This is a genomic window from Ralstonia pickettii (genome assembly GCF_001699815.1).
GTDB classification, from domain to species: Bacteria; Pseudomonadota; Gammaproteobacteria; order Burkholderiales; family Burkholderiaceae; genus Ralstonia; species Ralstonia thomasii.
This window is the reverse complement of sequence record NZ_MCGB01000061.1, coordinates 1-54,357: the sequence shown is the minus strand read 5'-3', so window position 1 is coordinate 54,357 and position 54,357 is coordinate 1. Positions and strand designations below refer to the sequence as shown.

Genomic DNA, 54,357 nt, shown 5'->3' with positions numbered 1-54,357 from the left:
TCATCGCCATCGACGGAGCTGCCGTCAGGCTGATGGATGCGCCTTGGTGCAGCGTGTTCCACCACTGCACCGAGAAATAGATCACGGGGATGTTGACCACGCCAACCACGCCAAGCACGGCGCAGGCGCGCTCGGCACGGCGGGGGTCCTCAATGGCGCTCTCCAGTGCGATGAAGCCAAGGTACAGAAAGAGCAGAAGCAACTCCGACGTCAGGCGCGCATCCCATACCCACCACGTGCCCCACGTTGGCTTGCCCCACAGCGCGCCTGTCCACAGCGCAATGGCAGTGAACAGCGCGCCGGTGGGTGCCAGCGCCGAGGCCATCATCGACGAAAGCCGTGTGTGCAGCACCAGCGCCAGCGCGCAATAGCCGGCCATCACCAGATAGATGAACATCGACATCCACGCAGCCGGCACGTGCAGGAAGATGATGCGGTAGACCTCGCCCTGCTGCGCATCGGTGGGCGCCACCACAAAGCCGACGTAGAGGCCCGCGACAAGGAACATGAGTGCCGCCGCGCCAAACCACGGCACCAGCTTGCGCGCGAGTGGATCAAACCGCACGGGCGACGCATACGCGAGCCAGTTCCAGCGCCGGGAGGCAGGTTCGCGCGGGGCGGCAATGGGAGGGGTGTGGAGTCCTGATCGGTTCGTCATCGGGTCATTCCACGGCAATCCGCAGCCCGGCCGCAGTGGCCAGCGGGCACACAAACAACGACAGCGCCAGGCAAGCGCCCAGCAGCGACAAATGCGGCATGACATCAAGCCCTGCGTCGGCAGCTGATCCGGCGCCTGCACCAAACACAAGCACGGGCACACACAACGGCAGCACAAGGATGCACAGCAGCGCTGCTCCGTTACGCACGCCCAGTGTGAGCGCCGCGCCAACGGCACCGATCAGCGCAATGGCCGGCGTACCGATCAGCAGCGTGGCTGTCAGCAGGAGCGTTGCATGCAGCGGCAGACTGTACTGCTGCGCCAGGATGGGCGTCAGCAGCAGCAATGGCAGGCCACTCGCGAGCCAGTGCGCTGCGATCTTCGTCAGTACGATCAGCGCAAGCGGGTGCGGCGACAACAGCAGTTGATCGAGGCTGCCATCGGCGTGTTCCTGTGCAAACAACCGGGAGAGCGAGAGCATCGACGCCAGCAGCGCCGCTACCCACAGGATGCCCGGGGCGAGCATGCGCAGCTGCTGCGGGTCGGGGCCGATGGCCAGCGGAAACAGGCTCGCCGCAATGACGTAGAACACCACGCCGCCGACCAGGTTGCCGCGTCGCCGCCATGACAGCGCCAGATCGTGCCGCAGGATGGCCATCAGCATGGGTTTCATGCAGTTCCCCCAAGCCGAAGTACGCGATTTGCCCCGTGCGGGCGCGACAGCAACTGGTGCGTGGCCATGATGGCCATGCCGCCTGCACGCAAGTGTGCATCCAGTTGTGCGGTGAAGAGCCCGAGTGCATGGTCGTCAAGCGAGGCGATTGGCTCATCGAGCAGCCACAGCTCGCGCCGGGCGAGCACCAAGCGCGCCAGTGCGACTCGCCGGCGTTGGCCTTGCGAGAGCTTGCGCACGGGCGTGGCGGCAAGCTTGCCGAGTTCGAGCGCTTCCAGTGCGGGCCCGATGCCAAACGGCTCGGATGCCGAATCGCGCAACCCGGCCAACTGCTTGGCCAGACGCAGGCTCTCTGTCACAGTCAGATCAGGGTCGATGCCGTTGGTGTGCCCCACATAGCAGAGCGCATTGAGCAAGGCGGGATCGCCGCTGCGCACGGGTACGCCGTGCCATGTCAGTGAGCCGCTTGCCGGTGCGAGCAAGCCGCAGAGCACGCGCAGCAGCGTGGTCTTCCCGCTGCCGTTCGCCCCCGTTACCTGTACCAGCTCGGCCGCCGACACCGAGAGGTCCAACTCGCGGAAGATCCGGCGGCCGGCGCGCGAAAACGTCAATTGGCTGGCAACAAGCACGGCAGGTGTCGGAGTCGAATGGGGGCTAGCGCATGCCGCACGATCACGTGCCTCACTCGGCCTTCATCTTCGACATGTCGGGCAGATGGTGCGCAATGCCCTTGTGGCAGTCGATACAGGTCTTCTCCTTGCTGCCCAGGTATTGGGAATGCATGGCAGAGGCGCGTGGGCTTTGCCGCGTGAAGTCCATCGATTCGTAGTTGTGGCAGTTGCGGCATTCCAATGAATCGTTGGCCTTCAGCCGATCCCATTCATGCTGGGCCAGCTCGAGTCGGTGGGCCTCGAATTTCTCGCGCGTGTCGATGGTGCCGAAAATCTTGCCCCACACTTCCTTGGAGGCCTGCATCTTCCGAGCAATCTTGTTCGTCCAGGCGTGCGGAACGTGGCAGTTGGAGCAGATTGCACGTACGCCGCTGCGGTTGGTGTAGTGGATCGTGCTCTGCAGCTCCTGATACACGTTGTCGTGCATTTCGTGGCAACCCGTGCAGAACGCTTCGGTATTGGTCACTTCCATCGCGGTGTTGAACGCGCCCCAGAACACCACGCCGGCAACAAAGCCGCCCAACGTTAGAAAGCCCAGGCTGAAATACGCGCTGGGCCGGTTGATGGTGCGCCAGTAGCGCTTGATCAGGTCGAACATGACTGCACCGCCTCAGTTCTTGCCAACGCTCTTGCCATCAGGCTTGCGTTTGAGCAGTTGATCGACATCGACAAACGTATTGGTGACAAGCGGCTTGGCGTCGGCCTGCGGCACGTGGCATTGCGTGCAGAAGAAGCGGCGCGGCGAAACGTCGGCCAGTTGATGGCCATCGCGGTCAACGTAGTGCGTGGGGCTGATCGCGATCGCGCGCATCTCTTCGGCCTTCGTACGCGCGTGGCAGGACAGACAACCGTTGTGGTCCTTGTTGATCTGATACATGTAGGTGCCGTCGATCTTGTGCGGAATCGTCGGCGGCTGCCCGGTGTAGTTGCGCTCGCGGCGCACGTCCTTGTTCTCGGTCGGATACAGGATCGGCGGTGTCGATTCGGCGGCAATCGGCGTGGGGCCGCGCATGGCGTCGACCACGCCTTGGGCTTGCGCGGGCAAGTTGGCAAGGGTCGCCAGGAGCAGCGCACAGATGGCGGCTGGCAGTCCCAAGAGTCGGCTGAGCTTCATGACGTTTTCCTGTTGCGCGTGTGTCGTCTGCCTGTGCTCGTCAGACCTTCACGATCTTGACGGCGCACTTCTTGAAATCCGTCTGCAGCGAGATCGGGCAGGTTGCATCCAGTGTGACCTTGTTGATGAGCTGGCTTGCATCGAACCACGGCACGAACACCAGGCCCTTCGGCGGCTGGTTGCGGCCGCGCGTTTCAATGCGGGTGCGCATCTTGCCGCGCCGCGAGATCACTTCGACCTCGACACCACGCCGCAGCCCAAGCGCGTTTGCATCTTCCGGGTGCATGAAGCAGACCGCATTCGGGAATGCGCGATACAGTTCGGGCACCCGGCGCGTCATCGAGCCCGAGTGCCAGTGCTCCAGCACGCGGCCGGTCGACAACCAGAACGGGTATTCCTTGTCTGGCACTTCCGGCGGTGCCTCATAGGGCAGGGCGAAGATCACCGCCTTGCCATCCGGGTTGCCGTAGAACTGGTAGCCGGTGCCGGCCTTGACGTACGGATCGCTGCCTTCCTTGTAGCGCCAGCGCGTCTCTTTTCCGTTGACCACAGGCCAGCGCAATCCGCGCGCCTTGTGATAATCGTCGAACGGTGCCAGGTCATGGCCGTGGCCGCGCCCGAAGCTTGCGTACTCCTCGAACAGGCCCTTCTGCAGGTAGAAGCCGAACGCCTTGGCTTCGGCATTGTTGTATTCCGGGTCGACGTCCTTGAGCGGGAACCTGTCGACATTGCCGTTGCGGTAGAGCACGTCGTAGAGGGTCTTGCCGCGCAGCTCCGGCTTTTTGGCGATGAGGTCTTCGGGCCAGACTTCTTCCACCTTGAAACGCTTGGAGAACTCCACCAGCTGCCACAGGTCGGATCGCGCCTCACCCGGCGCATCAACGAGTTGATGCCAGAACTGCGTGCGGCGCTCGGCGTTGCCGTAGGCGCCTTCCTTCTCAACCCACATCGCGCTCGGGAGGATCAAGTCGGCGGCCAGTGCGGTGACGGTCGGGTACACGTCCGAAACAACGATGAAATTCGCCGGATTGCGGTAGCCCGGGTAGCCTTCCTCGTTGATGTTGGCGCCGGCCTGCATGTTGTTGTTGACCTGCACCCAGTAGGCGTTGAGCTTGCCGTCCTTCAGCATGCGGTTTTGCAGCACCGCGTGATAGCCGGGCTTTTCAGGGATCGTGCCAGCCGGCAGCTTCCAGATGTGCTCGGCTTCTTCACGGTGCTTCGGGTTGGTCACCACCATGTCGGCCGGCAAGCGGTGCGAGAACGTGCCCACCTCGCGCGCGGTGCCGCATGCCGAAGGCTGGCCCGTCAGGGAGAAAGGGCTGTTGCCCGGTGTGGCGATCTTCCCTGTCAGCAGGTGCAGGTTGTAGATCATGTTGTTCGCCCAGGTGCCGCGGGTGTGCTGGTTGAAACCCATGGTCCAGAACGACACGACCTTGATCTTCGGATCGGCGTACAGCTCGGCAAGCTTCTGGAGCTGCTGCTTGAACTCCTTCTCCTTGCTCTTGTCCGGGTTCGCCAGCTTGGTGGTGTAGTCCAGGTCGTACGTCGAGACGAACTTCGCAAACTCGTCGAATGAGATCGGCTTGGAGTCACCCACCTTGTCGGCGTTCTTGGCGGCCTTCTGCACGGGGTTGTCGGGCCGCAGGCCGTAGCCGATGTCGGTCACGCCCTGCTTGAAGACGGTGTGCTTGTTGACGAAGTCCGTGTTGACCTTCTTGTTGGTGATGATGTAGTTCGCGATGTAGTTGAGCATCGCGAGATCGGCCTGCGGTGTGAAGACGATCGGGATATCGGCCAGATCGAACGAGCGGTGCGTAAACGTCGACAGCACCGCGACCTTCGTCTTGGGCGCGGAGAGGCGCCGGTCCGTCACGCGCGACCAGAGGATGGGGTGCATCTCCGCCATGTTCGAGCCCCACAGCACGAACGCGTCAGCGACTTCGAAATCGTCGTAGCAGCCCATCGGCTCGTCCATGCCGAACGTTCGCATGAAGCCGGCCACGGCAGAGGCCATGCAGTGGCGCGCGTTGGGGTCGAGGTTGTTCGAGCGGAATCCCGCCTTCATTAGCTTGACGGCGGCGTAACCCTCAAAAACGGTCCATTGACCCGAGCCGAACATGCCGACAGCGGTCGGGCCCTTTTCCTTGATGACGCGCTTGAACTGCATCGCCATCTCGTCGAACGCGCGGTCCCAGGTGACGGGCGTGAACTCGCCGTTCTTGTCGTACTTGCCGTTCTTCATGCGCAGCAGCGGCTGGGTCAGCCGGTCCTTGCCGTACATGATCTTTGAGAGGAAGTAGCCCTTGACGCAGTTCAGGCCCCGATTGACCTCGGCCTTCGGGTCGCCCTGCGTGGCCACCACGCGATTGTCTTTGACGGCCACTTCAACGCCGCAGCCCGTGCCGCAGAATCGGCAAGGCGCCTTCGACCACTTGAGCTGCGTCAGCTCTTTGTCGGTGACGAGGTTGGCGGCGCCAGCAGGAAGCGTGACGCCGGCCACCGAAGCGGTCGCGGCGGCAGCGGTCTGCTTAATGAACGCGCGGCGAGAGACTTTCATCGTCCATTTCCTCATTCATGGCGTCGGCCATTTCGTTGTGCTGGTAGATCAGGGCGGTGTTCAGCACACCGTCGATCTGCTGAATGAACGTCAGGTGAGCTGCGATGGCGCGCGAACTGGGCGCCTCAAGCGTGACTACGAGCTTGCCGTTATCGCTGGCTGCATGGATTTCGCTGCCGGCGATGCTTTCGATGGATTCGCTCACCCGTGCAATATGGGTTGGCCGCGTCTGGACCAGAACGCCGGCGATATGCCACTCGTCGTCATCGAGCGGCGCCGGCCGAACGGGGATATCTATTTTTCTTGTGTTTCGCATGACCCTGTTTTGGCGATGAACGCCTTTTTCTAATCAGTGCTGCGCGAACATACAACCCGACTCGCCCTCGGACCCCCGGGGGCGTATTTCAATGCGTTGGCGGACCGCTCAGCAATTGGGTTGCCCAGACGATAAAGCCATAGCCGGCCACGATAATGACGGAAAGAACCGGCACCATGACGGCCGTCAGAAACAGAAAGCTCCGCAGCTCTTCGGATTTACGTCGCGCGTCGACGTTTTGGGGCTGTTCCACGATGACTCGACCAATGAGGGCGGCGCTAATGGCGCGAACGTTTTCCAGTAAAGTGAACGTCGCACGGGAATTCAAGGTTTTTGCATGATCCCGGCGTGACATATATCGCGCAAGCAATATGTCGTCGTGGCGTGATCTAGCGCAAGATTTGCCGGATTCACGAGCCTGAAACATTGACGGGCACGCGCCATAAGTACCAGGCCGCGACGGTTCGATACGGGCTCCACGCAAGACTAATCGTCTCCATCTGCTTGCGTGTGGGCGTGGCATCGAGCCGCTTCAAACGTCGGTAGCCATCGCGCACGCCGAAGTCGTCTGCGGGCAAGATGTCCGAGCGCTCCAGCGTGTAGATCAGCAGCATTTCGACCGTCCACCGGCCAACCCCGCGCAGTGTCACCAGCCGCTCGATGAGGGCTTCATCCGGCATGGCGAGCGCTTGCTCACGCGTAGGCACGATGCCGTCGAGCGCGGCTTGTGCAATGCCGCGAATGGTCGCCAGTTTGATCGCAGAGAAACCGCAGGCGCGCAGCGTCGCCTCCTCTGTGGCGAGCACCTGTTGCGGTGCGGGAAAAGCGGCTGCCGGATACAGCGCAAGGAAACGTCCGAGGATGGCGTCACCGGCTTTGGCGTGCAGTTGCTGATAGGCGATCGCGCGGATCAGTGCTTCATAAGGTTCGCGCGCTGGCTTGGCGGTGTGGCGGCAGGGGCCGGTGGCGGAAATATGGCGTGCCCAGTCTTCGTCCAGCGTGGCCAGGAAGGTTGCGGCTTGCCGGTAGGCGCTTTCGGACAGATCTGCGGCGATAGTCATGCGCTGATTTGCCGGTCAGCCGGCCTTGCGGAACGTGAGGTTGATGCGCTGGCTGCCCAGCATTGCGTGCGGGTGGTCCTTGAGCGGTGCAATCCCGTGATAGCGCAGGCGATCCGGGCCACCCCAGACGACGACATCACCGTGAAACAGGGGAATGCGTTGCGGTCTGTCGGCGCGGCGATGTCCGCCAAACAGAAAGACCGCCGGCATTCCGAGTGACACTGAGACGATCGGCGCGCCGTAGTCCTGCTCGTCTTTGTCCTGATGCAGCGACATGCGCGCGCCCGGCACATAGCGGTTGATGAGGCAGGCGTCTGGCGTGAAGCCGTGGAAGCCTGCTTCGGCGGCCGCGCTGTGCGCTAAACGCAGGAACACATCGGGCAGCGGCGGCCACGCGGCTTCCGTGAGCGGGTCGTGCGTGGCATAGCGGTAGCCGCGGCGGTCTGATGTCCAGCCCAGCGCGCCGCTGTTGGTGAGCGCGACTGACATCTCAAAGCCGCCCGGCGTGACCATGTGCCGAAACGCGGCCTGCTGCGCGATGGCATCCACCGCCGCGATCAGGGCCGGCGCTTCCGACAGCGCAAAGCCGCGCAGCACAAACGCCGCTTCGCCGAGCGCAATGCGTGTGTCGTCAGCGGGTGGGTGGTCGCCAAACAGATCGCCGGTGGTCATGGTGAGCAGGCTACAGAGCGTCGTGGAAGATGATGCCTGCAGTATGCCGCTGACCCGAGCGCAGGCGGCTCACACCGTGGCGCATGTTCACGCGATACGTACCGCGCGTGCCTTGTACGGGCCGATGGTGCACCGCAAAGACCACTGCATCGCCTTTGCGCAGCGGCACCACTTCGGGCCGCGACTGCATCCGCGGGCGCTGCTCCGTCATGACGAATTCGCCGCCGGTGAAATCGACGCCGGGTTCCGACAGCAGGATGGCCACCTGCAGCGGGAAGACGTGCTCGCCATAGAGATCCTGATGCAGGCAGTTGTAGTCACCGGGGCCGTATCGCAGGAGCAGCGGCGTCGGGCGCAACTGGCCGGCTTCGTGGCAGCGGCGCAGGAAATCGGCGTGTTTGGCTGGATAGCGCACGTCGATATCCATAGCTTCGTTCCAGCGATTGGCGATGGTCGCCAGCGGCGGATAAAGCGACGTGCGCAGCTGTGCAATCAGATCTGGCAGCGGATACGCGAAATACTGGTATTCGCCGCGCCCGAAGCCATGGCGCTCCATCACCACGCGCGAGCGGTATAGGCGGTCCTGCGGGTACAGCGCGGTCAGGGCGTCGCAGGCATCGTTGTCCAGCAGGCTCGGCAATACGGCGCTGCCGACATCGTTGAGCGCGTCTTCAACGGCGCGCCAGTCGACGCCTTCTAGATCGGGACGGTGCCCCGCGCTGACATGCGCGGCGGCCGTGGAAAGCGGCATATGCGCTCCTTTCGGAGATTCGATACGCCAAGCGTACGCTCACGGGAGTGCGCGTGGCACTCCGGAGCTTGCGGTCGAATTCAGGCGTGTGCGGCCAGGCTGGCGGGCATGGCGGTGGCGGCCAGCTTGGTGAGTGCATCACCGGTGGCGCGGCAGATGCGCCACTCCGGCAGCACATCGGCGCCCATGGCTTCGTAGAAGGCGATGGACGGCGCGTTCCAGTCGAGCACGCTCCATTCGAAGCGGCCGCAGTCCCGCTCCTGCGCCAGGCGCGCCAGGTGGATCAGGAGTGCCTTGCCGATGCCCAGGCCGCGGTATTCGGGCTCCACGAACAGGTCTTCCAGATACAGGCCCGGCTTGCACAGGAAGGTCGAGAAGTTGTGGAAGAACAGCGCAAAGCCCACGGCCCGGCCGTCGACTTCTGCCAGCACCGCCTCACAGTACGGGCGCGGCCCGAACAACATCGTCGCCAGCGCTTCGGGCGTGGTCTGCACCAGGTGCGTGAGCTTTTCGTATTCGGCCAGCGCAGAGATCAGGCGAACGAGCGAGGTGCAGTCATCGGGGGTGGCGGGGCGCAGCGTGAAGCGAGTCGCAGTGGTGGCGGCGGTCATTGGGATTGCGATTCCAGTGAGGTTTGGACCAGGCGCGCGACCTGGTCGACGTAATCGGGCGCGAGGCAATCGACCACGTGCCGCTCCGGCGTGCTGCGCAGCCAGGTGATCTGGCGCTTGCAGAGCTGGCGGGTTGCGGCGATGCCTTGTTCGCGCAGGGCAGCCATGTCGATTTCGCCTTCCAGGTAAGCCCATGCCTGGCGGTAACCGACGCAACGGATGGACGGCAGCGTGGGCGAAAGATCGCCGCGGCGGCGCAAGCCCTCCACTTCGTCGAGCAGGCCGCCGGCGAGCATCGCATCGAAGCGCTGTGCGATGCGCGCGTGCAGCACGAGGCGGTCGGACGGTTCCAGCGCGATCGTCAGATACGGCGCAGCCGCATCGTGCTGCTGGAACGCATTCGCGCCGACCTCGCGTGCGAGCAGGGCGGACATCGGCTGACCGGTCAGACGATACAGCTCCAGCGCGCGCTGGATGCGCTGCGCGTCGGTTGTGTGCAATCGCGCGGCCGTCACCGGGTCGACCAGTGCGAGTTTCGCGTGTAGCGCGGGCCAGCCATCGCGTGCCGCTTCGGCATCGATCTCCGCGCGGATGGCAGGGTCGGCGCCGGGCAAATCGGAGAGCCCTTGCGTGAGCGCCTTGTAATACAGCATCGTGCCGCCGACGATCAGCGGCAGCTTGCCGCGTGCGCGGATGGCATCGATCAGCGCGTTCGCATCATTGGCAAACTGCGCGGCGGAGTAGGCATCGAGCGGATCAATGATGTCGATCAGGTGATGCGGCGCGATGGCTTGTTCTTCGGCGCTGGGCTTGGCGGTGCCGATGTCCATGCCGCGATACACCAGCGCGGAATCCATGCTGATGATCTCGACCGGCCAGCGCTCGGCCAGCTTCAATGCGGCGGCGGTCTTGCCGGACGCCGTCGGCCCGAGCAGGCAAATCGCGCGCGGGGCGCTTGCAGCAGACGCAATCATCGGAATTACTGGCCACGCAGGAAGAGACGATCCAGGTCAGCCACGGTGAGCTGGATCCACGTCGGGCGACCGTGGTTGCATTGGTCGGCGCGTTCTGTCGCTTCCATCTGGCGCAGCAGTGCGTTCATCTCGTCCAGGTTCAGGCGGCGGTTGGCGCGCACGGCGGAGTGGCACGCCAGCGTGGCAAGCAGTTCATTCTGGCGTTCGGCCAGCACGCGCGAGCCGCCGTAGGCGTGCAGATCGCGCAGCACGTCGCGGGCGAGCGCTTGCGCATCGGCCTTCTGCAGCAGCGTCGGCACCGATCGCACCGCCAGCGTGGTCGGCGACACGGCGGAGATGTCAAAGCCGAGCAGCGTGAGCGTGTCGCGGAATTCCTCTGCGGTGCCGATCTCCACCGGGTTCGCGGCAAACGTGACCGGAATGAGGAGCGGTTGCACCTCGACGCGCTTGGTTTCGAGCGCGGTCTTGAGTTGCTCGTACAGGATGCGCTCGTGCGCGGCGTGCATGTCGACGAGCACCATGCCGCGCGTGTTCTGCGCCAGCACGTAGATGCCGTGCAACTGGGCGACGGCAAAGCCGAGCGGGTGGGCATCGTCCTCATCAGCCTGTTGAGCTGCGGCCGGCTCTGCAACGGCGGCAGGCGATTGCGCGGTTGCGGCGCCGCCATCGAACAATGTCGCGGCGCTCGGCACATCGGCCATCCAGGCAGGGCGGGTCGGCGGCATGGGCGCGCTATCGCCGCGCATCATGGACAGATATTCTGCACGCGGTTGCGCAATGCCGAGCGACGTCTGCCGCGCGGCCATTTGGTTGATCCAGCGCGTGGTGTTGTCGGCCGGCGAGGGTGCCGTCGCGACCCCAGCACCCTCAGGCGCTTCGGCGATGTCGGTGCGCAGGCTGTCGCCCTGTTCGCCGGCGTGGCGGGACAGTGCGCGTTGCACCGCGTGATAGACGAACTGGTGCACCGCGCGGCTGTCGCGGAAGCGCACCTCGATCTTGGACGGATGCACGTTCACGTCCACCGCTTCGGGCGGCAGCTCCAGGCACAGCACGTAGGCGGGGAAGCGGTCGCCGTGGAGCACGTCTTCGTAGGCGCTGCGCACGGCGTGGGTGAGCAGGCGATCGCGCACGAAACGGCCGTTGACGTAGAAGAACTGATGATCAGCCCGGCCGCGCGAGGCGGTCGGCAGGCCGGCAAAGCCGAACAGACGCAGTTCGCCGGCCGATTCCTCGAAAGGCAGGCGTGCGCGGGCGAATTCGGTGCCGAGCACGGCCGCCGAGCGCGAATCCGCCTGCGTGGCGTTCCAATGCTCCAGCGGCTTGCCGTTGTGATGCACGGAGATGGCCACGTCGGGCCGCGCCAGCGCGGTGCGGCGGATCACTTCCATGCAATGGCCCAACTCGGTCTGCTCGGTCTTCAGGAATTTGCGGCGCGCCGGCGTGTTGAAGTACAGATGCTGCACATCGACGGTGGTGCCGACGCCGCCGGACGCCGGCTGCGCGCGCCCGGTCTGCGCAATGATCTGCGTGGCGTGGGCGTCATGGGCGGTGCGCGACGTGAGCGTCAACTCCGCCACCGAGGCAATCGAGGCCAGCGCCTCGCCCCGAAACCCCAGCGTGGCCACCGATTCCAGCTCTTCCAGCGAGCCGATCTTGCTGGTCGCATGCCGCATCAGCGCGACAGGCAGTTCGTCAGCCGGAATGCCGCCACCGTTGTCCGTGATGGCAATGCGCCGCACGCCGCCTTCCTCCAGCTTGATCTGGAGCTGCGTGGCACCGGCATCCAGTGCGTTTTCCAGCAGTTCCTTGACCACGGACGCTGGCCGTTCGACCACCTCGCCGGCAGCGATCTGGCTGATCAACTGGTCGGGAAGCGGGCGGATGGGGCGGCGGGAAGTCGAGGCGGAAGTCATCGCGGCATTATAGATGTCACGCCCTGTGCGGCGCACCGACGCAAGCCTCGCCAACGGCTAGGGGAAATCTAAGTCACATCCGGTATCATTTCCCGCTCGTTCAGGGGGATGGTTTGGATATCGTGATGCAATTGGTCGACATCGTGCTGCATGTCGACAAGTCGTTGGGCTTGCTGATTCAGCAATACGGCGCGTGGGTCTACGTGCTGCTGTTCGCCATCGTGTTTGCCGAAACCGGGCTCGTGGTGCTGCCTTTTCTGCCGGGCGACACCCTGCTGTTCATTGCCGGCGCCATGTGCGCCACCGGCCAGATGGACGCCTGGCTGCTCATCGTGCTGCTGGTGATTGCCGCGACGACGGGCAACACGGTCAACTATTTCGTCGGCTCCTGGATCGGCCCCAAGGTATTCGACGGTCACATCCGCTTCCTTGATCACCAAGCGCTGCTCAGGACCCACACCTTTTACGAACGCCACGGCGGCAAGACGCTCGTGATGGCGCGCTTCATCCCGGTGGTGCGGACGTTCGCGCCGTTTGTGGCGGGCGTGTCGAAGATGACGTTCGCGAAGTTCCAGCTCTTCAACATGATCGGCGCGGTGCTGTGGGTGGCGATCCTTGTGCTGTCGGGCGAGGCGTTCGGCAATGTGCCCGTGATTCGCGATCACCTGAACACGATCGTGCTGATTGGCCTGGGCGCGGCGATTGTGCCGCTAATGCTCGGCGGGCTGTGGAAGTTGCTCAAACGCCGTCGCGGCGCCGTCGCGCAGAAGTAAGCGTCAGTTCAGGTTCTTGCTCATGGCGCGCAGTGTTGGCATGCGCTCCTTGAGCTTGGCCGTGTCGGCTGCATCGGGCCGGGCGTCCACATAGGCTTCCAGATCTTCCAGCGCGGGCCGGAAGCACTCCAGATTGGCGTAGGCCAACCCCCGGTCGCGCACTTCCTCGATGGAATCGGGCAGCAGGATCACCAGCCGCTGCTGCACCGCCAGCAGGCGTTGCCAGCGCGATTCCTGCAGGTAGATCGCCTTCAGGTTGCGCAGCATGCGCGCGATGATCTCGCGATGCGTGGCCACTTGCAGGAACACCCCGAGCGGCACCGTGTTCGGGTCTTCGATGCCTTCCTTTTCCAGGTACGGGTCGAGCATGTCCTGCAACTCTTCCTTCGACAGTGTCTGCCCCGTCAGCGGATCAAGCACGACCTCGCCCGCAGGAATGCTCATGCGCACCAGGAAGTGGTTGGGGAAAGACACGCCCTTGAGCGGCAGGCCGATCTGCTGGCCGATTTCCATCAGCAGCACGGCCAATGAGATCGGAATGCCGCGCCGGCTCTGCAGCACCGCATTCAGATAAGAGTTCTCGGGGTCGTAGTAATCGTTTGCATTGGGGCCGAAGCCCAACTCGCGATAGAAGAACTGATTGAGCAGGCGCAGGCGCTGGATGGCGGGCGTGCCCTCGGCGATGCGGTTTTTGATCCGCGCGACGAGCACGTCAATGGCAGCCAGCTCGGCTTGCAGGTCCAGATCCGGATACGCGTCCTGCGCAATCGACAGGGCGGTTTCTGTGAGGGGGATGCTGTCGTCGTCCGCGACCAGGGCCGAAAAATAATCGAGGACTTTAGTGGTCATCAGATGGCCTTTTTTCGGAACGTGGAGAACTTCAATCCGGTGAGCCACAGTGTACCGAAATAGACCACCGCGCACAGGACCAGGCTTGCCCCGAGCAGCGCGATGCGCACAAGCGGCTTGGCGCCCAGTCCCACCCAATCGAAATTGTGGGCAAGCCACAGCAGCGCCCCGGCCAGCAGCAATACGGCCGACATCACTTGCGCGATGAACAGCCCCCAGCCCGGCAGGGGATGGTAATAACCGCGCCGGCGCAGACCGAAGAACAGCAGCGCCGCATTGATGGTCGCGCCAAAGCTGATCGAGAGCGCCAGCCCGGCGTGCCCGAAAATCGGCACGAAGACATAGTTGGACAACTGCGTCGCCACCAGCACCACCAGCGCAATCTTCACCGGCGTGCGAATGTCCTGCCGCGCATAGAAGCCGGGCGCCAGGATCTTGATGACGATCAGCCCGATCAGTCCCACGCCGTAAGACGTCAGCGCTTGGCGTGTCATCTCGACGTCCACGCCGGTGAATTTGCCGTAGTGGAACAGCGTGGCCGTGAGCGGCGCGCCAAATACGAACAGGCCCACCGCAGACGGCACCGCCAGTAGCACGGTCAGCCGCAGGCCCCAGTCGAGCAGCGATGAGTACTCTTCACGGTTGTTCTCCGCGCTGGCCTTCGACAGGCTGGGCAGCAGGATCGTCCCGAGCGCCACGCCCAGCAGCGCGGTCGGGAATTCCATCAGCCGGTCTGCGTAGTTCAGCCACGACACGCTGCCCGTCGGCAGGCGCGACGCAATGTTGGTGTTGATGATCAGGCTGATCTGCGCGACGGACACCGATAGCGTGGCCGGCAGCATCTGCTTGAGCACGCGCCGCACGCCCGGGTGGTGCCACGCTTGTCGCACATTGAATGACACGCGCGGCAGCATGCCCACGCGGCGCAATGATGGAATCTGGATGGCCAGCTGCAGGACGCCGCCCACCATCACCGCATAGGCTTGTGCGTAGATAGGGGTATCAAGGTACGGCGCCACAAACACCGCTGCCACGATGAACGACAGGTTCAGCAGCACCGGCGTGAACGCCGGCACCGCGAACTGCCGCCACGTATTCAGAATGCCCGACGCCAGCGCGACCAACGACACCAGCCCGATGTACGGAAACATCACGCGCGTCATGAAGATCGCCGAGATGTACGCCTGGCTCTCGTGCTCCTTGAAGCCGGTGGCGACCGCGGTGACGATCAACGGCGCGCCAATCACGCCCAACGCCGAGATGATCACCAGGAACCACGTCATCACCGTAGCCACGGAGTCGACCAGCGCGCGTGTTTCAGCTTCGCCCTGGCGGTTCTTGAATTCACCCAGGATCGGCACGAACGCTTGCGAGAACGCGCCCTCGGCGGACAACCGGCGCAGCAGGTTGGGGATACGGAAGGCGACGTTGAAGGCGTCGGTGTAAACCGAGGCGCCGAAAGCGCGGGCGATCAGCGTCTCGCGAATGAGCCCCGTGATGCGCGAGAGCATCGTCAGGCCGCTGATCGTGGCGAGTGTTTTGAGGAGATTCAAGATGAATGCGTGGTTGGGCGCCGCCTGAGAGGCAAACACGGCGATGGCGGTCTGACCGACGGCGCCATGCGGGGTTCGCGCCCGGGGTGACTGACGTGACCGGAGGGCACAATTGCGGCCGTATTATAGGGACCGGCTCGGCATGCGCCAAAAAGTGCCGCAAAAGCCGCAAACTGCCGTTATCCGGGCGATTTTCACAACAGGGTTTGCGTTGGGTGCGGAAGTCTGCGTATAATTGCCGTCTTTCACCAATTTGCGCGCTTCGGCCTTCCGTGTCTCCCGGGGCGCTTGCTACCGTTTCTTCAGGGATTTTTCCATGGCAAACACCGCACAAGCACGCAAGCGCGCACGCCAAGCCGTCGTTCAGAACGCTCACAACTCGGCTCTGCGCTCGCGTCTGCGTACCGCAATCAAGGGCGTCCGCAAGGCTGTGGCCGCTGGCGACAAGACTGCAGCTGCTGCTGCATTCAAGACCGCCCAAAGCACGATCGACAGCATCGCTGACAAGAAGATCGTCCACAAGAACAAGGCTGCACGCGCCAAGTCGCGTCTGTCCGCTGCCATCAAGGCAATGGCTGCCTAAGTTCGGTTGATGCCGGCCTAGCCGGCATGGCGCGACACGCAACGTCGCGCTCCGACGATAAAAAAGCCCGTCTTCGGACGGGCTTTTTGTATTTTGCGCGCGCTGTAAATGTGCGAGGCGCTGCGTCGGACGAGCTTGCGAAGATTAGCTTTTCGCGGGAGCACCGCCTTCCGGCAGGATGCAGGCTTCCACGAGCTGGAGATTGTTGTCGTGCGCGAAGTTCAGTACGAAATCCAGCGCCTTGGGTTCGATGTCGCGCAGGCGCTCGTCGACGAATACGCTGCGGATGCCGCCCGACATGACGGGGCGCACGTAGGGGGAATAGGTGAAGCGGGGATCTCCGGAATCGCCGGCAGGGCGGAACTGCGCCATCACACCGCACAGCCGATCGGCCCAGTCGCTCGGGCGGAAGGTTTTTCCGTCGCGGGTGACGCCCTGGATAAAGAATTGGCGAGGGTTGGCTGCCATGGACTGCGTGGGGCTGTGGAGATTTGCAAACGACTTCGACCGTGCGGGTGCCGCAACGTTCGAGCGGGGTGCACTTGTGGTGCAGATGATGCGCTTGCCTGGTTGCCGATTCATGAACCGGACGGACCGGCTTGTCGTACCGGTTTGCGGACGGTTGGGGCATCCGAGGCAGCAAGTATTATATCTTATATAAGACTTTCATCGGCCTTTCACCCAGGCCTTTATGTAGCCGGCCCGCGCAGGCGCGAAACTCGCCAAACCGGTGGCGATCCCGTATGATGGCCTGAATCTTCAACAGGCAAGGCGGCTAGGGCGACGTGCCACGGGATGTTCCCGGTGCGTCAACTGCAGGCCGCCTTCGTTGTTTTATGAACCCACCAAGCTCGATCAAGCACTACCTGCAGTTCAAGGACTTTTCTCTGGAAGAGTACGAATACCTGCTGGACCGTTCCGCGATCCTCAAGGCCAAGTTCAAGAACTACGAGACGTGGCACCCGCTGCACGACCGCACGCTGGCCATGATCTTCGAGAAGAATTCCACGCGTACGCGCCTGTCGTTCGAAGCCGGCATTCACCAGCTCGGCGGTCACGCAGTCTTCCTGAATACGCGCGATTCCCAGCTTGGGCGCGGTGAGCCGATCGAAGACGCGGCGCAGGTCATCTCCCGCATGACCGACATCATCATGATCCGCACCTTCGGGCAGGAGATCATCGAGCGCTTTGCTGCGCATTCGCGCGTGCCGGTCATCAACGGGCTGACCAACGAATACCACCCGTGCCAGGTGCTGGCCGACATCTTTACCTTCATCGAGCAGCGCGGCCCCATCAAGGGCAAGACCGTCACCTGGGTGGGCGATGCCAACAACATGGCCTACACGTGGGTCCAGGCGGCGGAGATTCTCGGCTTCCGCTTCCATTTTTCTGCGCCGAAGGGCTATCAGCTGGATCCGGCCATGGTGGCCGATTCCGCCTTGCCGTTCGTGCATGTGTTCGAAAACCCGCTCGAAGCCTGCGACGGCGCGCATCTGGTGACCACGGACGTGTGGACCAGCATGGGCTACGAAGCTGAAAACGAAGCGCGCAAGAAGGCCTTTGGCGACTGGATGGTCACCGAGGCGATGATGCAGCGCGCGCAACCCGATGCGCTGTTCATGCACTGCCTGCCCGCTCACCGCGGCGAGGAAGTCGAAGCGGCCGTCATCGACGGCAAGCAGAGCGTCGTGTGGGACGAGGCGGAAAACCGCCTGCACGTGCAGAAGGCGCTGATGGAATATCTGCTCTGCGGTCGCTACTGAGCGCGCAGTCGCCCAGATCTGCAGGCATAAAAAAGGCCGCTCCGATTGACGTCGGAGCGGCCTTTTTGCCTTGAAGCGGCAGGCAGTTACTTCTTGCCGCCGTCGAGTTGGGGCAGCGCGTTGGCGGTGCCCAGCGACAGCAAGCCGGCCTTTGAGTAGATGGCCAGCTTGTCGCGCGTGTCCATCAGGTCGAGGTTGCGCATGGTGAGCTGGCCGATGCGGTCGGCCGGGCTGAACGGCGCGTCTTCCACCTTCTCCATCGACAAACGCTCCGGCGCGTACGTCAGGTTGGGCGACTCGGTGTTCAGGATCGAGTAGTCGTTGCCGCGGCGCAGTTCCAGCGTGACGGTACCGGTCACGGCGCGGGCCACCCAGCGCTGGGCGGTTTCGCGCAGCATGATGGCCTGCGGATCGAACCAGCGGCCCTGGTACAGCAGACGGCCCAGGCGCAGACCGTTGATGCGGTATTGCTCGATGGTGTCTTCGTTGTGGATGCCGGTCACCAGGCGCTCGTAGGCGATGTGCAGCAGCGCCATGCCCGGGGCTTCGTAGATGCCGCGGCTCTTGGCTTCGATGATGCGGTTTTCGATCTGGTCGCTCATGCCCAGGCCGTGGCGGCCACCGATGCGATTCAGCTCCAGGAACATCTCCACCGGGTCGGCGATTTCGCGGCCGTTGACAGCGACCGGGCGGCCTTCGTCGAAGGTGATCGAGACTTCTTCCGCCTTGACCTCGACTTCCGGCTTCCAGAACGCCACGCCCATGATTGGGTTGACGATGCGGATGCCGCTGTTCAGGTGCTCCAGATCCTTGGCCTCGTGCGTGGCGCCCAGCATGTTGCTGTCCGTGGAGTAGGCCTTCTCGGCGCTCATCTTGTAGCCGAAACCTTCCTTGGTCATGAAGGCCGACATTTCAGCGCGGCCGCCCAGCTCGTCGATGAAGGCCTGGTCCAGCCACGGCTTGTAGATCTTCAGTGCCGGGTTGGTCAGCAGGCCGTAGCGGTAGAAGCGCTCGATGTCGTTGCCCTTGAAGGTCGAGCCGTCGCCCCAGATGTTGACGTCGTCTTCCTTCATCGCGGCGACCAGCATGGTGCCGGTCACGGCGCGGCCCAGCGGCGTGGTGTTGAAGTACGTGATGCCGCCGGTGCTGATGTGGAAGGCGCCGGACTGGATTGCGGCGATGCCTTCATTGGCCAACTGCGGCCGGCAGTCGATCAGGCGGGCCTTCTCTGCACCGTACTCCATGGCCTTGCGCGGGATGGCATCGTAGTCTTCTTCGTCGGGCTGGCCGAGATTGGCGGTGTAGGCATAGGGCAGCGCGCCCTTGTTCTTCATCCAGCGCAGCGCAGCGCTGGTATCGAGACCGCCCGAGAAGGCAATGCCGACCTTCTGGCCGACGGGAACATGTTGCAGGATGGTTTCCATAATCTTTCTCTTCAAATAGCCGTTCAGGATTCAAACCGGCTCACGATCCGCAGCGAGCGCTCCGAGGTTGGTTCGAGAAGCGCAGCCGTACATGGGTACGGCGAGCATCGCAGGGCCAAGATCGGAGTGCGCAGTAGGATCGTGAGCCGGTTTCAGGCGTAGTGGCAGATGTAGTGGTAGGCCTCGGTCACCCGAATGTCGAACTTCGAGTTGGCCGGAACCTGGAAGCTGTCGCCTGCGCCGGACGTCTTCCATTCATCGGTGCCGTCGAGCTTGTATTCGCACGAACCGCCCACGCATTCCATGATCTCGGCTGCGGCCGTGCCGAAGGTCAGCGTGGCCGGCAGCACCACACCCACGGACTTCTTGGTGCCGTCGGGCAGGGTAAAGCTGTGGCTGACGCACTTTCCGTCGAAGTACACATTGGCCTTGGTGGTCAGGCGGACGCCGTCAAAGGTTTCGGTGGTCATGAAATGGAGCGCGAAAAGGGAGGTCGTAGGGTCAAACCAAGCATTTTAGGCCATTGGATCGACCGCGGGTACGTCAGCCGAAGGGCGCCTGGCTCCAAGACGCATGCGATGTGGCGCAAGATGCCCAGCCCGCCCATCCACCAACCCGTTTACACCACAACCGGTTCAGGTTCGATGCGTACGCCAAAGCGCGCATGAACCGCGTCCTGGATCTCACGTGCCAGTGTCATCAACTGAACCGCGCTGCCGCCGCCACGGTGCACCAGCACCAGCGCCTGCTTTTCATACACGCCCACTGCGCAGCTCTGCCGGCCCTTGAAGCCGCACTGATCGATCAACCAGCCGGCGGCGAGCTTGTATTTGCCGTCCGGCTGGGCATATCCGACCAGATTCGGGAAGCGCGCGGCCAGCGCATCGCGCGTCGCGGCGTCGACGATGGGGTTCTTGAAGAAGCTGCCCGCGTTGCCAATCTCCGCCGGATCGGGCAGCTTGCGGCGGCGGATGGTGACAACCGCATCGAAGATGTCCTGCGCCGTCGGGCGGGCGATGTTCTGCGCGGCCAACTCGCGCGCGAGTTCGGCGTAATGCGTGTCGGGCTGCCAATCCACCGGCAGGGCGAAGGTGACTTCGGTGATGACGTAGCGATCGGCGCCGGCGCGCTTGAAGAGGCTGTCGCGATAGCCGAAGGCGCAATCGGCGGCGGTGAGGGAGACGAACTCGCCGGCGTGGCGGTCGTAGGCGCGCAGGGACTGGAAGCGGTCCTTGATCTCGACGCCGTATGCGCCGATGTTCTGGATGGGCGCCGCGCCCGCCGTACCGGGAATCAGCGCGAGGTTTTCCAGCCCAGGCAAGCCATGAGAGACGGTGTGAGCGACCAGGCCGTGCCAAGATTCGCCGCCGCCTGCGGTGATGGTGTTGACTGCGTGGCCATCGACCATGCTTTGGCCAGTGGCGATGCCCATAATCTCCATCAGCAACACCAGGCCTTCGAAATCGCGCGTGAGCACGACGTTGCTGCCGCCACCCAGCACCAGCACAGGCAAGCCCTGCACGCGCGGGTCGGCCAGCGCGGCGGGAATGTCTTCCGGCGTGCGCACGTGCGCGGCGTAGCGGGCGGTGGCCTCAAAACGGAACGTGTTGTGCTGGCCTAGGGGATAATGCGTGTCGAGCAACGCCATGGCGCCAAATCTGCTGGGAAAGCCAAGATTATAGAAGCCATGGCGAACGCGGCACCCGCACAAGGGCGCCGCAGCAACCCGAATTCAAGTCTGCAAGGAGAACACGATGCCGTCGTTTGACGTGGTATGCGAAGCCAACATGGTGGAAGTGAAAAACGCCGTGGAACAGGCCAACAAAGAGATTTCGACGCGATTCGACTTCAAGGGCTCGGACTCCCGGGTCGAGCACAAGGAGCAGGAACTCACGCTGTTTGCCGACGACGATTTCAAGATCGAACAGGTCAACGACGTGCTGATGAACAAGCTCGCCAAACGCAACGTCGACGTACGCTTCCTGGACTACCAGGACAAGCAGAAGATCGGCGGCGACAAGATGAAGCAGGTCGTCAAGATCAAGAAGGGCGTCTCGGGCGACCTGGCCAAGAAGATCGTCAAGACGATCAAGGACAGCAAGATCAAGGTGCAGGCAAGCATCCAGGGCGACGCGGTACGTGTGACCGGCGCCAAGCGGGATGACCTGCAAAGCGTGATCGCCATGCTGCGCAAGGAGGTGAGCGACACGCCGCTGGATTTCAATAACTTCCGCGACTGAGCCCGACGCGCTTTCCAAGCAAAACGCCCCGCACGAGCGGGGCGTTTGCATTTGCAGCGGCAAAGTTTACTGCGACAACTTCGTCACCTTCAGTGCTGGATCGGCGGCGATGGCGGCTTCCGAGAACGGTAGCCGGTTCCAGCGCTTGGCCGAGAATTCGCGCATCTGGTCGAACGCATGCGGTGAAGCCGGATCGGTCGATTCACCGTAGGTCAGAAGCGCATCGGCCACCGGGCCCTGATCGTCGAACGTGACAGTCTGGATGTAGCTCGTGCCGAAATACACCTGCAGGCCCTTCGGCCCGATCGGCGTGCTCTGCAGCTTGTTCAGCACGCCCTCGTATTCCTCGCCGCCGTGCAGGGTGATGTTGTCGCCCGGCGCGTGTGCCGCCTGCACAGTGCCCAGCGGCGCATCCAGCGCAAAGCCGGCGGTGCGAACCGCGCCCACGGCATCCTTCAATGCTTTGAACACGGCCGTGCGCACGGCTGCATCGCTCATGCGCAGGCTGCGCGGCGTGTGGACCGGATCAGCCGGGTTGAAGTCGATCGCATGGACGTGCGGGATGTCCTTGGCGCGCATCCAGAACTCGCGGAACAGGTGCGCAGCGCGTGCGTCGACGTTGTCCGTGAGGTTCCATTGCGCCAGGGCGGCGCAGCCGTCGCGTACATCGGTGTAGAGATCGGACGTGCCTTTGCAGGCGGCCAGGAGATCGTCGTGCACGAGGTGGCCGGCGAGGTTGGCGTCGCGGAAGATCATCGCCTGCAGGTTCGGTAGGTTGACCTTGTTGCCGGGCAGCCCGTCAGTGCCGTTCAGGCGACGTTCGATTTCGATGATGCCGATGCGTGTGCGCAGGCGCTGCGGCACGTCGGTCGAGCCCATCACCGGCGAGAAGCCGGTCAGCTTCTGCGCTGGGTTGGTCAGCCACGAGCTGTCGTTGCTGTTGGCGACGTAGTCTTCCCGCTCCAGTACCGGCATGCGCGCGGGCGCCACCAGGCCCGGCACGGGCGAGGCCGGATCGACCTGCCAGTCGCACGCACTGCGTGAGCCGTCGAGCAGCACCAGCCCCGCGCCCTTGAAGAGCTTGTCTGCGAGCGGCGACGGCGCGCAACGCTTGAGCGCTTCAGCCGACACGTCCGGCGTGGTCGACACATCGGCAAACAGCGCACGGCCGTTTCGGTCGGTGGCGATCGTGTTCACCCAGGGGATGCCGAGGTTGCCGATCGCCTGCTGGATGCCCGCCACGTCCTTGGCCTGTGCGATATGCAGCCAAGTATCGATGGAGCGCGTGTTGTTGCGATTGGCGTCGCGCAGCGTGTAGGCCTTCTGCGAGGTCCACGGCATGCCACCGGCGGGCATCGACAGCACGGGGCCGTACACCGTGTTGTAGAAGGTGTGCGTGCGGCGCTCGATGCGGCCGTCCGGCAGCTTCACGTCAAAAGCCACGGTGCGCGTGGTCATCTTGTGCGGCTTGCCGTCAATCAGGTAGGTGGTCGGGTCGCCTTCGGCCAGCTTCAGCTCGAACAGCGTGAAGCGGCGGCCGGTGGAGACGGTATGCGTCCACGCCACGTCTTTGTTGAAGCCGATGCTGACGACGGGGAACGCGGCAATCGACGCGCCCATCACGTCCAGCTTGCCAGGCACGGTCAGGTGGACCTGGTAGAAGCGGTTGGTGGTCGTCCATGGGAAGTGCGGGTTGCCGAGCAGCACACCGCGGCCGTTATCCGTGGCGTCCTTGCCGAAGGCCCAGCCGTTGGAGCCGATCGGCATATCGCGCAGTTGCAGGTCGCGGTCGAGTGCAGCGATGTCGACGGCATGGGGTGGAATGACCGCCGATGCAGGGGCGCCGCCCGGGGGCCGCGCGGCGACGATGCTCGCCAGCATGGCACCTGCGCTCGCCTGGATGGCTTTTTCTTCGCCCATCAGCATCATGTCGGCTACCGTGAGCGGACGCACCCAGTCGGCATTGCGGCAGGCGGCTGGGCGGTTGGCGGCCGGCGTGTCTTTCAGATAGCGGTTGTAGCCCGCGATGTAGCCACGCAGCAGCTCGCGCGCTTCAGGCGACATCTGCGCATAGCCGGCGCGCAGGCCAGCCTCGTCGAATGCGCTCTTGAAGAAGGCGTCGGCTTGGGTGTTCGGCACCGACTTGAACGACACCACGACCGTGCCGTCCGGCCCGAACGTCTTCGAGCGCTCGCCGTGGACGGTGACGATCTGGTCGGCCAGCAGGCAGACATTGTCCTGTGCATAGGCATAGGCCATGCCGAAGCCGAGGCTGGCGTAGTCGTTGGCACGGACGTGCGGAATGCCGAAGCGGGTGCGGCTGATTTCAGCCGAGATGCCGGTGTCCGCGGGCGTGGCCCAGCCACTGTCGGTGCTTGCGCAGCCGGCCAGCGCCGCAAGTGCGGCCACGGCAAGCGCGCTGCGCAGTGCGCATCCCTGCATGAATCGCTGCATCGTGCGTTGTCTCCTGATGTCGGTGTCGTTATGGGCGGTTGCGTCTGTGCTCAGCCACCGTCGCATCGTCAATCGGGCGCGTCTGATTCGAAAGAGGTATTCCCGCCAGAATTGGGGTCAATATCGCCACGGGAATTGCCGCACACGCCTATACTCGGGCATGCCGAAAATCGACCTGCTGACCTTTCCCGACGCGGGCTTTTCCACACTGGCAACGGCTGCCGACACGCTTGGCGTGGCCAATGCGCTGGCTTCCATGCAGGCCGGCAAGCGCGCCAATGCCGCCAAGACGCCGATGTTCGGCTGGCGACTCATCGCGCGGGACCCGGCGCATTGGCAGGCTGCGGCACAAACGCTCGCTTGCCGTTGTGATGCACTACCGGATGACGACGCGCAGCTCGGTGATGCGTTGATTGTCCCGCCCGTGCATTTCGACCACATTGGCACGCTGGAACAGCGCCTGGCTCTCCTGGAAGTGGAGCGCGCCACCATCCGCCGTTATCTGCAGGCCGGGCGGTTGGTGGCGTCGCCGTTCACGGGTGTGGCGATGCTGGCTGACGTGCTGCCGCCCGGGCAGCGCCTGACCGTCACGTGGCTGATTGCCGGGTGGGTGCAGGGCAATTTCCCCAGCCTGAAGGTGGTGCCTGCACAGGCGATTGTCAGCAGCGGCAACGTCATCACCGCACGGGCGATGGAGCATGGCGTGGCGCTCACGCACCGCTTAGTCGCGCGATTGGCGGATGCGCGGCTCGCGCGCACGCTGGGCAATACGGCGCTCGATCACCCCTCGCGCGGCGAGGCGATCGGCATCTGGCTGCGCAGCAAGCCGGCCATCCGCGACAGCGTCGTGCTGCGCGCGCGGCGTTACCTGCAGCAGCATCTGCACGACCCGTTTGATCTGGAAAAACTCGCAGCCGCCGCCTCGACCAGCGAGCGGACGCTGCTGCGGCATTTCGCGAAAACGGTGGGGATGTCGCCGCTGCAATTGCTGCACCGGTTGCGCGTGGAGCGCGCGTGTCACTTGCTCGAAGTCAGCACGCTGAGCCTGACGGCGATTGCCGAGCAGTGCGGCTATCAGGACATGTCCGCCTTCCGGCGGTTGATCCGGCGGCACACGGGGCGGCCGCCGGGGGCACATCGGCGCGCGCATTCGGTGCGCGCCGAACTGCGAAATTAAGCGGCTTTCTTCTTCTCGCCGATGCGGCTTTCCTTGCCGGCCAGCAGCTTGGCGATATTGGCCCGGTGGCGCGCGATAAGCAGCACCGCCATCAGCGCAACCGCCCCGGCAATCCAGTCGAAGCCGTTCATCAGCACGTAGAAGAACGGCGCGAACACCGCCGACACCAGCGCAGCCAACGACGAATAACGGAAGAACACGGCGATGATGAGCCACGTAGCGAGCGTGGCCAGCCCGAGCCACACGTTCAGCGCGAGCAGAATGCCTGCCGCCGTGGCCACGCCCTTGCCGCCCTCAAAGCGGTGGAACACCGGAAACAGGTGGCCCAGGAACACGGCGATCACCACCAGCGCGATGCCGGTCTCGTCCACGCCAAAGCGCGGCGCCAGCCATTGCGCCAGCCACACTGCCAGCCCGCCCTTGGCCGCATCGCCGAGCAGCGTGAGGATGGCCGCCTTCTTGTTGCCCGAGCGCAGCACGTTGGTGGCGCCGGGGTTGCCCGAGCCGTAGGTGCGCGGGTCTGCCAGACCCATCGCGCGGCTCACCACCACGGCAAACGAGATCGAGCCGATCAGGTAGGCGGCCAGGGCAAAAATGACGGTTGCGACGACTGGGGACATAGGAAATCGAGGAAATCAGGCTGCGGGATTGTAGCGTGCCGCGTAGGGTGCCCCAGCCGCCGCGTTCGTTTCAATCGGGGTTTGCACAGTTGACGGGCTGCGCGTTCAGCACGGTGGTGAGCACGCTGGGCGCGATGCTCACAAGAAAGCCGCGCCTGCCGCCGTTGATGTAGATGCGCTCCAGCTCCAGCACGCTCGCTTCCACAAACACCGGCATCGCCTTGCGCACGCCAAACGGCGACGTGCCGCCGACGAGATAACCGCTGTGCCGCTGCGCCACTTCGGGCTTGCAGGGCTGCACGGTCTTGCGGCCGGTCTGGCGTGCGAGGTTCTTGGTCGAGACCGAACAATCGCCGTGCATCAGCACGATCAGCGGCTTGGCGTGCTCGTCTTCCATCACCAGCGTCTTGATGACGTGGTGCTCGTCCACGCCCAACTGACGCGACGACTCTGTTGTGCCGCCCTTGTCGACGTAGTCGTAGGTGTGTTCGGCAAACACCACGCCATGCGCCTTGAGATACTGGGTGGCGGGCGTCTCGGAAACGTGCTTTGACTTGCTCATACGGGGCAGGAAAGAACGGTCGCTATCCGCGTGGATGGTGCTGGGCATGCAGTGTGCGCAGCCGCTCACGCGCGACGTGGGTGTAGATCTGCGTGGTGGAAATATCCGCGTGGCCGAGCAGCATCTGCACGACGCGCAAGTCTGCGCCATGGTTGAGCAGGTGCGTGGCAAATGCGTGCCGCAACGTGTGCGGCGACAGCGGCGCGTGAATGTCGGCGAGCAGCGCATAGCGTTTGATGAGATACCAGAACGCCTGGCGCGTCATGCCCTCGCCGCGCGCGGTGACGAACAGCGCGTCCGCCGTGCGCTCGCCGAGCAGCGCGGTGCGGCCCGTTTGGCGATCCTGCAGATAACGCCGCAGCCAGTCGCCCGCTTCCGCGCCGAACGGTACGAGGCGGTCCTTGCCGCCCTTGCCGCCGACCACGCGCACCACGCCTTCATTCAGGCCGACTTCCACCGTTTTCAGCGCGACGATTTCCGACACGCGCAGCCCGCTCGCATACATCAGCTCGATCATCGCGCGGTCGCGCAGGCCGAGCGGCGTGTCGACATCCGGCGCGTTGATGAGCGCCTCGACTTGCGTTTCGGACAGCGTCTTCGGAAAGCGCGGCGGCTGCTTGGCGGTCGGCAGCAGGCGCGACGGATCGGTGTTCACCACGTGCTCGCGCAATGCCCATTGAAAGAACCGCTTGAACACCGTGCGGCGCCGGTTGGCGGACGATGCGCGGCTCTCGGCATGGCGTGCGGCAAAGTAGTCAGCCAGGTCACCGTCTTCGGTTTCGGCGATGGACTTGTTGCGCTCGGCGAGCCAGTGCGCGTAGAGCGTGAGGTCGCGCCGGTACGCATCGAGCGTATTGCGGGCGAGGCCATCCTCCAGCCACAGCGCGTCGCAAAAACGCTGGATGGCATCTGCGCTTTGCGGCGGCAGGGACGGCGCTTCGGCGTCTTTCCGCGCGGCCTTTCTCATATCAGCATCACGCCTTCGTGGCGCAGCAGCCAGTGCTTGATGTTCAACAGGTAGCCATCCGTGTGATGCGAAAACCCGCCGATGCCGGACGCACTCACCACGCGGTGGCACGGAATGAGGATCGGGAACCAGTTGTCACCGCATGCCTGGCCGACCGCGCGTGGCACGCTGCCGATCTGTTGCGCGATGGTGCCGTAGGTGATGACGCTGCCGCACGGAATGGCGCTGATGGCCTGCCATACGCGGTGCTGGAAATCGGTGCCGGCGCGCGCGAGCGGGACGTCGAATGTCGCGCGAGGGTCGCTGTAGTACGCATCGAGCTGACGGGCCAGCCTTGCGATCAACGCGTCCGATGAATTGGCGAGGGGCGTGCCTTCCGGCAGGTAAACGAGTTCACGAAGCGCGCCGTCGGCCACGCGTACGCCCAGCTTGCCGAAGGGCGCTTCGAGAACGGCGTCGAAAGGGGATGGCATGACAGGGGCCGGCGCTGGAAAACAATCCTGCGAATCTAGCACAGGCCCCAGGTGGGGCAGGGTTACTGATCCAGCTTGATGTTCTGCTGCTTGACCAGGGTGCGCATCTTGTCGAATTCGCGTTTGATCTCGGCCGCGTATTGCTGCGGGGTATTGCCGACAGGCTCAGCACTGGCACCGCGGAATCGGTCCACGAGGCTGGGGTCTTTCAGCGCCTTCACGGCGGCTTCGTTGAGCTTGCGGATGATGTCGTCGGATGTGCCCGCCGGCGCGACCAGGCCATACCACGCCGGGTCATTCGCATCCTTCAGGCCGACTTCGGCAAAGGTGGGCACATCGGGCAGGCTATCGATGCGTTTGTTCCACGCCACCACGATCGGCCGTAGCTTGCCGCCCTTGATGAACTGAATGGACGACGGCAGGTTGTCGACCATGATCGGCACCTAGTTGGCCAGCACGTCGTTCAGCGCCGGCCCAGCGCCGCGATACGGCACATGGACCATCTGCGTTTTGGTCAGCACCTTGAACTCCTCACCGAGCATGTGGCCGATGCCGCAGGTGCCCGATGTCGCAAACGAATATTTGCCGGGATTGGCCGTCAGCACCGCGACGAATTCCTTGTAGTTCTTGGCCGGAAAGGTCGGGTTGACTGCAATCACGTTGGCCACCGTGGCCAGGTTGGTGATCGGCTTGAAATCCTTGAGCGGGTCGTACGAAAGCTTCGGGTTGCACGCCGGGTTGACGGCATGCGTGGAGACGGTGGCGATGCCGATCGTGTAGCCGTCCGGCGCCGCCTTGGCGATGGCGTCTGCGCCGATCGAACCGCCGCCGCCGCCCTTGTTTTCCACCACCACGGCCTGGCCCAGCACCTTGGAAAGCTGGTCGGCCACGCCGCGCCCCACGATGTCTGTGGTGCCGCCGGGCGGAAACGGAATGATCAGCTTGAGCGGCTTGGCGGGGTAGTTGTCGGCCAGCGCGGGCCCGCACAACGCCATTCCTGCGGCACCGATCAGGCTGGCGATCAGTCGTCCCTTGGTCATCGTTTCCTCCTTGTAGCTTGGTGTGCGTTCTGCGTTCTTGTGGGGAAACTGCTGAATAGCACAACGGCAAACGCCAGCCACACGGCAACCGGGGAAACCCTGAAAAGCCAATCGTCAGCTTGTCAGCTTCCGAGCAGCCCGTTTTTCAGATCGCGGTCGACCGGGCTGTTGCCGATGAAGATGCTGAGCACGGCCTGGTAGAAATCTTCGCCGGGGATGGCCTTGGTGCGTGTCACGCCATTGATGCTGATGATGGTGCCGGCATCGGGCGCGTAGTCGAAGTTGATGGTGTCGCCGCGCTTGGTCGAGCCGATCTGGCGCATCGCGTCTTGCAACAGTGTCAGGCGGTCGGCCAGCTTCTGCACTTGAATTTCCGTCTGGTTGCGGTGGATGCCGTCGTTCAGCGCGTGGATGAAGGTGTCGGCGCCCACATCGCGCAGCGGGTGGATCTGCAGCCGCTTCGGCCCCTTCATGCCCAAGATGACCGCCGCGTTTTTCGCGCGCTCGGGCAGATACAGGCCTGCCACATAGCCTTTGATGACAAACACGGAACGCAGACCCGTGCCGTTGAGCAGCAGTTCGCGGCCGGCTACGCGTGCGGCGTCGTCGAAGGGCACGCCCTCGACGTTCACCGTTGCCCATGCCGGGCTCACGCACGCGGCGCAGAACACCGCGCCCAGGACGCCGCCGCGCCACGCGCGTGCCATCCGGGATGAGCAGGCACGCACAGCAACCTGCAACGCGCAGCGGAGATCAACAGGAGCGGAAAACATCGGAGTGAGCGGTTTGAGATTAAGCCGCCATTTTCCCGATATTTTGTTTGCAAACAATTGGTGTCTGCCCTGATGCGCAAGCGTTTGCGTACTAGGCGGTATAAGGCCCTGCTGGCATGAGCGTTAAGCAGGCATTCATGGCTCTGTGCTAGGCACACTTTGTTTGGTTTTTAAACCAATCGGCGTTGCAACTTGGAAAATCAGATTAAAGACGCGTCACAGTCCTGATGCGTTGACGTGCCTAACCCGAGCGAGCGCTTACGTCGTCTGTGCCAGCGCCCAGGCCACGTGTTCACGTACGAGTTCCGAGGCGTCATCGGCGCGTGCTTTCAAGGCGGCAAACAGTTGCGCGCGCGTGGTATCCGGCAGCGGGGCGCGCAGTGCGTTGCCAATCGCCACGGCAATGTTGCGCAGCCAGCGCTCGTGCCCGATGCGGCGGATCGGGCTGCCTTCCAGCCGCTGGTTGAATTCGGCGTCGGTCCAGTTGAACAGCTCTGCTAGCGTGGCCGCATCCAATCCGTTGCGCACATCGAAGTCGGGCAGGTTGGCCGGCACAGCAAACTTGTTCCATGGGCAGATGAGCTGGCAGTCGTCGCAGCCGTAGACGCGGTTACCCATCGCCGCGCGCAGCTCGACCGGGATGCTGCCCTTGTGCTCGATCGTCAGGTAAGAGATGCAGCGTCGCGCGTCCACCGTGTATGGCGCGACGATGGCCTGCGTGGGGCACACGTCGATGCAGCGCGTGCAGTTGCCGCAGAGAGGCTCCACGGGCGGGTCAACGGGAAAGGGCAGGTCGACGAGGATCTCTCCGAGAAAGAACATCGAGCCCGCATCGCGGTCCAGCAGCAGAGTGTGTTTGCCGCGCCAGCCCAGGCCGCCGTTGGTAGCCAGTGCGACTTCCAGCACTGGCGCCGAATCGGTGAACACGCGAAAGCCGTACGGCCCGATGGCACCGGCAATTTTTTCGGCCAGCTTCTGCAGGCGTTGGCGCAGTACCTTGTGATAGTCGCGGCCGCGTGCGTAGAGCGAGATGGTGGCGTCTTCCGGGCGCCGCAGGCGGTCCCACTCGATGGTGCGCCAGTCGCTGCCGGGTGTTTGCGGATCGGCCAGATGTGGCAGATACGGCATCCGCGCGACGATGGCGCGTACCGTTCCGGCAACAAGTTCGGCCGGGCGTGCGCGGAGCATGCCATGGTTCGCCATATAATCCATGTCACCGTGAAACCCCTGCGCAAGCCATGTCTGGAGCCCTTCTTCAGCATGCGACAGGTCGACATCGGCGATGCGGACCGCATCGAAACCGAGTTCGGCACCCCAGGAACGGATCTGCGCCACGAGCGCGTGCATGCCGGCCGCATCGGCTGGCAGGCGTGCATCCAGGTTCGTTTCGGGTGATGACGTGGGGGTGGCGGACATGCCCAAATTGTACGCAATGCCCACCGTGCTCCCTGCTGACGTGCCTTCTGGTCTGACCCCTCCGCTCGCCGAGCGCACGCTTTCGCTCGTCGATGAAGCGGCCACGTCGGCCTTTGGCACGGCGCTTGCGCAGGCTGTGCTGGCACTGGGTCCGCGGCCCGTGCAGGTGCAGCTCTCGGGCGATCTGGGCGCGGGCAAGACGACGCTCTCGCGTGCCATCCTGCGCGGCCTCGGACACACCGGGCGCGTGCGCAGCCCCACCTATACGCTGGTCGAGCCGTACGACGTTGCCGGAACTACGGGCACGCAAAAGGTCTATCACTTCGACCTGTACCGTTTTGCCGATCCCGAAGAATGGACCGATGCCGGCTTCCGCGACTGCTTTGCCGAACCCGCGCTGTGCCTGGTCGAATGGCCCGAGAAGGCGCAGGCGCTGCTCGGCACGCCCGATCTGCACATCGCCTTATCGGTCGACGTTGTGCACGAAACCTACGATGACGGCGTTGAGCATGCACCGCGCGCAGCACGTCTGAGCGCACGCACGCAGACCGGCCTTCAACTTCTACAGTCGTTGCAACACCTGTTCCCATGCTGATCAAGCATCTGCCGACCGACCATCCGGATGATCCCAACCTGCCGAGCCAGGCCCGCCGCCAATGGCTCACGCGCATGGCGAAGGCCGGCGCAGGCACGGTCATCCTGAGCCTGGTGGGCCCGCAGATTGCGCGCGGCGCCAACATCGTCGCCGTGCGCGTGTGGCCCGCCGAGGACTACACACGCGTGACGATCGAATCCGACGTCGCGCTCAAGGCCACGCATCAGCTCATCAAGGATCCGGATCGCCTGATGGTCGATATCGACGGGCTCGAGCTGAACCCGACGTTGCGCGAGCTGGTGGCCAAGATCGCGCCGAACGATCCGTACATCCGCCAGGTGCGCGTGGGTCAGAACCGGCCGAGCGTCGTACGCCTGGTGTTCGACCTGAAGGAAAGCGTCAACCCGCAGGTGTTCACGCTGCTGCCGATTGCCGGCTATCGCAACCGGCTGGTGTTCGACCTGTACCCGACCAACCCGCCCGACCCGCTGATGCAGCTCGTGCAGGCCACCGAGGGCAAGCAGGAGCGCTTTGCCGCGTCGGGCGGCACGCCGATGCCGACACCGGATGACGATGACCCCATCGCTGCGCTGGCACGCCGCAGCAGCGGCGGCAGCCCAAACAAGCCGCCGATCGAAGAGCCGCACCTCCCGGCGCTTGCCAACCGCACGCCGCCGCGCAAGGTGCCGCCGACGACCTCTTCGAATCCTCCGTCGACGCTCGCCAACGCGCCGAACACGCCGCCGCTGGAGATCATTCCCGAGCCACCCGTGCCGCGTGCACCCTCGAACGGCCCGCGCATGCGCCGCCTGCTCACGGTCGCCATCGACCCCGGCCATGGCGGCGAAGACCCGGGCGCCACGGGCGGTGCCGGCACGCACGAGAAAGACGTGGTGCTGTCGATCGCCCGCATGCTCAAGGCCAAGATCGACGCCCAGCCCAACATGCGCGCCATGATGACGCGCGATTCCGACTACTTCGTCCCGCTGGGCGTGCGCGTGCAGAAGGCGCGCCGCGTGCAGGCGGATCTGTTTGTCTCCATCCATGCCGATGCGTTTCTTTCGCCGGAAGCGCGCGGGGCATCAGTGTTCGTGTTGTCCGATCGTGGCGCTTCGAGCGCGCAGGCCAAGTGGCTCGCCAACAAGGAAAACGCTGCCGACATGATCGGCGGCGCGAACCTCGGCTCGAAGGACGCGCAGGTCACGCGCGTGCTGCTGGACCTGTCGACCACCGCGCAGATCACCGACAGCATGAGGGTCGGCAAGGCCGTGCTGGACCAGATCGGCGGCATCAACCGGCTGCACAAGGGGCAGGTGGAGCAGGCGGGCTTTGCGGTGCTCAAGGCGCCCGACATTCCGTCGATCCTCGTCGAGACGGCCTTCATCTCCAACCCGGAAGAAGAAGCCAAGCTCAACGACCTGGGCCACCAGAACCAGCTTGCCGACGCCATCCTGCGCGGCATTCGCGCCTACTTTGCCAAGAACCCGCCGTTGTCGCGCAACCCGGGCGTCTGACGCATGACGACGCTTGTGCTACGCGAAGGCGGTGCGTCTGACGCCAGCACCATCGCCGACATCCACACGCGAAGCTGGCAGACCGCGTATCGCGGGCTCGGGGTCCTGTCCGACGCGTATCTCGACGGCGTGGCCAACGCAGAGATGCACGCGAAGTGGCGTGAACGCATGACTGCACCCGTGGCCGGGCAATACGTGTGGTGTGCCGATCTGGATGGCGAGACCATCGGTTTCCTCTGCGCCATGCGTGAAGACAATACGCCATGGGGCGCGCTCGTCGACAACCTGCATCTGCTGCCGACGTCACGCGGCCATGGTGTCGGCAAGCGCCTGATGGGCGAAGCGGCGCGCTGGGCCGTGGCTCAGGGCATCACACAGTTACATCTGCTGGTGTACGAGGCGAACACCGCCGCGATCGGCTTCTACGAAGCCCTGGGCGGTGTGTCGGTCAGCCGGGACTGGCTGGAGACGGCCGATGGCGGGCACGCGTGGGTGCGCACCTACCACTGGCCGGAAGCGAAACTCGCGGGTCTGATGGGCCTGCGCTGATCAAGCCGGGCGGCTCGCCGGGACCCCCGCGCTGGCCTCTGCGTGGGCAACGCGATCGGCGTATTTGCGCGCCAGCGTCGAACACACGATGAGCTGCAACTGGTGAAAGATCATCAGCGGCAGCACGATCAGGCCGAGCGCAGGGTTGCCGGCAAACAGGATCTTCGCCATCGGCACGCCGTTCGCCAGGCTCTTCTTCGAGCCGCAGAACACGGCGGTGATTTCGTCGGCCAGGTTGAAGCCCGCGCGCCGCGACAGCCAAGTCGTCGCGCCCAGCACGACGAAGAGCAGCGCGCCGCTCATCACGGCCACGGCCACGATGGTTTCCCACGGATACTTCGACCACACACCCGCGTGCGTCGAATCAGCAAACGAGTTGAAGACGATCAGCAGGATCACCGCGCGATCCACTTTGTTGATGATCGGCTTGTGCTTGTTGATGAAGCCCCCCAGCACGGGCCGCAGCAACTGGCCTAGCACGAACGGCAGCAGCAGTTGCTCGGCCACGCCCAGCAGCGCCTTGCCGACCGACAGGTCCGCGCCCGACGCCTGGATCACGAAGCTCATTAGCAGCGGCGTGGCGATCATGCCGATCAGGCCCGAGATGGTCGCATTGAAGATGGCGGCCGGCACGTTGCCCTTGGCCATCGCCGTCATCGCCACCGACGACGACACCGTGGATGGCAGCGCGCACAGGTAGAACACGCCCAGCAGCAGTTCAGCCGGAATGAACGGCTTGCACGCAAACAGGATGACCGCGCCGATCAGCGGAAACAGGATGAAGGTGCAGCTCTGCACGAACAGATGCAGGCGCCAGTTGCGCGCGCCTTCGACGATCTTCTCGCGGGAGAGCGCCGCGCCGTGCAGGAAGAACACCAGCGACACGCCGACGATGGTGACGATGTCCAGCCGCAGCGGGCCGTCGCTCGCGCCAAGCGCCGGGAAGAAAAGGGCGAGCGCGACCATCACGAGCATGGCGCGGATGAACCCATCGATCTGGGACAACAACGGAGACAACAGCGGGATCTTCATGTGCGTGCGCGGTCACCATTACGTGACGGCGCGGGTTGGATGGCGGGATAGCCGCTATTGCACAACATCCCTATCTAGAATACAAATGCATTGATCGAATCAATTCATACGTCGTCGGCATGAATGTGACCTTGCGCCAGTTGCGCGTCTTTCTCGCGGTGGCACGTGCGCACAGCTTCAGCCGGGCGGGCGACACCATTGGCCTGACGCAACCGGCCGTGAGCCGCTCGATTTCGGAGCTGGAAGGCGAACTGGGCTTGAAGCTGCTCGATCGCACCACCCGCGAAGTCGTGCTGACGGAAGTGGGCCGCTCGCTGGCGACGGCGCTGGATCGCCTCGTCGCTGATCTGGACGACACGTTGCAACAGGCGCGACAGGTGAGCGAGCAGCGGCGCGGCCGCGTTGTCGTGGCGTCCAGTCCGACCGTGTCGACCCGGTTGATGCCGGTCTACGTGGCGGAGTGCGCGGTGCGCTATCCAGACATCCGCATGATCGTGCGTGACTCCGTGCAGGTCGACACGCTGCAATTGATCCGCACAGGCGGAGCCGATTTTGGGGTGGTGGTGGAACCCCTCGATACCGAAGGCCTATGGACCGAGCCACTGCTGGTCGATCCGTTCTGCCTCGTCTGTCGCAAGGATCACCCGTTCGCGCAGCGCAGCAGTGTGCGCTGGAAAGATTTGCATCGCACGGCGGTCGTCCTGCTCGACCATGCTTCGGGCAGCCGCCCGCTCATCGACCGCATTTTCCTGCGCCACGGCGTTCACCCGGACGTTGCGCAGGAGATGGGTCACAGCAGCGCCGTATTCGGCATGGTGGAAGCTGGTATCGGCGCGGGCGTGGTGCCGTCGCTGTCGTTGCCGCTGCCGTCCTCGTCGCCATTGGTGGCGGTGCCGTTGTCCCCTAAGGAAACGCGCGCCATCGTGCTGGCGCGTCGGCATGACCGGTCGTTGTCGCCGGCGGCCGAAGCGGCGTGGCAGATGATTCGCCGGATGGCGCTGCCAGCCGCCTGACGACCGGATCGCTGCGCTTACTTCGGCTGCATGCGGATGGCGCCATCCAGGCGGATGGTCTCACCATTGAGCATCGGGTTCTCAACGATCGCACGCGCGAGCTGCGCATATTCCGACGGCTTACCCAGGCGCGGTGGGAACGGCACCATCTTGCCCAGCGCGTCCTGTACTTCGGCCGGCATGCCGAGCAGCATCGGCGTTTCGAAAATGCCCGGCGCAATCGTCATCACGCGGATGCCGTCACGCGACAGGTCACGTGCAATCGCCAGCGTCATCGCCACCACGCCGCCCTTGGACGCCGCGTAGGCCGCCTGACCAATCTGCCCGTCAAACGCAGCCACCGATGCCGTGTTGATGATCACGCCGCGCTCGCCGCCGGCGTTGGGTGTGTTGCCGGCCATGGCCGTCGCGGCCAGGCGGATCATGTTGAAGGTGCCGATCAGATTGATGTTGATCACGCGTGCGAACTGGTCCAGCGGGTGCGGCCCCGTCTTGCCCACCGTGCGCGACGCCGTTGCAATCCCTGCGCAGTTCACCAGCCCGCGCAGCGTGCCCAGCGATGTGGCGGCGTCCACAACGGCTTGCCCGTCCGCTTCGGACGTGACATCGCAGCGCACGAAGCGACCGCCCAGTTCCTGCGCCAGCGCCGTGCCGGCGGCCTCGTTCAGGTCTGCAATCACCACGTTGCCGCCGGCCTCGGCCAACGTGCGTGCCGTGCCTGCGCCCAGTCCCGACGCGCCGCCGGTGACGATGAATACCTGATCGCGAATCTCCATGCCATGTCTCCCTGTGTGTGGTTTGCGAGTTACTTGACGTTTACGTTCGCGTCAAGTTCAGCGTCGTATGGTAGCGCGAAGCGGCCGTCGATCGCGCAAAAAAAAAGGCGCCTCATAATCGAGGCGCCGTTCTTCCTGGCGTGTAATGCGCGGGAGCGCTTAGTCCTGCAGCGCTCCGAACACGCGGGCCGTGATTTCGTCGACATTGCCCACGCCGCTGATCTTGCGGTACTTCGGCGGCGCAACCTTGGCGGCGCTGTTGCCGTTGGCGGCCCACTGCGAGTAGTAGTCCACCAGCGGACGCGTCTGGTTCTCGTACACGTCCAGGCGCTTGCGCACGGTGTCTTCCTTGTCGTCGTCGCGCTGGATCAGCGGTTCGCCGGATTCGTCGTCCACGCCTTCGGTCTTGGGCGGGTTGTACTTGACGTGGTACGTGCGGCCCGACGCCACGTGCACGCGACGGCCGCTCATGCGCTCGATGATGGCGTCGAACGGCACGTCGATTTCCAGCACGTAGTCGATGGCCACGGCGGCATCTTTCATGGCTTCCGCTTGCGGAATGGTGCGCGGGAAGCCGTCGAACAGGTAGCCGTTCTTGCAGTCAGGCTGCTGCAGGCGGTCTTTCACGAGGCCGATGATGATGTCATCCGATACCAGGCCGCCGGCATCCATCACCTTCTTTGCTTCGATACCCAGCGGGGTACCGGCCTTGACGGCCGCGCGCAGCATGTCGCCGGTGGAGATCTGCGGAATGCCGAACTTTTCGCAGATGAATTTCGCTTGCGTACCTTTGCCGGCGCCGGGCGCGCCCAACAGAATCAACCGCATGGTGACGAGTTCCTCAAGTTTTCGAATCCTGTCGCGCTGTCAGGGTGTGTGAAGCGCGTTGGGAATCGGTCCAAGAGGGCGGATTCCCAATACGCCTGCGGGTAAAACCATGGCGACGTAATCGACGCGAACAGGCAGCCTAGCGGGCGAAGTTGACGCCAGCCTTACCGGACTCTGGGGAATCAGGCGTCCGCCGGACGGCGGCACCCATGGCTCGATTTGTCTCCCTGTCGCCGCTGTGGCGCCTGCGTGGGCGCCGTCATGCGGCTTGTCGTCCTCGCGATTATGCCATGCCGGGGCCGGGGTTTTGGCAGCCCCGCGCGCAAACTTCAGAGAAATGCGGGCTCAGGGGCCGTCCTGCGCCAGGAGTTCAGCCCAGGCAGCGCGTACCCGGGTAAGGTCTTCGGGGGTATCGACTCCGGCGGCGGGAGCGTCATCGGTGGTCAGCACGGCAATGCGCTCACCGTGCCACATCGCGCGTAGCTGCTCCAACTGTTCGGTCTGTTCGATGGGGGCGGCGGCCAATTGCGGGAAGCGGCGCAGGAACCCGGCGCGGTACGCGTAGATGCCGATATGGCGCAGCACGGGCATGGCCGGCAGCGGGCGTTCCGCAACGGACCCGGCCATGACGGCGGGCGTCCAGGTGTCGCGCGCCCACGGCAGCGGTGCGCGCGAGAACAACAGTGCGCGATCGGCGGCGTCGAGCACCACCTTGACGACATTTGGATTGAATACGTCGGCCGGGTCGTGAATCGGATGCGCTGCAGTGGCGATGGCGCAGTCGGGGTGGTCGCGCAGATGCGCGGCCACGTTGTCGATCAGCGTTGGGGCGATCAGCGGTTCGTCGCCTTGCACGTTGACGACGATGGCGTCATCGGGCAGCCCCAGCACGGTGGCCACTTCGGCCAGACGGTCGGTGCCGGATGCGTGGTCGGCACGCGTGAGCACGGCTTCCACGTGATGCTGCATGCAGGCGTCGGCGACCGACGCCGCATCGGTGGCAACCACCACGCGCGCGGCAGACGACTGATGCGCGCGTTCAGCCACGCGCACCACCATCGGCTTGCCGTCGATGTCGGCCAGCGGTTTGTTGGGCAGCCGCGTGGACGCCAGCCGCGCGGGAATGACAGCGATGAACGGCGCGTGCGACATGACGGTGACCTTCGTATCAGGCCGGATCGACCGGCGTGCCTTCCACGGTCTGGCGTGCTTCATCGGCCAGCATGACGGGGATGCCGTCGCGGATCGGGTAGGCCAGCTTGTCGACGTGGCAGATCAGTTCGTTGTTGGCGCGGTCGTGTTGCAGCGTGCCCTTGCACAACGGGCAGACGAGGATTTCCAGCAGGCGATTGTCCATGGCGGTAGAGGCTCCGTGGCGGCCGCTCAACAGGTAGGGCGGCGCGCCGGTACAGCGGAAGGGGTGGCGTTATTGTGCGCTTGCCTTGAGCGTTGCGCGATCGGCCAGGGCGCGCACGCGCTGGCAGACCTGTTCGACCAGCGCCGGGTCGACCACCGGTGTGGTCGGCACCACCCAGATGCGCGGGTCGTCGAGATGGCCGCATTTTACGGCATCCTTTTCGGTGATCAGGATGACCTCGGCGTGGCTGTCGGTGAAGGGGTTGTTGGCGAAATCGTAGTGGTCGGGCAGCGGCAGCGTGCTCGGCTTGAGGCCGGCGGCACGCAGCGAGGCGAAGAACCGCTCGGGGTTGCCGATGCCGGCCGCAGCCAGCAATTGACCGCCTTCGATGCGTGCGAACTGAGCCAGCGGGCGGCGCAGCGCGGGGTCGGCCAGGTTGTAGGCGTCCTGCAGCTCGAGGCGCATGCCAAAGACGTTCGGGCGGTCGGGCGTGGCGCGGTAGTTGGGGTCGTTGATGAGCGTGGCGTCACGGCGGCGCGTCATCGGCTCGCGCAACGGGCCGGCGGGCAGCAGGAAGCCGTTGCCGCCCATGCGTGTGTCGAACACGATGATTTCGATGTCGCGGCGCAGGCGGTAGTGCTGCAGGCCGTCGTCGCAGACGATCACGTTGCAGCCGGGGTGCGAGGCCAGCAGCGTCTGCGCGCACAGCACGCGGTCGGGGAAGACCCACACCGGCAGATCGGTGGCGCGGGCGATGAGCAGCGGTTCATCGCCGACGTCTTCTGCGCGGGAGTGTTCGCGCACGGGGCGGGGATGCTTCAGTTGTGCGCCATAGCCGCGCGAGACAATGCCCGGCCGCAGACCCGCTTCAGCCAGCGCCGAGGCCAGCGCAATCACGGCGGGCGTCTTGCCGGCGCCGCCTACGGTGACGTTGCCGACCACCACCACCGGCATCGGTAGGCGCACCGAGCGCAGCACGCCAGTGCGGAACAGCAGCCGGCGCAGCGCGCTTACCCCCCCGAACAGCCAAGACAACGGCCACATCACCCACGCAAACCAGCCGCGTTGCTGCCATTGGCGGGTGACGAAGCTGGCGAGGCGGTGCTGGGCGACGGGCATGCGGCGTGATGGTGGTTGAGAGACGGGTCTCTTAGCGGGCGTTGCCGGTTTGCGTGGCGAAGGTCAGATGCGAGAGACCGGCCACCCGCGCCGCTTCCATCACATTGACCACCGCCTGATGTGCGGCCTGCGCATCGGCGTTGACGATGACGATGGGCTCGGAGCCGCCGGCCTTACCTGCGGCATTGCGCAGGGCATCGGCCAGGCTGGTGACATCGCGGGTGTCGAGCACTTGCTTGTCGACGGAGTAGACGCCGTTGGCGGTGACGGACACGACGATCTGACCCGGGCGCTCGGTGGCCTTTTCAGCCTCGGCGGTCGGCAGGTTGACCTTCAGTTCTGTGTAACGGGAATACGTGGTCGTGATCATCAGGAAGATGAGGATCACGAGCAATACGTCGATCAGCGGGATCAGGTTGATCTCCGGCTCTTCGCGGGCACGGCGCGGGCGGAAGCGCATGGCTGTTTCCAGTGAGGCGTTGCCCGGATCAGCCGCGCCGCGGCGGCAGGATCGCGTCGAGGTACGTGGTGGACAGATGCTCCAGCTCGACCACGTAGTTATCCACCACGCCACGGAAGTAGCGCCAGAAGATCAGCGTCGGGATGGCCACCACCAGGCCCAGCGCCGTGTTGTACAGCGCGACCGAGATACCGTGCGCCAGCGCCTGCGGGTTCGTGCCTGCGGCGGTCTGGCTGCCGAAGATCTCGATCATGCCGACCACCGTGCCGAACAGGCCCATCAGCGGCGCCACCGAGGCAATCGTGCCGAGCGCGTTCAGATAGCGCTCCAGGCGGTGCGCCACGTTCTGGCCGGCTTCTTCCACCACTTCCTTGGCGGCATCGCGCGTGGTGTTCGGATGCAGCACCACATGGCGCAGCGCAGCGGCCAGCAGGCGGCCCAGCGGCGAGCCCTGTTCCAGCGTGTTCACCACTTCTGGGGTGGCGCGGCGCTGATGCGCGACGGCCAGCGCCTCGTCATACACCTTGGGCGGAATGATCTTCTTGTGTTGCAGGGCGACGAAGCGTTCGATGATGAGCGCGAGTGCGAGCACCGAGGCGATCAGCAGCGGCCAGATTGGCCAGCCGGCGGCTTGAATGATGGAAAACACTGGACAACCCGTTTTGTCGTTGTGGAAGGAGTGTGATTCTGTTCTGGTTTGCTGCTAGTGCCGTCCGCGTCCCCGAACGCTGTTCGTTGCGGCAAAAACAGGCAGCACTCTAGCGCGTCGGACCTGCCACGGCAACACGATGGCGCAGCATCGCGACAAGCGCAGACGATGGTCAACGCGCTGTCACGAAAGATGCTGGCCGCGGCAATCCACAGCCAAGCGGGACAGTCTTGTGGACGGGTTGTGGACATTGCCCGAACAAGCAAACTAAGTGCTTGATCTGAAAGGGAGTTCGGTGCCGTGCTTAAAAAGTATGCAAACGGCATTTCGGTGGTCAATCCATGAACAAGCGCTGTGGGGCCCGGTAAAACGGCGAGTAATCCCCACCGCTGCGGGACAGTTGTGTGGATGGGTTGTGGACATTGCCTCAACAAGTACGTTAAGTGCTTGATCCAAAAGGAAGTCCGATGGCGTGCTCAAAAATGATGCAACCGGCGTTTTGGCGTTGATCAGGAGAAAAATGAGGGCGTGCTTCAAAAAACCGCCAGGAAATCCACAGCGATCCGGGACAGTCTTGTGGATGGGTTGTGGACATTGCCCGGACAAGCAACTTAAGTGACTGATTCAAAAGGGTGTTCGGCACTTCGCTTAAAAGTTGTGCAACCGGGGGGAGGCTCAAAAAAATGGGGATGCTCGCCGCGAACGTGTGAGAATCGACGGCCGATTTATCCACTGCCCGGGCGTCACACCACGGTTTTCCAGCGCCGCTGTGGATAACTTTGTGAACATCCCTGGGGCGCTTGCGCTAAATGGTTGACGCAGAACGAAATTACTTGCGCTGCTGAAATTTTGACATGGGTGGATTTTTCATAAGAATCAAAGGGTTGCGTCAAGATGCACAGAGCGCGTCACCTCACCTCTGTCAAGCTTGACAAGCACGTTATGCTGTGGACAGGTAGCCCGGCCAGCGTGAGTTGCCTCCCCTATTCAAGGTAGATGTCGCCCCAAAGCCTCATTTTTTTGCGCTCCTCGCACCACTTATGACCCCGCCACCGTCTTCCCGCCGCCCGTTTTGGATGGATGCCACTGCACCCACGGCCACATCCGCGCCGGAGGTGTCGGCTGCACCTGATGCCGCGTCAGCACCGAACCGGGGCGGGCAGGAGGTGCTCTCCGTCAGCGATGTCAATCGCCGCATTGCGGGGCTGCTTGAACGCAACTTTCCGCTGGGCTGGGTGCGCGGCGAGATCTCGAACTTCACGCGCGCGGCCAGCGGCCATTGGTATTTCTCGCTCAAAGATGCAGCCGCGCAGATCCGCTGCGTGATGTTCAAGGGCCGCAACCAGTACGCCGATTTCACCCCGCGCGAAGGCGAGGCCGTGGAGGTTCGCGCGCTGGTCACGCTGTATGAAGCGCGCGGCGAACTGCAATTGAGCGTTGAAGCCATCCGCCGGGCAGGCCTGGGCAATCTGTACGAGGCTTTCCTGCGGCTGAAGGCCGCGCTGGAGGCGCAAGGCCTGTTCGACGTCGACCGCAAGCGGCCGCTGCCACGGCATCCGCGCGCGATCGGCGTGGTGACGTCACTGCAGGCGGCGGCCTTGCGCGACGTGCTGACCACGCTGCGCCGGCGCGCGCCGCATGTGCCGGTGGTGGTGTATCCCGTGCCGGTGCAGGGTGCCGGTGCGTCGGAGCGTATCGCTGCCATGCTGGAACGGGTCAATGCCCGGGCAGAGGTCGACGTTGTCATCCTGTGCCGGGGCGGAGGCAGCATTGAAGACCTGTGGGCCTTCAATGAAGAACCGGTGGCCCGTGCGGTGGCCGCATCCGAAATTCCCATCGTGGCAGGTGTCGGGCATGAAACAGATGTGACTATCGTCGACTTTGTGGCCGATGTGCGCGCACCCACCCCGACTGCTGCGGCCGAACTCGTCAGCCCCGATCGTGCCCGCATGCTGCGCGATGTGGGCCGCGACTGGGATGCGCTGTCCGCCCAGTTCCGCCGCCAGCTCGATCGCCGCGCTCAGACCGTCGATTGGCTCGCGCGCCGCCTGCGCAGCCCGCAGACCCAGATGCGCGAACGCCGCACGCAGCTCGCCCACCTGGAGGGCCGCCTGCGCTTTGCCCTGACGGGCCGCGTGCAGCGCGCGGAACATCTGCAGCGTCTGCTGACGATGCGTCTGGCGGCAGCCCGCCCCGACGCCACGCGAGAGCGCACTCGGCTGGACCAAGCCGAAGCAACGCTGGCACGCGTCATGCGACACACGCTGTCTCGCGCCCAAGAACGCCTGGCACGTCAGCACACCGGCCTGGAACTGCTGGCGCCGCAGCGCACGCTGGAGCGCGGCTATGCGGTGCTGCTCGACGCCAAGGGCCATGCCATACGCGATCCGCACGCACTGCATGCCCGGGCACGGATCGAGGCGCGACTGGCGCAGGGTACGGCCGACATCGAAATCGCCTGCGTGCAACCGAAGCTCGAACTGTGACCGGCGCATGACCTTATAGCGGAAATGATCGCGATTCCGCACGCGTTTAGCGGTTATTCCGTCTATTTAGCCCGCGGTTTGCGCCGGTTTTGCAAGTCTCCTACAATCGTCGCTCCCAACCTGTACAACCCACAGAAGGCAAGAACAATGGAACACACGCTCCCCCCGCTGCCGTACGCCCAAGACGCTCTGGCGCCGCACATCTCCAAGGAAACGCTGGAGTTCCACTACGGCAAGCACCACCAGACCTACGTCACGAACCTGAACAACCTGATCAAGGGCACCGAGTTCGAGAACCTGAGCCTCGAAGACATCGTCAAGAAGTCCTCGGGCGGTGTGTTCAACAACGCCGCACAGGTCTGGAACCACACGTTCTACTGGAACGGCCTGAAGCCGCAAGGCGGCGGCGCTCCGACCGGCGCGCTGGCTGACGCCATCAACGCCAAGTGGGGCAGCTTCGACAAGTTCAAGGAAGAGTTCACCAAGACGGCTATCGGCACGTTCGGTTCGGGCTGGGCCTGGCTGGTGAAGAAGGCCGACGGCTCGCTGGATCTGGTGTCGACCTCCAACGCCGCCACGCCGCTGACGACCGACGCGAAGCCGCTGCTGACCTGCGATGTGTGGGAACACGCGTACTACATCGACTACCGTAACGCCCGTCCGAAGTACGTCGAGGCGTTCTGGAACCTGGTCAACTGGGACTTCGTTGCCAAGAACTTCGCCTAAGGCGAATCGCTTGTAGCGTGACAATATAGTTCGGAAAATGGCGTAATAGTTTGGAAATTCGAACATGTTGTGGCGCTAAAGTCCGGAAAGCGCAATTGGATCAAGGCCCTCTGCAAGCAGAGGGCTTTTTCTTTTGGTCGCAAAATTCGGATTTTCTTACTCGCGCAGGATGGCTGAGACGGGGCGGGGCCGCAGCCTACTAGATTTGCTACCTCAATTCTTAAGGGTGATCTAGATACTACTAAGTATTAAAAATAATATAAATAAATCACTGCCACAATTCAACGCGGTAAGTCAAACAAATTCTGGACGTAATAATTCCAAAAGAGTATGTTTTCGTTGGTTGTGATTTAAGATCCTATTGGATCGCTAGACAGAGCTTGCTTTTCCAACGTAAGAAAACCTCGAGCCTGCCGCCACGGCCACTCGTCCGGCTGTAGGTTGCTGCGGCAACCGATTTGCTCTGTCTGTTGCCGGGCTGATGGGCGACCATGCCTCGAAACCTCTTTAAGGTTGTGGTTGCGGCCGGTGATCAGGTTCAGGCTGATATAGCCGTCGCGCCCCAGTGCGTAGGTGTTGTAGTTGACCGCACCGGGATCATCGGCCGGCTGGCCCTTGGAGCGTGCAGCCATCGACCAGATGAGGCGGTGCGTGGCGGCTTCATAGTGCGGACGCTCGACCCAGCCCTGGATTTCCAGTGCGGGGATGCCGCGCTTCTCGCGCTCTTCGTTGGCGGCGGCGGTGCCTTCCTTGAGCGATTTGTACAGATCGTCGACGTTCCAGTCGCGGGCGTCGTCGTCCTTGATGTAGCCCGAGGCCTCGTACTTGGCGACGACCATCCATTCGTCTTCGTCGCTAGTGGGCATGACCAGGCCGAGCATGTCGGGGTTGTTGCTGTTGCCCATGGCGTGCATGAGCTGCCCGGCGGCCGGCTGCGGAATGAACACCTCGTTCTTGCCGATCTTCAGTGTGGCCTGGTCACGCAGTTCGATCGACGTGGGGCCGACCCTCGCGGCGGCCTTGGCGGCCGCCCACGCCTGCTTCATTTCCTGTTGCCGATCGCTGGCCTGTTGCGCGTGGGCTGCCGTAGCGCCCGTCAAGCCCGTTGCGCCTAGCACCGCCGCGCACGCGAGCGCGCTCGCGCAGGCGCGCAGCGCGCCCTGAAACCCCTTGCCCATGTGCTTCTCCCGAAGATGTTCTTATGTGTTGATTGGCTCGATTTTTCTGACGCTTTGGCAGCCGCCAAAGCGGTCTGCAAGCTGCGCGGAAGCATAGCGGGAGCGGGGCGCTGGGCTGTTAATGGGCGTTAATGAAGCCGTGAGGATTACGGTTGAAGGCCCATCTGCCGCAGCAGCGTCTGGTTGTCTTCCAGGTGCCAGTTCTCGGCGATCTTGCCGTCGGCAATCCGGTACAGGTCGAAGGCCTGGAAATCGATCGGCTGGTTCTGCCCGTGCGTGCGGCCAAACTCGCCGGTGAAGTGTCCGCGAAAGCGCAGGTGAACCGAGACGCGGTCGCCGGCGACGACCATGTCTTCGATCGCCACGCGCATGTCCGGCACGGCCGTGCGGAACGCCTTGGATGCGTCGAGCGGACCTTGCGTGCCCTGCACGCGCCCCGCTGGCAGTGTGCGGTCGACAAAGGACGGTGACAGCGCTTCGGTGGCATAGCGCGCATCGCCGGTATGCCAGAAGGTGGCGTAGCGGCGCGCTGTCAGCACGGCGGCCGCGGCCTGCGGCGTGTCCGCTGCGGCGACGTGGTCCGGGCGGATGAGGTCTGCATCGGACGTTGACGCAACCGCGGCCGGAGCAATGACGAGCGCAATCGGCAGCGTCAGCACGGCGGCTGCAAGCAGGGCGGGGCGGATGAGCATGGTGGACTCCGTTGGTGGTGAAGCGCTGCACTGTAGATTTCCAATCGCAGACGATAAAGGTCTCGTGAGTCGATCTGGTTTCAATCCGGATTTGATGATCGACTGCCATGCCGGTCGCCCGCACGAACGCAATGCTGCGCACGTGATAGTCGGTATCGCGCGCCCAGCTGCGTTCAAATGGTCCGCGCCGCGCCAGGTTTTTCTAGACTGGCCCTTCATCGAACAGACGCATGAAAAACAAGGGAGGGGACGGTGGATCTGAGCTACATCCTGTCGCGCACGGAGCGCGGCACGCAGGAACTGCAAACGCGCAGCGGGCACGTCACGCATCGGCAGCGGGCGATCCTGCTGCTGGTCAATGGCGAGCGCTGTGCGGCGGACATCCTGGCGCAGTTGAGCAGCGCCGGCCCCGATATCGACGACCGTGCCGAAGACCTCGCGCGCCTGATTGCCGACGGCTATGTCGCAAGCCGCGCGCCAACCAAGGTGGTGCCCAAGCCCAAGACGTCGCCCCAGCCGGCGCCTGCCACGCCATTTGCGCCGCGCCATGTGCGGCAGGCTTCGATTGCGGACTGGCGCCTGAGCCAAGCGGGCGCGTTCTCGGCCTTGCAGCGTTATCTGGCCGAAGGTCCGGAAGCGCCGATCGACTTTCTCAACGGCTTGGCCGCCCCGCTGTACACCGCGCTGACGACGTGCCGCAGCGAGGCATCGGCCCACGCCGTCGTCGCGTTTCTGGAAGCGCGCCTCGAGGAGGAGGCCGGGAATGTGACCGCGGCGTCCTAGGTGTAAATACTGAATTCGCAATCCATTCCCGTTGGGTGGGAATGTCACGTTGATGTATTGAGAAAATCGTCGCATTCTCCGTCGCAACATCACTCGACGGAGTTTCGCGATGACCGAGCCGGGCCAGGCACCTTCACCAGCTCAATCCGCTGCCGCTACCAGCGGCTCGGACCGCGTGCTGATGGTGCTCGCCACCATCGCGCGCCACGGCCGCCCGGTTGCGGCGCGCGAGCTGGTCGAACTGACCGGCCTGCCGCAGAGCACGCTCTACCGTCAGGTCGCGATGCTCAAGCGCTGGGGGTTCGTGCTCGAATCGGCCGGCACCTATGCCCCGGGGCCGATCAGCTTGCAGCTCGCACTCGGTTTCGACCACGCTTCGCATCTGGTGCAGGAAGCGCGCATTGGCATGGCCAAACTCGTGGTCGAGTCGGGCGAATCGGTGGGGCTGGTCGTGGCCGTGAAGGATCAGGCCGTCTGCCTCGAGATGGTCGAGAGCCAGCAGTCGCTGCGCTGCTCGTTCGAGAAAGGGCGCGGGGTGCCCCTGCTGGCCGGCGCTTCCGCCAAGTCGTTGCTCGCCTTCATGCCGCCCGCTGCGGCGCGCGCCATCCTCGCTGACTTGCTGGCCGTCGATGCCGACACCCAGGCGCAATTGCAAGCCGAACTCAATGACATTCGCGCCGCCGGTTATGCGCTGTCCGAAGGCGAGGTCGACCCGGGCGTCTGGGGCGTGAGCGTGCCGGTGTTCCGGCTGCCCGGCCACGCGCTCGGCTCCATCACATTGATGGCGCCTGCAACGCGCGTGCGCGGCAAGGAGCAGCGCCTGATCGACATGACCGTTGCAGCGGCTGCGTCCATTTCTGCGCGATTGCAGGACCTCTGAATTTTCGATTTTTCCGCTTCGTTTTTTTCTCACCCCACATGCATCACACAAGGAGACCACTCATGGGGAATCGTCGTCAGTTCATGCATTCGATGCTGGCTTGTGCCGTGGCGTTGTCCGCTGCGGCGTCCTTCGCAACCGCTGCGCACGCTGCTGGGGAGCCGTTGCGGGTGGCTACCGACGCCACGTTCGCGCCGATGGAGTTTGTCGAAAACGGCAAGCGCACCGGCTTTGATGTGGACCTGATCGATGCGCTGGCCCGCACCCTGGGCCGCCCGGTCGAGTGGACCGACATCGACTTCAAGGGCCTCGTGCCGGGCCTGATCTCGCGCCGCTTCGACGTGGCCATTTCGGGCATCTACATCACGGAAGAGCGCAAGAAGGTGGTGGACTTCACGGTGCCGTACTACCACGGCGGCCTGGTCGCGCTGGTCAAGCAAGGCAACACGGCCATCAAGACGCCGGCGGATCTGAACGGCAAGAAGGTCAGCGTGCAGGTGGGCACCAAATCGGTCAACTACCTGCGCGAGAACTACCCGAAGGTCGAACGCGTGGAAGTCGAGAAGAACAACGAGATGTTCAACCTCGTCGAGATCGGCCGGGCCGATGCCGCTGTCACAGGCCGCCCCGCCGCCGCGTACTACGTGAAGGCGCGTCCGGGCCTGCGCCTGGTTGAGCCGGCACTCACCACCGAGGAATACGGCATCGCCGTGCGTCGCGATCAGCCCGAATTGACCAAGGCACTGAACGCCGCGCTGGAGAAGATCAAGGCGGACGGCACGTACGACCAGATCGTCAAGAAGTGGTTTGGCACCACCGCGAAGTAACGACCGGACACGCTGATGGAACTGGATTTTTCTCCCGTCTGGGCCGGATGGCACGACATCCTGCGCGGTGCGATCGTCACCGTTGAGGTGACGGCCGCCGCGCTGGTGCTCGGTTGCGTGCTCGGCTTGCTGATCGGCATCGGGCGGCTGAACCCGCGCCGCCGACTCATCTACGGCATCTGCACGGTGTACGTGACGTTCATCCGTGGCACGCCGCTGCTGGTGCAGCTCTTCCTGCTGTTCTTCGGGCTGCCGCAGTTCGACATCCTGCTGCCGGCGTTTGTGTGCGGCGTGCTGGGGTTGGGCGTGTATTCGGGCGCTTATGTCTCGGAAATCGTGCGCGGTGCGATCCAGTCGGTGGATCGCGGGCAGATGGAGGCGGCACGCTCGATCGGCATGTCGTCGGCGCAGTCGATGCGCGCCATCATCCTGCCGCAGGCCGTGGTGCGGATGATCCCGCCGCTGGGCAACGAGTTCATCGCGCTGATCAAGAACTCGGCGCTGGTGTCGCTGCTCACGATCCACGACCTGATGCACGAAGGGCAGAAGATCATCAGCGTGTCGTATCGCTCGCTGGAGGTGTATCTGGCGATTGCGCTGGTGTACCTGGTGCTGACCAGTGCCGCCAGCTATCTGCTGCATCGGCTTGAACGCAACATCCGTGCGGGAGGCATGGTGCAATGAATATGGCGAATGCGAACCCGCAAACTCTGAAATCTGCGCTGGATGTCCCGATGATCCAGATTCGCGGGCTTACCAAATCGTATGGCGATCACACCGTGCTCAAGGGCATCGACTTCGAAGTCGACGCCTCGCAGGTGGTGGTCGTAATCGGCCCCAGCGGCTCGGGCAAGAGCACGTTCCTGCGCTGCTGCAACGGGCTGGAAATAGCCGAAGGCGGCACCATCGACATCTGCGGCAAGCGCCTGATCGACGACGGCAAGTTGCTGCCCGATGGCGAGTTGAACCAACTGCGGCAGCAGGTTGGCATGGTGTTCCAGTCGTTCAACCTGTTCCCGCATCTTTCTGTGCTGCACAACGTCACGGTGGGCCCGCGCATGCTGAGTGGCAAGTCAAAGCACGAAGCTGAAACGGAGGCGCGCGAGCTGCTGCAGAAAGTGGGCCTGGCACACAAGGCCGATGCGATGCCCGCAAGTCTCTCGGGCGGCCAGAAGCAGCGCGTGGCCATTGCCCGTGCGTTGGCCATGCGGCCCAAGGTGATGCTGTTCGACGAGCCGACCTCCGCGCTTGACCCGGAACTCGTGGGTGAAGTGCTGCAAGTAATGAAGCTGCTCGCCAAGGAAGGCATGACGATGTTGGTCGTCACGCACGAGATGGGTTTCGCGCGCGAGGTGGCCGACGTGGTGGTGGTGATGGACGGCGGCGGCATCGTCGAAGCCGGGCCGCCGTCGGTCATCTTTGGCGAGCCCAAGGAAGCGCGCACGCGTTCGTTCCTGCAAGCGGTGCTGACACGCGCATGAGGACGATGTTCGATGCCTCCGTCTGGCAGGGGCGTGACGACACCGGCGAGCGCGGTGACGTGACGCGCCTGTTCCAGGTTGTGCTGTCGCATGATGCGACGACGTTGTCCGGCGTGCCCGCGCTGCTGGGCTTTGCGTGCGATGCGGGCGTGGTGCGCAACCACGGGCGTGCGGGTGCGGCACTGGGCCCGCGGGAAATTCGCCGTGCGTTGGCCAACGTGCCCGCGCATGGCCTGTCGGTGCTCGCCGACGCGGGCGATGTCACGTGTGACGATGGCGATCTGGAAGGCGCGCAAGCCACACTTGGCGAAACTGTGTGCGAGTTGCTTGATGCCGGCGCGCGCCCGGTCGTGCTCGGCGGCGGCCACGAGGTTGCCTTCGGCACCTACCAGGGCCTGCGCCAGCATTGGCAGAAGCAAGGCTGGTGCGGGCGTCTTGCGGTCGTCAATTTCGATGCGCATTTCGACCTGCGCACGAGCCGCCCCGGCAACTCCGGCACGCCGTTCGACCAGATCGCCGAAGACTGCGCCGCGCACGGCATCGACCTGACGTATTGCTGCCTCGGTGTGAGCCGCCTGTCGAACACGCCCGCGCTGTTCGACCGCGCCGACGCGCTGCACGCGCACTACGTGGAAGACACCGTCATGCAGGAGCGGCACCTCGATGCGCGCACGGCCGATCTCGATACATGGCTGGCTGATGCCGATCACGTCTACCTGACCATCGACATGGATGTGCTGGCCGCCGCCGTGGCGCCGGGCGTTTCCGCACCCGCGGCCTATGGCATCACGCTGCCGATGCTCGAAGCCCTCGTGCAGCATGTCTGCGCCACCGGCAAGGTGCGCGTGGCGGATATCGCCGAGACCAACCCCGAATACGATCAGGACCGTCGCACCGTGCGCGTTGCGGCGCGTCTGGCCTATCACCTGTTGCGCCGTCCATGAAACTGATTCCTGCAGTTGCAATGCGCCGCATGCCGTGGAAGAACGGCGGCGGTGTCACGACTGAAATCGCCATCGCGCCCGCTGGCGCGACGCTCGACAATTTCGACTGGCGCGTGAGCACCGCGCAGGTCGATGCGGCCGGGCCGTTCTCGCGTTTTGCCGGCATTGACCGATCGCTGGCGGTGATTGCGGGCGGCCGGCTGACGATGCATCGCGCCGACGCCGAAGCTCTGACGCTCGCGCCCGGCGAGGCACCCGCGCGCTTTCCCGGTGAAGTCGATGTGCATGCCACGCTCGATGCGCCGCTGTCGGATTTCAACGTGATGACGCGGCGCGACGCCTGGGCGCATCATGCCGAGGCGATCGCGCTGGCAGCCGGCGAGCGCCGCTCGCTGCCGCGCTTGCACCGGCGGGGCATGCAATGGCTGGTGTATTGCGTGCACGGCGTGTTGTCGATCGGCGCTGACGATGTCCCGCAGGGCGCCGCGGCATGGCTCGATGCAGAGTGCGATGCTGACACGGTTGTCGCGCGTGTCGGTTCGGTCGGTTACCTGGTGGGCTTGTGGCCGGTCGCCTGACGTAGCGCCAGGTCAAACCAAATGCACCAAAAGAAAAGGGACCCCGTAGGGTCCCTTGCAAGTCTCCCGGTCCGGCATGCATGCCGGGCTCGGCAGAAGACTCTTACTTCTTCTTGTTCACGGCGTCCTTGAAGCCCTTGCCAGCCGTGAACTTCACGGTCTTGGTTGCCGGGATCTTGATGGCTTCGCCGGTGCGCGGGTTGCGGCCGGTGCGTGCAGCACGCTTGCCCGACGAGAACGAACCGAAGCCAACCAGCGTGATGGTGCCGCCCTTGGCGACGGTCTTCTTGATGTTTTCCAGCGCGGAGTTCAGCGCGCGCTCGGCGGCGGCGTTGCTCAGTTCAGCGTCTTTCGCAATGGCGGCTACGAGTTCGGATTTGGTCGTCATGTCAGTTCCCCACTTCAGGTTTGTTGGACAGCGTTGTACTGCGACCCGTTTTATATCACCGTTGCGAAGGGTTGCACATCCCCTAACTGCAAGGGTTTGCGGGCCGTTGCTTGCAGCCGACACTTGTCCCGCCTGGGTTTGCGGGCGAGCATCCGGGAAACACCCTATACCGACGCGGTTTGTTTGCATTTCCGCCAGCGTTCTTTACGCCGGAAACGCACCGAAAGCGCGCAGGCAGCACGGCAGCGAACCGGTTCGTCAGACGCCGTACACTGTGTCCCAGCGCCTGTGCCAACTTCATGGAGAACATCATGTCGAGTGCGCAAATGCCTGTCGGACAAGGCTTCGCGGCGGGCGGCGAAGCGCCGGAGCAACCGCGCGGACCGTCCGTTCTGGTGGCCGGCGCCAACGGGCTGGTGGGCCGCGCGGTGGTGCATCGGCTCGTTGCGCAGCCGTGGGCGGGCGGCGTGACCGCGCTTGTACGGCGGCGCGGGGCCTTGACAGCAGGGCAGGCGGCGCCCGGTCGATTGCGCGAATGCGTGGTCGATTTCGATCGCCTCGATGCGCCCGAAACCCAGTCTGCGTTTGCCGCCGATATCGTTATCTGCGCGCTTGGCACGACGATCCGGCAGGCCGGTTCCCAGGCGGCATTCCGGCGCGTTGATGTCGCGTATCCGGCTGAACTGGCGCGGCGCGCGTTTGCCGCTGGCGCGCATCATTTTCTGCTGGTGAGTGCGTTGGGCGCCGATGCGCGCTCGCGGGTTTTCTACAACCGCTGCAAGGGTGAGGTGGAGGCCGAAATCTTGTCGATCGGCTTTCCGTCGGTGACGGTTGTCCGGCCTTCGCTGCTGCTCGGCGCGCGCGCAGAATTTCGGCTGGGTGAACGCATTGCGCAAGGCCTGTCGTGCGCAATCGGATGGATGGTGCCCAAGACGTGGCGGCCGGTGCCGGCGGAATCGGTTGCGGCGGCGCTCGTCATGGCGGCGCGGGTGGATGCGCCCGGTGTGCGTGTGCTGGAGAACGCGGCGTTGCTTGCCGCAAAAGACGAACGGCCGGTGGGATGATCCACCGGCCGTTGTTCGGCCTAGTTTCGTTTCGGGGCTATTTCACGCGATCATTTTTCGATCGGCTTGCCCGTGCGGTCGTGCATCAGCGCCAGCGCAAACACGCTGATGATGGCAGCGGCCATCACGTAGTACGACGGTGCGAGCTTGCTGCCCGAGCTGGCAATCAACCACGTCACGATCAGCGGGGCAAAACCACCGAAGATGGTGACCGCCAGGTTGTACGAAATCGACAGGCCGGTGGAGCGTACCGCCGTCGGAAACTGCTCGGCCAGCACGGCCGGCGCCGGACCCGTAAACGCCGCCAGCAACACACCCAGGATCACCTGCACCTGCAGCAGCGTCTGCACCGTCGGGTTGACGTTGAGCCAGTGGAAGAGCGGATACGCCGCTGCTGCGATGACAAGCGCCACCGTGCCCAGCATGCGCTTGCGACCGATGCGATCGGACAGCGTTCCCATGAGTGGGCACAGCACGAAGATGATCGCGCCGCAAAGCGCCGTCGACTGGAACGTCGCGCCCAGGGGCAGCCCCAGCTGTTGCTTTGCATACGTCGGCATGTAGAACACCAGCGTGTAGGTGCAGACGGTCCAGAGAATCGTCACGCCCAGGCCACCCAGCACCTCGCGCGGATGATCGCGCAGCACTTGCGACAGCGGTGCCAGACGCGACTCCTTTGCCGCCTTTGCCTTCTGCGCTGCGAAGGCGGGCGGCTCGTGCAGGTGCGAGCGGATGTACATGCCGACCGGCCCGATCAACAGGCCGAACAGGAACGGAATGCGCCAGCCCCACGCATCGATCTGCTCCGGCGACAGACCGTTCGTGACGATCGCACCCATGGCGGCGCCCAGGATGAACGAGATGCCCTGGCTCGCCTGCTGCCAGCTTGCGAAGTAGCCGCGCCGTTCGTCCGGTGAATACTCGATCAGGAACGCCGTGGCGCCACCGACCTCTCCGCCCGCCGAGAAGCCCTGGATGAGCCGCGCGATCACGATGAGGATGGGCGCGCCGATACCGATCTGCGCGTACGTCGGTGCAAGGCCGATGATGGCCGTGCCGATCGCCATCAGCATGATGGTGAGCGTGAGCGCAGCCTTGCGGCCCACGCGGTCCGCATAGATGCCAAGGACGACAGCGCCGACGGGGCGCATGAAGAATCCCACGCCGAACGTGGCGACCGTGAGCATGAACGAGGTGAAGTCGTTGCCGGTGGGGAAGAACAGCTTGGCGATGATGACGGCGAAAAAGCTGTAGACCGTGAAGTCGAACCATTCGAGGCCGTTGCCGATGGTGGCGGCGATGATGGCCTTGCGTCGGGTGGCCGCAGTGATGGCGGGTGCCGGTGCCCCATCGCCGTGGGTGGGCGCTGCCGTGGCTTGCATGGATGTGTCCTCCAGTGTTCTATGGGCATCGCCTGCCTCGATCTCTCCCCAGCGTGGGCGGCGAAGCGGTCATGGTAAGTGATCCGGCAAGGATTCGCTGCGGCGGTATACGAAGTCCTTGGAATTGAAGCAACCAAACGCTGTCGAACGCATATGCACATGCGTCCAACGGAGCACATCATGAGCCGCACACTGCAACGTCGCCGTCGTGCCGTCATCCTGCCGGGCGCGGTGGCCGCGTGCGCGGTCGTCTTGCTGGGGGGTTGCGTGGTCGCGCCGTATTACGACGCCTACGGGAACCCGATCGCCCCCGCAGTCGTGGCGCCTGCGCCAGTGGCGGCGTATCCGTCCTATCCGTACGACCCCTATTACTACTACGGGCCGGCCTATTACCCAGCGCCGGTGTACCCGGCGCCGG

Annotated in this window: 58 protein-coding genes and 2 pseudogenes (1 of these 60 only partly in view); 20 read left to right on the top strand and 40 right to left on the bottom strand. The window is 64.1% G+C overall.

From position 1 onward, the window contains the following. The 14 genes from ccmC to mutL all read right to left on the bottom strand — a co-directional run. On the bottom strand, positions 1-658 hold the 5' portion of the coding sequence (gene ccmC, locus BEK68_RS10990; protein ID WP_012436332.1) for a heme ABC transporter permease CcmC. The gene continues 131 nt to the left of window position 1, outside the view; only the first 658 of its 789 coding nucleotides appear in the window; its start codon is at positions 656-658; its stop codon lies off the left edge, out of view. Positions 659-662: 4 nt separating this feature from the next. Continuing rightward, positions 663-1,331, bottom strand: coding sequence for a heme exporter protein CcmB (gene ccmB / locus BEK68_RS10985; protein WP_012436331.1), 669 nt, complete (start codon positions 1,329-1,331; stop codon positions 663-665). Continuing rightward, entirely contained in the window at positions 1,328-1,960 is a 633-nt protein-coding gene (ccmA, locus tag BEK68_RS10980) for a cytochrome c biogenesis heme-transporting ATPase CcmA (RefSeq protein ID WP_012436330.1), read from the bottom strand. The genes ccmB and ccmA overlap by 4 nt, the downstream gene beginning before the upstream one ends. Positions 1,961-2,012: 52 nt before the next feature. Further along, complete coding sequence (locus BEK68_RS10975; protein ID WP_004631728.1) at positions 2,013-2,600, bottom strand: cytochrome c3 family protein; 588 nt, start codon at positions 2,598-2,600, stop codon at positions 2,013-2,015. 12 nt (positions 2,601-2,612) lie between these two features. Then, positions 2,613-3,116, bottom strand: coding sequence for a nitrate reductase cytochrome c-type subunit (locus BEK68_RS10970; RefSeq protein WP_012436329.1), 504 nt, complete (start codon positions 3,114-3,116; stop codon positions 2,613-2,615). Positions 3,117-3,156: 40 nt separating this feature from the next. Then, positions 3,157-5,673, bottom strand: coding sequence for a periplasmic nitrate reductase subunit alpha (napA, locus tag BEK68_RS10965; protein WP_012436328.1), 2,517 nt, complete (start codon positions 5,671-5,673; stop codon positions 3,157-3,159). After that, the gene (locus BEK68_RS10960) at positions 5,645-5,989 is read right to left on the bottom strand and encodes a chaperone NapD (RefSeq protein ID WP_004631736.1); all 345 of its coding nucleotides are present in this window, start codon (positions 5,987-5,989) and stop codon (positions 5,645-5,647) included. The genes napA and BEK68_RS10960 overlap by 29 nt, the downstream gene beginning before the upstream one ends. Before the next feature lie 88 nt (positions 5,990-6,077). Further along, positions 6,078-6,344, bottom strand: a complete 267-nt coding sequence (gene napE, locus BEK68_RS26570) for a periplasmic nitrate reductase, NapE protein (RefSeq protein ID WP_004631737.1) — start codon at positions 6,342-6,344, stop codon at positions 6,078-6,080. A 55-nt stretch (positions 6,345-6,399) separates the two neighbouring features. Further along, positions 6,400-7,050: a DNA-3-methyladenine glycosylase family protein gene (locus BEK68_RS10950; protein WP_012436327.1), complete on the bottom strand. Its 651-nt coding sequence runs from the start codon at positions 7,048-7,050 to the stop codon at positions 6,400-6,402. A gap of 15 nt (positions 7,051-7,065) precedes the next feature. Beyond that, positions 7,066-7,722, bottom strand: a complete 657-nt coding sequence (gene alkB / locus BEK68_RS10945; protein ID WP_012436326.1) for a DNA oxidative demethylase AlkB — start codon at positions 7,720-7,722, stop codon at positions 7,066-7,068. 10 nt (positions 7,723-7,732) lie between these two features. Next, entirely contained in the window at positions 7,733-8,473 is a 741-nt protein-coding gene (locus BEK68_RS10940; protein ID WP_012436325.1) for a 2OG-Fe(II) oxygenase, read from the bottom strand. Between the two features lie 80 nt (positions 8,474-8,553). Continuing rightward, positions 8,554-9,084 (bottom strand): GNAT family N-acetyltransferase, encoded by a 531-nt coding sequence (locus tag BEK68_RS10935; RefSeq protein WP_012436324.1) that lies wholly within the window; start codon positions 9,082-9,084, stop codon positions 8,554-8,556. Further along, positions 9,081-10,058: a tRNA (adenosine(37)-N6)-dimethylallyltransferase MiaA gene (gene miaA / locus BEK68_RS10930; RefSeq protein WP_012436323.1), complete on the bottom strand. Its 978-nt coding sequence runs from the start codon at positions 10,056-10,058 to the stop codon at positions 9,081-9,083. The genes BEK68_RS10935 and miaA overlap by 4 nt, the downstream gene beginning before the upstream one ends. 5 nt (positions 10,059-10,063) lie before the next feature. Beyond that, a complete protein-coding gene (gene mutL / locus BEK68_RS10925; protein ID WP_024542265.1) occupies positions 10,064-11,971 on the bottom strand; it encodes a DNA mismatch repair endonuclease MutL in 1,908 nt (635 codons plus the stop codon). Positions 11,972-12,096: 125 nt separating this feature from the next. Here mutL and BEK68_RS10920 point away from each other — a divergent pair, with 125 nt between their 5' ends. After that, positions 12,097-12,744, top strand: a complete 648-nt coding sequence (locus BEK68_RS10920; RefSeq protein WP_012436321.1) for a VTT domain-containing protein — start codon at positions 12,097-12,099, stop codon at positions 12,742-12,744. A gap of 3 nt (positions 12,745-12,747) precedes the next feature. On the opposite strand, the gene BEK68_RS10915 is transcribed toward BEK68_RS10920, so the two are convergent. Both BEK68_RS10915 and murJ read right to left on the bottom strand, forming a co-directional pair. Continuing rightward, a complete protein-coding gene (locus BEK68_RS10915) occupies positions 12,748-13,593 on the bottom strand; it encodes a SirB1 family protein (protein WP_004631750.1) in 846 nt (281 codons plus the stop codon). Continuing rightward, positions 13,593-15,146 (bottom strand): murein biosynthesis integral membrane protein MurJ, encoded by a 1,554-nt coding sequence (gene murJ, locus BEK68_RS10910; protein WP_027693064.1) that lies wholly within the window; start codon positions 15,144-15,146, stop codon positions 13,593-13,595. The genes BEK68_RS10915 and murJ overlap by 1 nt, the downstream gene beginning before the upstream one ends. A gap of 316 nt (positions 15,147-15,462) precedes the next feature. Here murJ and rpsT point away from each other — a divergent pair, with 316 nt between their 5' ends. Next, the gene (gene rpsT / locus BEK68_RS10905) at positions 15,463-15,729 is read left to right on the top strand and encodes a 30S ribosomal protein S20 (RefSeq protein ID WP_004631753.1); all 267 of its coding nucleotides are present in this window, start codon (positions 15,463-15,465) and stop codon (positions 15,727-15,729) included. A gap of 144 nt (positions 15,730-15,873) precedes the next feature. Here the strand turns inward: rpsT and BEK68_RS10900 are convergent, their stop codons facing one another. Then, the gene (locus BEK68_RS10900) at positions 15,874-16,197 is read right to left on the bottom strand and encodes a DUF3579 domain-containing protein (protein ID WP_012436319.1); all 324 of its coding nucleotides are present in this window, start codon (positions 16,195-16,197) and stop codon (positions 15,874-15,876) included. A 368-nt stretch (positions 16,198-16,565) separates the two neighbouring features. Here BEK68_RS10900 and argF point away from each other — a divergent pair, with 368 nt between their 5' ends. Then, a complete protein-coding gene (argF, locus tag BEK68_RS10895; RefSeq protein ID WP_012436318.1) occupies positions 16,566-17,492 on the top strand; it encodes an ornithine carbamoyltransferase in 927 nt (308 codons plus the stop codon). An 86-nt stretch (positions 17,493-17,578) separates the two neighbouring features. On the opposite strand, the gene argG is transcribed toward argF, so the two are convergent. The 3 genes from argG to murB form a co-directional block, all read right to left on the bottom strand. Further along, on the bottom strand, positions 17,579-18,916 hold the full coding sequence (gene argG / locus BEK68_RS10890) for an argininosuccinate synthase (RefSeq protein WP_009241391.1): 1,338 nt from the start codon (positions 18,914-18,916) through the stop codon (positions 17,579-17,581). 152 nt (positions 18,917-19,068) lie between these two features. Next, positions 19,069-19,386 (bottom strand): pyrimidine/purine nucleoside phosphorylase, encoded by a 318-nt coding sequence (locus tag BEK68_RS10885; RefSeq protein WP_004631764.1) that lies wholly within the window; start codon positions 19,384-19,386, stop codon positions 19,069-19,071. A 149-nt stretch (positions 19,387-19,535) separates the two neighbouring features. Beyond that, on the bottom strand, positions 19,536-20,564 hold the full coding sequence (murB, locus tag BEK68_RS10880) for a UDP-N-acetylmuramate dehydrogenase (RefSeq protein WP_012436317.1): 1,029 nt from the start codon (positions 20,562-20,564) through the stop codon (positions 19,536-19,538). A gap of 106 nt (positions 20,565-20,670) precedes the next feature. On the opposite strand from murB, the gene BEK68_RS10875 reads away from it, so the two are divergent. Further along, positions 20,671-21,156: a YajQ family cyclic di-GMP-binding protein gene (locus tag BEK68_RS10875; RefSeq protein ID WP_012436316.1), complete on the top strand. Its 486-nt coding sequence runs from the start codon at positions 20,671-20,673 to the stop codon at positions 21,154-21,156. Between the two features lie 66 nt (positions 21,157-21,222). Here BEK68_RS10875 and BEK68_RS10870 read toward each other — a convergent pair whose 3' ends face one another. Next, on the bottom strand, positions 21,223-23,610 hold the full coding sequence (locus BEK68_RS10870; protein ID WP_012436315.1) for an acylase: 2,388 nt from the start codon (positions 23,608-23,610) through the stop codon (positions 21,223-21,225). 160 nt (positions 23,611-23,770) lie between these two features. Here BEK68_RS10870 and BEK68_RS10865 point away from each other — a divergent pair, with 160 nt between their 5' ends. Then, positions 23,771-24,787, top strand: a complete 1,017-nt coding sequence (locus BEK68_RS10865; protein ID WP_012436314.1) for a GlxA family transcriptional regulator — start codon at positions 23,771-23,773, stop codon at positions 24,785-24,787. Here the strand turns inward: BEK68_RS10865 and plsY are convergent. The 7 genes and pseudogenes from plsY to queG form a co-directional block, all read right to left on the bottom strand. Next, positions 24,784-25,407 (bottom strand): glycerol-3-phosphate 1-O-acyltransferase PlsY, encoded by a 624-nt coding sequence (gene plsY, locus BEK68_RS10860; protein WP_004631773.1) that lies wholly within the window; start codon positions 25,405-25,407, stop codon positions 24,784-24,786. The two genes, BEK68_RS10865 and plsY, sit on opposite strands and share 4 nt — an antisense overlap. 70 nt (positions 25,408-25,477) lie before the next feature. Next, positions 25,478-25,969: a Cys-tRNA(Pro) deacylase gene (ybaK, locus tag BEK68_RS10855; protein WP_012436313.1), complete on the bottom strand. Its 492-nt coding sequence runs from the start codon at positions 25,967-25,969 to the stop codon at positions 25,478-25,480. Positions 25,970-25,991: 22 nt separating this feature from the next. Continuing rightward, positions 25,992-26,936, bottom strand: a complete 945-nt coding sequence (xerD, locus tag BEK68_RS10850; protein ID WP_012436312.1) for a site-specific tyrosine recombinase XerD — start codon at positions 26,934-26,936, stop codon at positions 25,992-25,994. Next, positions 26,933-27,409, bottom strand: coding sequence for a methylated-DNA--[protein]-cysteine S-methyltransferase (locus BEK68_RS10845; protein ID WP_004631779.1), 477 nt, complete (start codon positions 27,407-27,409; stop codon positions 26,933-26,935). Before BEK68_RS10845 ends, xerD begins: the two co-directional genes overlap by 4 nt. A 62-nt stretch (positions 27,410-27,471) precedes the next feature. Next, positions 27,472-28,449 (bottom strand): annotated as a pseudogene (locus BEK68_RS10840) (tripartite tricarboxylate transporter substrate binding protein BugE). Between the two features lie 122 nt (positions 28,450-28,571). Further along, positions 28,572-29,222, bottom strand: a complete 651-nt coding sequence (locus BEK68_RS10835) for a chalcone isomerase family protein (RefSeq protein WP_024542268.1) — start codon at positions 29,220-29,222, stop codon at positions 28,572-28,574. 258 nt (positions 29,223-29,480) lie between these two features. Next, positions 29,481-30,638 (bottom strand): tRNA epoxyqueuosine(34) reductase QueG, encoded by a 1,158-nt coding sequence (gene queG / locus BEK68_RS10830; RefSeq protein ID WP_012436310.1) that lies wholly within the window; start codon positions 30,636-30,638, stop codon positions 29,481-29,483. A gap of 16 nt (positions 30,639-30,654) precedes the next feature. Here queG and tsaE point away from each other — a divergent pair, with 16 nt between their 5' ends. The 3 genes from tsaE to BEK68_RS10815 are packed head-to-tail and all read left to right on the top strand — an operon-like array spanning position 30,655 to position 33,296. Next, positions 30,655-31,233, top strand: a complete 579-nt coding sequence (gene tsaE / locus BEK68_RS10825) for a tRNA (adenosine(37)-N6)-threonylcarbamoyltransferase complex ATPase subunit type 1 TsaE (protein WP_004631787.1) — start codon at positions 30,655-30,657, stop codon at positions 31,231-31,233. Further along, positions 31,227-32,747: an N-acetylmuramoyl-L-alanine amidase gene (locus BEK68_RS10820; protein ID WP_012436309.1), complete on the top strand. Its 1,521-nt coding sequence runs from the start codon at positions 31,227-31,229 to the stop codon at positions 32,745-32,747. Before tsaE ends, BEK68_RS10820 begins: the two co-directional genes overlap by 7 nt. A 3-nt stretch (positions 32,748-32,750) precedes the next feature. Next, the gene (locus BEK68_RS10815) at positions 32,751-33,296 is read left to right on the top strand and encodes a GNAT family N-acetyltransferase (RefSeq protein WP_012436308.1); all 546 of its coding nucleotides are present in this window, start codon (positions 32,751-32,753) and stop codon (positions 33,294-33,296) included. Here BEK68_RS10815 and BEK68_RS10810 read toward each other — a convergent pair whose 3' ends face one another. Then, on the bottom strand, positions 33,297-34,328 hold the full coding sequence (locus tag BEK68_RS10810) for a bile acid:sodium symporter family protein (protein WP_004631793.1): 1,032 nt from the start codon (positions 34,326-34,328) through the stop codon (positions 33,297-33,299). A 119-nt stretch (positions 34,329-34,447) separates the two neighbouring features. Between BEK68_RS10810 and BEK68_RS10805 the strand changes: the two genes are divergently transcribed. Then, on the top strand, positions 34,448-35,341 hold the full coding sequence (locus BEK68_RS10805; RefSeq protein ID WP_012436307.1) for a LysR family transcriptional regulator: 894 nt from the start codon (positions 34,448-34,450) through the stop codon (positions 35,339-35,341). Positions 35,342-35,358: 17 nt separating this feature from the next. On the opposite strand, the gene BEK68_RS10800 is transcribed toward BEK68_RS10805, so the two are convergent. The 7 genes from BEK68_RS10800 to BEK68_RS10770 all read right to left on the bottom strand — a co-directional run bounded on the left by BEK68_RS10800 (position 35,359) and on the right by BEK68_RS10770 (position 40,530). After that, on the bottom strand, positions 35,359-36,117 hold the full coding sequence (locus BEK68_RS10800) for a 3-hydroxyacyl-CoA dehydrogenase (protein ID WP_004631797.1): 759 nt from the start codon (positions 36,115-36,117) through the stop codon (positions 35,359-35,361). A 159-nt stretch (positions 36,118-36,276) separates the two neighbouring features. Beyond that, positions 36,277-36,945 (bottom strand): adenylate kinase, encoded by a 669-nt coding sequence (gene adk, locus BEK68_RS10795; RefSeq protein ID WP_004631799.1) that lies wholly within the window; start codon positions 36,943-36,945, stop codon positions 36,277-36,279. Positions 36,946-37,290: 345 nt separating this feature from the next. Continuing rightward, positions 37,291-38,097 carry a 3-deoxy-manno-octulosonate cytidylyltransferase gene (kdsB, locus tag BEK68_RS10790; protein WP_004631801.1) on the bottom strand — a complete coding sequence of 269 codons (807 nt, stop codon included), beginning with the start codon at positions 38,095-38,097 and terminating at the stop codon, positions 37,291-37,293. 16 nt (positions 38,098-38,113) lie between these two features. Further along, entirely contained in the window at positions 38,114-38,302 is a 189-nt protein-coding gene (locus BEK68_RS10785; RefSeq protein ID WP_004631803.1) for a Trm112 family protein, read from the bottom strand. Positions 38,303-38,371: 69 nt separating this feature from the next. Next, positions 38,372-39,421 carry a tetraacyldisaccharide 4'-kinase gene (lpxK, locus tag BEK68_RS10780; RefSeq protein WP_012436306.1) on the bottom strand — a complete coding sequence of 350 codons (1,050 nt, stop codon included), beginning with the start codon at positions 39,419-39,421 and terminating at the stop codon, positions 38,372-38,374. Between the two features lie 31 nt (positions 39,422-39,452). After that, the gene (locus BEK68_RS10775; RefSeq protein ID WP_012436305.1) at positions 39,453-39,881 is read right to left on the bottom strand and encodes an ExbD/TolR family protein; all 429 of its coding nucleotides are present in this window, start codon (positions 39,879-39,881) and stop codon (positions 39,453-39,455) included. A 28-nt stretch (positions 39,882-39,909) separates the two neighbouring features. Beyond that, the gene (locus BEK68_RS10770; RefSeq protein WP_024542269.1) at positions 39,910-40,530 is read right to left on the bottom strand and encodes a MotA/TolQ/ExbB proton channel family protein; all 621 of its coding nucleotides are present in this window, start codon (positions 40,528-40,530) and stop codon (positions 39,910-39,912) included. Between the two features lie 1,076 nt (positions 40,531-41,606). Between BEK68_RS10770 and xseA the strand changes: the two genes are divergently transcribed. Continuing rightward, complete coding sequence (xseA, locus tag BEK68_RS10765) at positions 41,607-43,016, top strand: exodeoxyribonuclease VII large subunit (protein WP_012436303.1); 1,410 nt, start codon at positions 41,607-41,609, stop codon at positions 43,014-43,016. 147 nt (positions 43,017-43,163) lie between these two features. Continuing rightward, complete coding sequence (sodB, locus tag BEK68_RS10760; protein ID WP_009241368.1) at positions 43,164-43,742, top strand: superoxide dismutase [Fe]; 579 nt, start codon at positions 43,164-43,166, stop codon at positions 43,740-43,742. Between the two features lie 350 nt (positions 43,743-44,092). Here the strand turns inward: sodB and BEK68_RS10755 are convergent, their stop codons facing one another. Together BEK68_RS10755 and BEK68_RS10750 are read right to left on the bottom strand one after the other, a co-directional pair. Next, entirely contained in the window at positions 44,093-44,920 is an 828-nt protein-coding gene (locus BEK68_RS10755; protein ID WP_012436301.1) for a DUF2167 domain-containing protein, read from the bottom strand. 146 nt (positions 44,921-45,066) lie between these two features. Then, positions 45,067-45,612: an ester cyclase gene (locus tag BEK68_RS10750; RefSeq protein WP_012436300.1), complete on the bottom strand. Its 546-nt coding sequence runs from the start codon at positions 45,610-45,612 to the stop codon at positions 45,067-45,069. A 252-nt stretch (positions 45,613-45,864) separates the two neighbouring features. Between BEK68_RS10750 and BEK68_RS10745 the strand changes: the two genes are divergently transcribed. The 7 genes from BEK68_RS10745 (at position 45,865) to BEK68_RS10715 (ending at position 51,105) form a co-directional block, all read left to right on the top strand. Continuing rightward, positions 45,865-46,395, top strand: a complete 531-nt coding sequence (locus BEK68_RS10745; protein WP_012436299.1) for a hypothetical protein — start codon at positions 45,865-45,867, stop codon at positions 46,393-46,395. A 109-nt stretch (positions 46,396-46,504) separates the two neighbouring features. Next, positions 46,505-47,275 carry an IclR family transcriptional regulator gene (locus tag BEK68_RS10740; protein ID WP_012436298.1) on the top strand — a complete coding sequence of 257 codons (771 nt, stop codon included), beginning with the start codon at positions 46,505-46,507 and terminating at the stop codon, positions 47,273-47,275. Between the two features lie 62 nt (positions 47,276-47,337). Continuing rightward, positions 47,338-48,102 carry a glutamine ABC transporter substrate-binding protein gene (locus BEK68_RS10735; RefSeq protein ID WP_012436297.1) on the top strand — a complete coding sequence of 255 codons (765 nt, stop codon included), beginning with the start codon at positions 47,338-47,340 and terminating at the stop codon, positions 48,100-48,102. 15 nt (positions 48,103-48,117) lie between these two features. Next, on the top strand, positions 48,118-48,786 hold the full coding sequence (locus tag BEK68_RS10730; RefSeq protein WP_012436296.1) for an amino acid ABC transporter permease: 669 nt from the start codon (positions 48,118-48,120) through the stop codon (positions 48,784-48,786). Further along, positions 48,783-49,583: an amino acid ABC transporter ATP-binding protein gene (locus BEK68_RS10725; protein ID WP_004631828.1), complete on the top strand. Its 801-nt coding sequence runs from the start codon at positions 48,783-48,785 to the stop codon at positions 49,581-49,583. Before BEK68_RS10730 ends, BEK68_RS10725 begins: the two co-directional genes overlap by 4 nt. Further along, on the top strand, positions 49,580-50,527 hold the full coding sequence (gene hutG, locus BEK68_RS10720; protein WP_012436295.1) for a formimidoylglutamase: 948 nt from the start codon (positions 49,580-49,582) through the stop codon (positions 50,525-50,527). The genes BEK68_RS10725 and hutG overlap by 4 nt, the downstream gene beginning before the upstream one ends. Next, a complete protein-coding gene (locus BEK68_RS10715) occupies positions 50,524-51,105 on the top strand; it encodes a HutD/Ves family protein (RefSeq protein ID WP_012436294.1) in 582 nt (193 codons plus the stop codon). Before hutG ends, BEK68_RS10715 begins: the two co-directional genes overlap by 4 nt. Before the next feature lie 103 nt (positions 51,106-51,208). On the opposite strand, the gene BEK68_RS10710 is transcribed toward BEK68_RS10715, so the two are convergent. Then, positions 51,209-51,493: an HU family DNA-binding protein gene (locus tag BEK68_RS10710; protein WP_003272088.1), complete on the bottom strand. Its 285-nt coding sequence runs from the start codon at positions 51,491-51,493 to the stop codon at positions 51,209-51,211. A gap of 311 nt (positions 51,494-51,804) precedes the next feature. On the opposite strand from BEK68_RS10710, the gene BEK68_RS10705 reads away from it, so the two are divergent. Further along, the gene (locus tag BEK68_RS10705) at positions 51,805-52,557 is read left to right on the top strand and encodes an oxidoreductase (protein WP_004631845.1); all 753 of its coding nucleotides are present in this window, start codon (positions 51,805-51,807) and stop codon (positions 52,555-52,557) included. A gap of 50 nt (positions 52,558-52,607) precedes the next feature. Here BEK68_RS10705 and BEK68_RS10700 read toward each other — a convergent pair whose 3' ends face one another. After that, on the bottom strand, positions 52,608-53,939 hold the full coding sequence (locus BEK68_RS10700) for an MFS transporter (RefSeq protein WP_004631847.1): 1,332 nt from the start codon (positions 53,937-53,939) through the stop codon (positions 52,608-52,610). Between the two features lie 180 nt (positions 53,940-54,119). Here BEK68_RS10700 and BEK68_RS10695 point away from each other — a divergent pair. Further along, a pseudogene (locus tag BEK68_RS10695) lies at positions 54,120-54,357 on the top strand (hypothetical protein); the annotation flags it as partial.

Bases quoted from the DNA above. Each gene is read 5' to 3' on its own strand.
- ccmB (WP_012436331.1), bottom strand. From the start codon at position 1,331: ATGAAACCCATGCTGATGGCCATCCTGCGGCACGATCTGGCGCTGTCA.
- BEK68_RS10975 (WP_004631728.1), bottom strand. From the start codon at position 2,600: ATGTTCGACCTGATCAAGCGCTACTGGCGCACCATCAACCGGCCCAGC.
- BEK68_RS10970 (WP_012436329.1), bottom strand. From the start codon at position 3,116: ATGAAGCTCAGCCGACTCTTGGGACTGCCAGCCGCCATCTGTGCGCTG.
- napA (WP_012436328.1), bottom strand. From the start codon at position 5,673: ATGAAAGTCTCTCGCCGCGCGTTCATTAAGCAGACCGCTGCCGCCGCG.
- BEK68_RS10960 (WP_004631736.1), bottom strand. From the start codon at position 5,989: ATGCGAAACACAAGAAAAATAGATATCCCCGTTCGGCCGGCGCCGCTC.
- napE (WP_004631737.1), bottom strand. From the start codon at position 6,344: ATGTCACGCCGGGATCATGCAAAAACCTTGAATTCCCGTGCGACGTTC.
- BEK68_RS10950 (WP_012436327.1), bottom strand. From the start codon at position 7,050: ATGACTATCGCCGCAGATCTGTCCGAAAGCGCCTACCGGCAAGCCGCA.
- alkB (WP_012436326.1), bottom strand. From the start codon at position 7,722: ATGACCACCGGCGATCTGTTTGGCGACCACCCACCCGCTGACGACACA.
- BEK68_RS10940 (WP_012436325.1), bottom strand. From the start codon at position 8,473: ATGCCGCTTTCCACGGCCGCCGCGCATGTCAGCGCGGGGCACCGTCCC.
- BEK68_RS10935 (WP_012436324.1), bottom strand. From the start codon at position 9,084: ATGACCGCCGCCACCACTGCGACTCGCTTCACGCTGCGCCCCGCCACC.
- miaA (WP_012436323.1), bottom strand. From the start codon at position 10,058: ATGATTGCGTCTGCTGCAAGCGCCCCGCGCGCGATTTGCCTGCTCGGG.
- mutL (WP_024542265.1), bottom strand. From the start codon at position 11,971: ATGACTTCCGCCTCGACTTCCCGCCGCCCCATCCGCCCGCTTCCCGAC.
- BEK68_RS10920 (WP_012436321.1), top strand. From the start codon at position 12,097: ATGCAATTGGTCGACATCGTGCTGCATGTCGACAAGTCGTTGGGCTTG.
- BEK68_RS10915 (WP_004631750.1), bottom strand. From the start codon at position 13,593: ATGACCACTAAAGTCCTCGATTATTTTTCGGCCCTGGTCGCGGACGAC.
- rpsT (WP_004631753.1), top strand. From the start codon at position 15,463: ATGGCAAACACCGCACAAGCACGCAAGCGCGCACGCCAAGCCGTCGTT.
- BEK68_RS10900 (WP_012436319.1), bottom strand. From the start codon at position 16,197: ATGGCAGCCAACCCTCGCCAATTCTTTATCCAGGGCGTCACCCGCGAC.
- argF (WP_012436318.1), top strand. From the start codon at position 16,566: ATGAACCCACCAAGCTCGATCAAGCACTACCTGCAGTTCAAGGACTTT.
- argG (WP_009241391.1), bottom strand. From the start codon at position 18,916: ATGGAAACCATCCTGCAACATGTTCCCGTCGGCCAGAAGGTCGGCATT.
- BEK68_RS10885 (WP_004631764.1), bottom strand. From the start codon at position 19,386: ATGACCACCGAAACCTTTGACGGCGTCCGCCTGACCACCAAGGCCAAT.
- murB (WP_012436317.1), bottom strand. From the start codon at position 20,564: ATGGCGTTGCTCGACACGCATTATCCCCTAGGCCAGCACAACACGTTC.
- BEK68_RS10875 (WP_012436316.1), top strand. From the start codon at position 20,671: ATGCCGTCGTTTGACGTGGTATGCGAAGCCAACATGGTGGAAGTGAAA.
- BEK68_RS10870 (WP_012436315.1), bottom strand. From the start codon at position 23,610: ATGCAGCGATTCATGCAGGGATGCGCACTGCGCAGCGCGCTTGCCGTG.
- BEK68_RS10865 (WP_012436314.1), top strand. From the start codon at position 23,771: ATGCCGAAAATCGACCTGCTGACCTTTCCCGACGCGGGCTTTTCCACA.
- plsY (WP_004631773.1), bottom strand. From the start codon at position 25,407: ATGTCCCCAGTCGTCGCAACCGTCATTTTTGCCCTGGCCGCCTACCTG.
- ybaK (WP_012436313.1), bottom strand. From the start codon at position 25,969: ATGAGCAAGTCAAAGCACGTTTCCGAGACGCCCGCCACCCAGTATCTC.
- xerD (WP_012436312.1), bottom strand. From the start codon at position 26,936: ATGAGAAAGGCCGCGCGGAAAGACGCCGAAGCGCCGTCCCTGCCGCCG.
- BEK68_RS10845 (WP_004631779.1), bottom strand. From the start codon at position 27,409: ATGCCATCCCCTTTCGACGCCGTTCTCGAAGCGCCCTTCGGCAAGCTG.
- BEK68_RS10835 (WP_024542268.1), bottom strand. From the start codon at position 29,222: ATGTTTTCCGCTCCTGTTGATCTCCGCTGCGCGTTGCAGGTTGCTGTG.
- queG (WP_012436310.1), bottom strand. From the start codon at position 30,638: ATGTCCGCCACCCCCACGTCATCACCCGAAACGAACCTGGATGCACGC.
- tsaE (WP_004631787.1), top strand. From the start codon at position 30,655: ATGCCCACCGTGCTCCCTGCTGACGTGCCTTCTGGTCTGACCCCTCCG.
- BEK68_RS10820 (WP_012436309.1), top strand. From the start codon at position 31,227: ATGCTGATCAAGCATCTGCCGACCGACCATCCGGATGATCCCAACCTG.
- BEK68_RS10815 (WP_012436308.1), top strand. From the start codon at position 32,751: ATGACGACGCTTGTGCTACGCGAAGGCGGTGCGTCTGACGCCAGCACC.
- BEK68_RS10810 (WP_004631793.1), bottom strand. From the start codon at position 34,328: ATGAAGATCCCGCTGTTGTCTCCGTTGTTGTCCCAGATCGATGGGTTC.
- BEK68_RS10805 (WP_012436307.1), top strand. From the start codon at position 34,448: ATGAATGTGACCTTGCGCCAGTTGCGCGTCTTTCTCGCGGTGGCACGT.
- BEK68_RS10800 (WP_004631797.1), bottom strand. From the start codon at position 36,117: ATGGAGATTCGCGATCAGGTATTCATCGTCACCGGCGGCGCGTCGGGA.
- adk (WP_004631799.1), bottom strand. From the start codon at position 36,945: ATGCGGTTGATTCTGTTGGGCGCGCCCGGCGCCGGCAAAGGTACGCAA.
- kdsB (WP_004631801.1), bottom strand. From the start codon at position 38,097: ATGTCGCACGCGCCGTTCATCGCTGTCATTCCCGCGCGGCTGGCGTCC.
- BEK68_RS10785 (WP_004631803.1), bottom strand. From the start codon at position 38,302: ATGGACAATCGCCTGCTGGAAATCCTCGTCTGCCCGTTGTGCAAGGGC.
- lpxK (WP_012436306.1), bottom strand. From the start codon at position 39,421: ATGCCCGTCGCCCAGCACCGCCTCGCCAGCTTCGTCACCCGCCAATGG.
- BEK68_RS10775 (WP_012436305.1), bottom strand. From the start codon at position 39,881: ATGCGCTTCCGCCCGCGCCGTGCCCGCGAAGAGCCGGAGATCAACCTG.
- xseA (WP_012436303.1), top strand. From the start codon at position 41,607: ATGGATGCCACTGCACCCACGGCCACATCCGCGCCGGAGGTGTCGGCT.
- sodB (WP_009241368.1), top strand. From the start codon at position 43,164: ATGGAACACACGCTCCCCCCGCTGCCGTACGCCCAAGACGCTCTGGCG.
- BEK68_RS10755 (WP_012436301.1), bottom strand. From the start codon at position 44,920: ATGGGCAAGGGGTTTCAGGGCGCGCTGCGCGCCTGCGCGAGCGCGCTC.
- BEK68_RS10750 (WP_012436300.1), bottom strand. From the start codon at position 45,612: ATGCTCATCCGCCCCGCCCTGCTTGCAGCCGCCGTGCTGACGCTGCCG.
- BEK68_RS10740 (WP_012436298.1), top strand. From the start codon at position 46,505: ATGACCGAGCCGGGCCAGGCACCTTCACCAGCTCAATCCGCTGCCGCT.
- BEK68_RS10735 (WP_012436297.1), top strand. From the start codon at position 47,338: ATGGGGAATCGTCGTCAGTTCATGCATTCGATGCTGGCTTGTGCCGTG.
- BEK68_RS10730 (WP_012436296.1), top strand. From the start codon at position 48,118: ATGGAACTGGATTTTTCTCCCGTCTGGGCCGGATGGCACGACATCCTG.
- BEK68_RS10725 (WP_004631828.1), top strand. From the start codon at position 48,783: ATGAATATGGCGAATGCGAACCCGCAAACTCTGAAATCTGCGCTGGAT.
- hutG (WP_012436295.1), top strand. From the start codon at position 49,580: ATGAGGACGATGTTCGATGCCTCCGTCTGGCAGGGGCGTGACGACACC.
- BEK68_RS10715 (WP_012436294.1), top strand. From the start codon at position 50,524: ATGAAACTGATTCCTGCAGTTGCAATGCGCCGCATGCCGTGGAAGAAC.
- BEK68_RS10710 (WP_003272088.1), bottom strand. From the start codon at position 51,493: ATGACGACCAAATCCGAACTCGTAGCCGCCATTGCGAAAGACGCTGAA.
- BEK68_RS10705 (WP_004631845.1), top strand. From the start codon at position 51,805: ATGTCGAGTGCGCAAATGCCTGTCGGACAAGGCTTCGCGGCGGGCGGC.
- BEK68_RS10700 (WP_004631847.1), bottom strand. From the start codon at position 53,939: ATGCAAGCCACGGCAGCGCCCACCCACGGCGATGGGGCACCGGCACCC.